The organism is Mesorhizobium sp. WSM4819 (genome assembly GCF_055811215.1).
On sequence record NZ_JBVVQO010000011.1, the window covers coordinates 1 to 56,661 of the forward strand.

Here is a 56,661-nt window from a genome sequence, read left to right on the forward strand (position 1 = left end):
ACGGGGGCTGCGCGGCGGACACGCCAACGTCACCGCTGAATGCCACGCCATTTTTGCAGAACTTGACGCACACAACTAAAGTTCGTGAGACGGGGTAGCGCCACCCCACCCCGCTCCGCTTCGCGGGTCGACCCTCCCCACAAGGGGGAGGGTAAGCTCACTCCGCCGTCGGGTTGTCTGCCGGATACGGCGTGCGGACCAGGATCGCCAGGCCGACACCGAGGAACAGCACGATTACAGCCATGCCGAGCCGTTGCGAACCGCTTACCCAGCCTATGGTCGACACCAGAAACGGCGCGAGGAAGCTGGTCGCCCGTCCGGCCAGCGCATAGATGCCGAAATAGCGGCCCGATTCGGCCGCGGTGACGCTACGCGCCATGTAGGAGCGTGACGAGGCTTGTACTGGCCCGAAGGCAAGGCCGATCAGCAAGCCGTAAAGAATGTAGGCCTTTTCCGCCACCGTGCCGAACAGGCCGCCCGAATCGGCGGTGGAGAGCTGTAGCATCCCGAGCAGCGTGAAACCCGGTCCGGTCGAGACGATGCCGATTGTCGCGACAGACAGCATAACCAGCGAAATCATCACCACGGCCTTGGAGCCGAGCGCCGTGTCGAGACGGGCGGCGATCCAGCAGCCGACGATGGCAACGACGTTGAGGATGATGCCGAACAGGCCGATCTCGGTGATCGACCAGGCGAACATCCCTGCCGCGAAAAGTCCTCCCAGCGCAAGCAGCGCATTGACGCCGTCTTGATAGATCATGCGGGCGACCAGGAAGCGGAAGATGCCGCTGCGCTGGCGCACTTCGGCCAGTGTCGACTTCAGCTCCGACAGCCCCTCGCGCACCGCCGGCCCGATCGGAATGCCTTTGGCGGCATCCGGGGTAAAGAAGAACATCGGCAGGATGAACAGCAAGTACCAGCCAGCCGACAGTGGTCCGGTCGCCCGAGCGTCTTCGCCGAAGATCGGGTCGAGACCGAGGAGCGGGTCGAGACCGACGATCGTCTTGCCGGTCTCCGGCAAACCCGCCATGAAGGCGACGACGAAGATCAGCGCGATCATGCCGCCGAGATAGCCAAGACCCCAGGCCATATTCGAGATGCGGCCGATTTCGCTCTTCGGAACCAGGCGCGGCATCATCGAATCGTTGAATACCGTCGAGAATTCCGCCGCCACCGACGCCAGCGAAAACAAAGCCGCGATAAGAAACAGATTTGAGCCCGGCGCGGCAAACCAGAGCAAACAAAGACTCGTGATCTTGATCGCGGCAAAGCACGCGATCCACGGCTTTCGCGGGCCGGTCTGGTCTGCGATCGAGCCGAGTATGGGCGACAAAACGGCAATGACCAGTCCCGCCGCGGCGATGCTCCAACCCCAGACCGTCAGGCCAAGTAGATGCTGGGATTCGACGTAAGCTTCAACTGCGGCTGGACCGGCTGCCTCGGCAGCTTGCATGGCAGCCGGATCCAGAACCATGCGCGAAGCGAAATAAGGACCGAAGATGAAGGTGGTGATGACGGTGAAGAACGGCTGTGCTGCCCAGTCGAACAGCATCCATCCCCAGATGCCGCGTTCCGGCGCTCGCTGCACTGCTATTTCGGCCATATGCCCTCCCACGAACGGCGCCCCACGTGGGGCACCGTTTCGCTCTATAGCGCAGTTCCTGCCGGCAATCGCGCGCGATGTGGAAGACTTCTCACAGCGCCGTCAGGTCGCTGATCAGCCCCGATGCCACCGACAGCCGCGACACGGTGATGTCGCCGCCCTCGGTCAGCGCCTGCAGCCGCTCGCGGATGCGCCCGACCCTCTCGCCGCCGGCCTCCAGCCATGCCGCCACCGGGTCCGCCGCCCCGGCATGGCCGGTGAGCGCCGCCACGGCGATGCCGCGCCTGGCTGCGCCGATCATGTCGGTGGCGCGGAAAAGCGCCAATTGATCGTAGTAGTCGGACGGCGCGATCGAGCGCGCCGCATCCTCGACGCGCGGAATGCGGAAGGCATCGCTGACCGCGAAAAACGCCTTGGCGGCGGCGATGATGTCGGCGTTGGCCGTTCGGGCCGTCAGCGCGATGTCTGGCACGACGCCGACCACATCGGTCAGCGCCAGATGTTCTGCCAGCTGTTCGGGCGCGCCGCCCTTAGCCAGACCATGCCGTCGCTCCTCTATCCGCTCGCGCGAGAACGCCGGAAGCAACGAAGTGAGCTTCGGCTCCAGTGCCTTGCGGGCGTTCTGCAATTCGGCGATCCGTTGGCCGAGCGGAGCGGTGCTGGTATCGTTCTTGAGATACCAGCCGCTGGCGACATAGGTAAGCCGACTGACGGCTTGATAAAGGTCGAGCTGCACCTGTCCGTCGATCTGGTTGTCGAGCGCGTCGATCTGGCGATAGAGCGCCGGCAAGCCAAAGCCGTCGCGCACCACAGCGAAGGTCCGGACCACGTCGGCCGTGCTGCGGCCGGTTGCTTCCTGCAGCCTGTTGACGAAGGGGGAGCCGCCGCGATTGACCAGATCATTGGCGACGACACGGGCGATGATTTCGCGGCGCAGGCGATGGCCATGGATTTCGGCCGCGAATTTCTTCGTCATACGGTCCGGAAAATAGCCCATCAGGTCACGGTCGAAATGCGGATCGTCCGGCACGTCGCTGGCGACGATGTCGGAAAACAGCACGATCTTGGCATAGGCCAACAGCACGCCGAGCTCGGCCCTGGTCAGCGGCTCGCCGCGCGTCTCGCGCTCGGCAAGGGCTGCCGGCGACGGCAGAGCTTCGACATTTCGGTCGAGCAGGCCGCGCGCCTCGAGCGCTGCCATGAAACGGCTCTGATGGGCGATATCGGCAAGGCCGCGCTTGCGGGCAAGGGACAGCGCCAGCGTCTGCTCGTAATTGTTGGACAGCACCAGCGCGCTCACCTCGTCGGTCATTTCGGCGAGAAGCTTGTTGCGCGCGGGGCGGGTCAGCGCCCCCTTGCGCATGGCGGAAGCCAGCGCGATCTTGATGTTGACCTCGACGTCGGAGCAGTTGACGCCGCCCGAATTGTCGATGGCGTCGGAATTGCAGCGCCCGCCATTCAGCCCGAACTCGATGCGGGCCCGCTGCGTCGCGCCAAGATTGGCGCCCTCGCCGATGACCTTGGCGCGCACTTCGAGCGCAGTCACCCGAATGGCATCGTTGGCGCGATCGCCAGCGTCCTGGTTGCTTTCCGTCGATGCCCTGAGATAGGTGCCGATGCCGCCGAACCACAAAAGGTCGACCGGCGCCTTGAGGATGGCGCTCATGATCTCGACCGGCGAGGCGGTCGTCTTGCCGAGGCCGATCGCCGCGGCCGCGGCCGGCGGCAGCGTGATCGATTTCTGGCTGCGCGAGACGATGATGCCGCCTTCGGACAGTTTTGTCTTGTCGTAGTCCTGCCAGCTCGAACGGGCGAGGGCGAACATGCGCCGGCGCTCGGCCATCGAAACCGCCATGTCGGGAGCGGGATCGATGAAGATGTCACGATGGTCGAAGGCGGCGATCAGCCGGGTCTGCTCGGACAGGAGCATGCCGTTGCCGAACACGTCGCCCGACATGTCGCCGACACCGACAACGGTGAAGGGTGTGGCCTGGATATCGCGGTTCATCTCGCGGAAATGCCGCTTGACCGCTTCCCAGGCGCCCTTGGCGGTGATGCCCATCTTCTTGTGGTCGTAGCCGGCCGAGCCGCCGCTGGCGAAAGCGTCGTCGAGCCAGAAGCCATGCTTCTCGCTGATGGCATTGGCGGTGTCGGAGAAGGTCGCCGTGCCCTTGTCTGCGGCGACGACGAAATAGGGGTCGTCCTGGTCGCGCCGCACGACCTCAGCCGGCGGAATGACGCCGTCCAGGCCGATATTGTCGGTGATCGACAACAGGCTGGAGACGTAATTCTTGTAGGCGGACGCGCCGGCTTCGAAGATAGCGTCGCGGCCGGCGCCCATCGGCAGCTTCTTCGGATAGAAACCGCCCTTGGCGCCAACCGGCACGATCACCGCGTTCTTGACCTGCTGGGCCTTGACCAGGCCGAGCACCTCGGTGCGGTAGTCCTGGGCGCGGTCCGACCAGCGCAGGCCGCCGCGCGCGACCGGGCCGAAGCGCAGATGCACGCCCTCGACTTCGGAGCCGTAGACGAAGATCTCCCGCCACGGCCGCGGCGCCGGCAGGCCGTCGACCGCTTGCGAATCGAGCTTGATCGCCAGCGACTGGCCCTTCTCCTTCAGATCCGGAACGAAATGATTGGTGCGCAGCGAGGCTTCGATCAGGTTGAGGTAGCGACGGACAATGGTGTCGTCGTCGATGTTGGGAACCTCTTCCAGCGCATCCCTGATCTTGGCCTTGAGGTGCCTGGCCGCGACCGCCCCTTCCGTCTGCGCCGTCGGTCCGAGGCGGGCGACGAACAGCTCATGCAGGCCGCGCGCGATCTCCGGATAGCGGTTGAGCGCGGCGGCAATGAAATCCTGGCTTTGCGGGATGCCGGCCTGCTGCAGATAGCGGCCGTAGGCGCGCAGGATGGAAATCTCGCCCGACCACAGGCCGGCGGTCTGGGCAAGGCCGTTATAGCCATCATTGTCGATGTCGCCGCGCCAGACGGAAAGGAACGCGTCTTCGAACAGCGCGCCGCGGTCGCCAAGGTCGATCGGCTTGCCGTAGCTGTTTTCGAGTTCCATGTCGTGGATGAAGACCATGCCCGGCTGATCACTATTGATCATGCCGGAAGCCTCGTCCCCAACCTCGAAGGTGCGCTCGCTGATAACGCGGAAACCGATGTTCTCCAGCACCGGCACCCGTCGCGACAGCGCCACCGGGCTGCCATGGTGATAGATCTTCAGCGCCGCCTGATGCGGTTCCTGGTTGGCATGACGATAATAGTCTATGGCGATCGGATTGGCCGCGCTGATCCTGGCGATGCGCCCGGCATCGGCCAGCGCCTCCGCCGGTGAGAAGCTGTCGCGATAGCTTCCCGAGAAGCGCGAGGCGATCGCCGTGAGCGCCGCATCGGCGCCGGTCTCGGCCGCGGTCTCGCGCAGAATGTCGTCCCAGGTCCGCACTATGGCGCGGATCGCTGCCTCGATCGTCGCCTGGTCGACCTTCGGCGTCTTGCCGCCGGAACGGCCGATGATGAAATGGACGCGCGCCAGCCCGCCTTCCGGAAAGGCCGGGTAGTAGGCCGACAGCCGGCCCTGGAACACGGTCTTGAGATAGGTGCCGATCTTCTCGCGTACGACGCTGTCGTAGCGGTCGCGCGGCACGAAGACGAGGATCGAGACGAAGCGGTCGAACTGATCGGCGCGCACCAGCGCTCTGACGCGCGGCCGCTCGATCAGCCCCAGAATGGCTTCGGCGTGCTTGCGCAGGATCGGCACCGGAACCTGGAACAGCTCGTCGCGCGGATAGCTCTCCAGCACGTTGATCAGTGCCTTGCCGGAGTGGTCTTCAGGGTTGAAACCGGATTTGGCGATGATGGTTTCGGCTTTCGACCTGAGGTAGGGGATCTTCATCACCGAGCGCGTGTAGGCAGTCGAGGTGAACAGGCCGACAATGCGCAGCTCGCCGGCAAGCACGCCCTTGGCGGTGTAGGTCTTGACGCCGATGTAATCGAGATAGATGCGGCGGTGCACCGACGATTTGGCATTGGCCTTGGTGACGATCAGCGGTTCCGGCCCGTGCAGGAAGGCGCGGATTTCCGGCGTCGTCGACACCGCTTCGGTGCCGCGCCGCAGCACCAGCACGTCGGGATCGGAGAGGATGCCGAGGCCGGGCTTTTCGGTGCGCTCCAGGGTGCCGCTCTTCTCGCCGCCGGTATATTTGAACTCGCGCATGCCGAGGAAGGTGAAATTGTCGTCGCGCAGCCATTCGAGGAGGGCGATCGCTTCGGTGACGTTGGCCTTGTCGAGCGGCACCGGAGCGTAGCGGAACTCGGAGATTGCCTGGTCGAGGCGGGCCAGCATCGGCTTCCAGTCAGTGACGGCGGCGCGCACCTGGCCCAATATTTTCTTCAGCCGGTCAGCCAATGCCTCGGCCTGCTCGGACGAAAGACGGCCGATATGGACGTGGATGACGCTCAGCCGTTCATGACTGTGATCGCCCTTGGCGAAGCCGCCATCGCCGAGGATTTCGTCGACGCCGCTCTTACCGTGCCTGACGACGATGACCGGATGGGTAACCAGCAGCGGTTCGCCGGCGCTCTCGGTGATCTCGCCGAGGATGGAATCGAACAGGAACGGCATGTTGTCGTTGACGACGGTGATCACCGTCATCGGCCTGCCCTGGCGCACGACACCGGAATCAACCTCTATGGCGACGACGCAATCGCCCTTCTTGTGCCTGGCGACGGCGCGTCCGGCGAGATCGGCTGCGCGTTCGAGGGCGGTGACCTCATAGGCGGCGACATCTTCGGCCGGCGCACGGGCCAGCAGGTAATCGGCAAGCCTGCCGGGTTTCTCGCTGCCCTTGGCCGTGCTTATCTTTTTCAACTGGCTTGCAGATTTCAGGCCGGCCATGTCGCTAAATCCCTCCCGTCATATGTTTTGCGACTATGGTAGCAGATGACCGATATTTGGCGACAAAGGTTTGGCCGCTTGCGACGAAATGTCGGGATTCGCCGGTGGGTCACCGAAAATGAGGAGAAAATCCGCCATAAAAGACAAAATCGTCGCACTTGACCTCGCGCCTGCGGAACTCAGCGAAGCGACGAAAGCCTATTTCGCCAAATGCGAGGAGAAGCTCGGCCTCGTTCCCAATGTGCTTTTGGCCTACGCTTTCGATGAGACGAAGCTGCGCGCCTTCACCGACATACCACGCGATGGCGCGGTGAGAGCATGGCGGTTGCGAGCCAACCGGACCTCACATTATTGATTCGCATTCTCGTTGCGTCTTTGCCGGTTTGGTCCGATGATTGCCCCTGCGGCGTGACCGCATGTCGGTTCGACGCCCGCCGATCAACGGAAGATCAACGGAGGAGAACATGGCGAAATTTCTCTATGTCTATCACGGCTCCGGCAAGATGCCGACCGACGAGGCCGAACGGCAAGCGGCGATGGATGCCTGGAACGGCTGGTACGGCAAGCTTGGCTCGGCCGTGGTCGACGGTGGCAATCCGGTCGGCATGTCGAAGACCGTGCTGCCCGGCGGCAAGGTCGAGAACAATGGCGGCAGCAATCCGACCGCCGGTTACACAATCATCGAAGCGAACGACATCGACGATGCCGTCGCCAAGGCCAAGGATTGTCCTATCCTGAAGGACCCGGGTTTCAGCGTCGAGATCGCGCCGATCATCGAAATGGGTTGATGCACCGGCTCAGGATCGCGCCGCGATCGCCGCCGCGGCACCGGCCATCGTGGTGGCGCTGACGCGGTTGGCGATCTTCATCGCCCGCCTGCTCTTCAAGAGTTTTCGCGCCTGCGCTGCCGCCAGCACCCAGGCCAGATCGATGGCGACCAGAACCACGGCCATGGTCAGCGTCAGCTCGATCCAGCCGACGACCGTCACCGAGGCGAGATCGATGATGGTCGGCAGCAGCGCCAGGTAGAACATCATGATCTTGGGATTGCCGAGCGTCACCGCCATGCCGGCAAAGAACAGTTTGACGGCCGACTCCTCGCGCGGCATCTCGCCTTCGCGCGCCTCGACCGGGGCCGTCCACATCTTCCAGGCGAGGCAGGCGAGATAGGCGACGCCGACCCATTTCAGCACGACGAAGGCGAGATGGAAGGTCTGCGCCACCACCGCCAGCCCGAACACCGCCAGCGACAGCCAGATGGCCTCGCCGATCCACATGGCGAGCAGGAATGGAAACACGTCGCGAAAGCCCTTTGCGATAACCCGCGCCACCAGGGCGGCAATCGACGGGCCGGGCGAGCCCGCGGCGACGAAAAGGGCGGCGGCGAAGATCAAAAGCGAGGTGACTTGCATGACCGGGATCTTTGCTTGAGACGTTGATCAGTTCAATTGTAGCGGAAGCGTTCCACCGGCGGTAGCATCGGTCAAGGAAGAGGCTTGCCGGCTTGACACCGCGCGGCTAGAAGTTTCGTCCCGACACAATTTCGAGCTTCACTTTGCCTACGTAACCGCCGGTCTCGTCAACTCCCCCGACACAATGCATGGCGCCGCATTCGCAGCGTCTGTTTCATATAATGTGTTCCTCAGGGCGGCGGTTCGAGACCGGTTTGGCACTGCTGAACCGCTGTCGCGTTTTGCCACCCGCGACATCTGATTCCCGACCACCGCAGCCTCTCGCCACGCCGTGCCCGCATGGGCATCTCGACATCGCCGATCTGACGAACTTCCCGACGGGAAGGGCTTTTCGGCATGTCTTCGACACTGCGTATCCGCTGGACGATCGCACCCAAAACCGCACCTCGACCGCACATCAACTGCAACCGTTGCAACAGCCTGAAGGCTTACCACAGCAGCGGGAAATTCCGCGTCAACGCCAATGGTAAACGCATCGATGCGTGGCTGATCTATCGCTGCGTCGATTGCGACAATTCCTGGAATTTCGGTATTCTGGAGCGGTGCAACCGCCGCGATATCGAGTCTGCGCTGCTGCAGGCACTCGAAAGCAACGACCCGGCCCTGGCGCGTCGCCATGCTTTCGATGCTGTCGCACTGCGAAGCAGGGTCGGGCGCGTCGAGGAGTTTCCTGAAGCCGCCGTTCACAAGCAGGTGCTCGGGGAGAGGCCGGAAAACACCACCGCTCTAGGGCTCCAGCTCAGGCTCGAAATGCCGACAGCGCTGCGGCTCGACCGGTTGCTCGCCGGTGAACTCGACATCTCGCGATCGCGGCTCCAGGCCTGGGACGCGAAGAGACTGCTGGTCGTTGATCCGGATGGGTCCAAAGCCTTGCGCAAGCCGGCTCGAGCGGGAACGGTGATGCGCATCGATCTGGCCCGCGAATCCGATCGCGAGGCCATCATCTCGGCTGCCGGCGGGTAAAGTAAAATGGGAGGAAGCACGCGCGTGCTCCCTTCCTCACAATCGCTGAGAAGAAATGGCCTTACGCCGCGCCGACCACTTTCGCCGACTTCTCAAAACGCTTGCGCTCGTTCGGGTCGAGATAGAGCTTGCGCAGGCGGATGGTCTTCGGCGTCACTTCGACCAGCTCGTCGTCCTGGATCCAGGCCAGCGCGCGTTCCAGCGTCATGCGGATCGGCGGCGTCAGCTTCACCGCCTCATCCTTGCCGGCGGCGCGGATGTTGGTCAGCTTCTTGCCCTTCAGCACGTTCACCTCGAGGTCGTTGTCGCGTGAATGGATGCCGATGATCATGCCCTGATAGACCTTGACGCCCGGATCGATGACCATCGGGCCGCGGTCTTCCAGGTTCCACATGGCATACGCCACTGATTCACCCTGTTCGTTGGAGATCAGCACGCCGTTGGTGCGGCCCGGCAGCTCACCCTTGTAAGGCTCGTAGGCATGGAACAGCCGGTTCATGACGGCGGTGCCGCGGGTGTCGGTCAGCAGTTCCGACTGGTAGCCGATCAGGCCGCGCGTCGGCGCGTGGAAGACGATGCGCTGGCGGTTGCCGCCTGACGGGCGCAATTCGACCATCTCGGCCTTGCGCTCCGACATTTTTTGCACGACGACGCCGGCATGCTCCTCGTCGACGTCGATGACGACTTCCTCGACCGGCTCGAGCAACTCGCCATTCTCGCCCTTCTGCATGACGACGCGCGGCCGCGACACGGCGATCTCGAACCCTTCGCGGCGCATCGTCTCGATCAGCACGGCAAGCTGCAATTCGCCGCGGCCGGAGACGAAAAACGAATCCTTGTCCGGCGATTCCTCGATTTTCAGCGCGACATTGCCTTCGGCCTCGCGCAGCAGGCGGTCGCGGATGACGCGGCTGGTCACCTTGTCGCCCTCGGTGCCGGCCAGCGGGCTATCGTTAACGAGGAACGACATCGTCACCGTCGGCGGATCGATCGGCTGCGCGTGCAGCGGCTCGGTCACCGACGGGTCGCAGAACGTGTCGGCGACGGTGCCCTTCGACAGGCCGGCGATGGCGACGATGTCGCCCGCCTGCGCTTCGTCGATCGGCTGGCGCTCGAGACCGCGGAAAGCCAGGATCTTGGAGATACGGCCGGTTTCGACCTGGGTGCCGTCATGATGCAGCACCTTGACCGCCTGGTTGGATTTCAGCGTGCCGGATTCGATGCGGCCGGTGATGATGCGGCCAAGGAACGGATTGGCTTCCAGGATGGTGCCGATCATGCGGAACGGGCCGGGGTGGACGGTCGGCGCCGGCACGTGCTCGATGACGAGGTCGAACAGCGGCGCCAAACCCTGGTCCTTGGGGCCTTCGGGGTTTTCCGACACCCAGCCGTCGCGGCCCGAGCCGTAAAGGATCGGGAAGTCGAGCTGCTCGTCGGTGGCGTCGAGCGCTGCAAACAGGTCGAACACTTCGTTGACCACCTCGACGTGGCGGGCGTCCGGCCGGTCGATCTTGTTGATGACGACGATCGGCTTCAATCCGACCTTGAGCGCCTTGCCGACGACGAATTTTGTCTGCGGCATCGGCCCTTCGGCGGCGTCGACCAGCACGATGGCTGAATCCACCATCGACAGGATGCGCTCGACTTCACCGCCGAAATCGGCGTGGCCGGGGGTGTCGACGATGTTGATGCGGGTGTCCTTCCAGTCGACCGAGGTCGCCTTGGCCAGGATGGTGATGCCGCGTTCCTTTTCGAGGTCGTTCGAATCCATGGCGCGTTCGGCAACGCGCTGGTTGTCGCGGAACGAACCGGACTGTTTCAGGAGCTGGTCGACGAGGGTGGTTTTCCCATGGTCGACGTGCGCGATGATCGCGATATTACGAATTTTCATGTTGTGGTCTCGGGAGCGTTGCAGGCAGCAGGCCAAAAGGCGCTGCCTCTTTCGGTTGGGCGGCTCATACAGGGTTTTTCGCAATTGCGAAAGAGGAGGCGTGCCACCAAATACATGGTCACCAAATCTTAAGCGTCTTGGTGTGAAATTGAATTATTAACCAAAGCGGAACCTTTCACGGTCGGGACAGTTCAAATTTCATGAGCAAAACGGGCATCAGATACCGGCCAATCCTTGCATGGGCTGCGCTCGCCGTTCTGCTTGCGGCAGGCGTGGCACAGTCGGCCGCGACGTCGAAGGAGACTGCCCCGCCGTCGGACGCCCGAACGGCGGAGCAGTTGTTTGCCGACGCTCCCGATGGCGTCGACCCGGTGGTGACCGGGCCGGTCAGCGCCGCCTTCAAGCAAAGGCAGGAGGCCGCCAACTGCGACAGCGCTGTTTGGCCCAATATTCCGACCGTTTGCTATCCGGATTAGGACTGCTTTCCGCACATTGTCGGAAAGGTCGGATCGACCCTTCCTGAAGTTTTGCTAACGCCGGCGCAGCCCCTCATCCGCCTGCCGGCACCTTCTCCCCGTAAACGGGGAGAAGCCCCGCTGCGCTAAATGTCGGCTCTACAATGTTCGCGATTAGCGAAATCTTCGATGCGGGCCACTTTCTCCCCATTTACGGGGAGAAATGCCCGGCAGGGCAATGAGGGGCAGCGCGACGTCACCCAGGATTGATACAAAGTGACCCAGCCCCTCACGCCGAATGCACCGGGTCGAGCGTGACCTTGTAGAGTTCATTGTCGTCGCGATCCATCAGCCGCACCGTCATCTGTTCAGTGGCGCCATCGATGTCGACGAGGCCGAAGAACTGCAGGCCGGCCAGGGTGGCAGGTTCTGCCCCTGCTCGGCGGTTGGCGCCTTGATGAATTTCAGCTCCGGGCCGAAGGTCATGTCGAAATCATTGGGTCCATAGGTGCCGGCATGGAGCGGACCCGAGACGAATTCCCAGAACGGATTGAAGTCCTGGAACTGCGCCTTGTCGGGATTGTAGTAATGCGCCGCCGTGTAGTGCACGTCGGCGGTCAGCCAGACGGTGTTGGTGATGCCGGCATTCTTTATGTAGCGAAGGAGGTCGGCCATTTCCAGTTCGCGGCCCTTGGCCGGGCCATTGTCGCCATTGCTGACGGCCTCGGCGCCGGCCTTGTTGGTGGCGTCGTTCCAGACGATGAGACCGAGCGGCATGTCGGCGGCGATAATTTTCCAGGTCGCGTTGGAGTTTGCCAGTTCGCGCTTCAGCCATTTCATCTGCTGTTCGCCGCGGATGCGCGATTGCGGCGTCACCGTATCCTGCATGCCAGGACCGTTGGCGCCGCGATAGGAGCGCATGTCGAGGAAGAACACATCGAGCAGCGGCCCGTAGGCGATCTTGCGATAGACGCGGCCCGGTTCCGACGGCTCGTAGCGGATCGTCGTCATCTCGTGGAAGGCGCGTGCCGCGCGTGCCGCCAGCACATGGATGTTTTTTTCCGAGTAGTGGTCGTCGGCGCTCAGGTTCTTCGAATCCGACCAGTTGTTGACCACCTCGTGGTCGTCCCACTGATAGAAGGTCGGGCAGATGGCGTTGATCCCCAGCACATGTCTGTCCATCATGTTGTACTTCCACTGGCCGCGGTACTCGTCCAGCGTCTCGGCAACCTTGCGCTTTTCGTCGATGAGGACCTTGTTCTTCCACTTGCTGCCGCCGGGCAGCTCGACCTCGTCCTTCATCGGGCCGTCGGCATAGATGATGGTGTCGCCGGAATGCAGGAAGAAGTCGGGCGTATGCTTGCCGATCGTGGCATAGGTCTTCATGCCGGTGTCGTCGATGCCCCAGCCCTGGCCGGCGGTATCGCCCGACCAGGCGAAGCGGATGTCGCGTTTCGAGGCCGGCGCCGTGCGGAAGCGGCCGACGATCGGCTCGGAGACGGCGTTGATGTCGGCAAGATCGGCCGCGACCATGCGGTAGAAGATGTCCTGGTCGGAGGTAAGGTCGGTGAGCAGCCGCTTTACCGTGTAATCGCTGGCCGGCGACGTATCGAGCGGCGCAAGGCGCAAGGGATTGGCGAAATTCTCCGTGGACGAGACTTCGAACATGACGCGCGAAGGGCGGTCGGTCCGCGTCCACACCACGCCGCTGGTTGCGTCGACATCGCCCGACTGGATGCCATGGGTGAAGGCGGGCCGCTGATTGGCGCGTGAATAATAGGGAAGCGCGAGGCCCGATACGCCGACGAGGCCGGCGGCGCTCGCCGACGTGACAAAAGCGCGGCGCGAAATCTTGTTCATGGCTGTCTCCTGGATGGCTTAAACGTCGCCGCCAAGGTCCAGCCTCAATGTTTCACGCACATCTCGAAACCATGAAGGTTTTCTGACGATCAACAGGCTGGCGAATCTCCCCCCTCGAGGGGGAGATGTCGCCGAAGGCGACAGAGGGGGTCGTGTCACGTGGAGCGCCAACCTCCTGCGTCTGCGATAAGGGGCCGAGCCCGGTCGGACCGACCCCCTCTGGCCGCTTCGCGGCCATCTCCCCTCGAGGGGGGAGATTAGCGCTCGGCCGTCACAGCTCAAGCCGCCTGCGGTTCCGGCTCGAAGGCCGGACGGCTGGTGTTGATCAACAGCGAGAGGCAGGCTGCGGCTATTGCCGTCATGCCGGCGATGAGGAAGGCAAGTTCGTAATTGCCCTGCAATTCACGCATGGTGCCGCCGAAGAAGGCGGCCGCCGCTGCACCCACCTGATGGCCGGCGACGATCCAGCCGAAGACGATCGGCCCGCTGCGGTCGCCGAACGCCTCGTTCGACAGCCTGAGCGTCGGCGGCACGGTGGCGATCCAGTCCAATCCGTAAAGCACTGCGAAGATGATCAGGCTGGTCGACGAAAAGCCGGAATAAGGCAGATAGATCAGCGACAGGCCGCGGATGCCATAATAGACGCCGAGCAGCTTGCGCGGGTCGAAACGGTCGGTGAGCCAGCCCGACAGCGTCGTGCCGATCAGGTCGAAGATGCCCATCAGCGACAGCAGGCCGGCGGCTTGCACCTGGCCGATGCCCATGTCGCCGCAAAACGCGATCAGGTGCGTTCCGACCAGTCCGTTGGTGGTGAAGCCGCAGATGAAGAAAGTCGCGAACAGATACCAGAACACCCGCGTGCCGGCGGCACGACGCAGCGTGCTGAGCGTGTGCATGAGGAAATTGCCCTGCGAGGCCGGCGGAACTGGCGGCACGTCGTCGACGTCCGCGCCGTAGCGCACCATGCCGATCGCGGACGGACGTTCCGGCACCAGCAGCCAGACCAGCGGCACGAGGCAGGCGGTGGCGACCGCAATGGCGATGGCGACCGGCTTCCAGCCGCCCGACTGGGCGAGCGCGGCGAGCAGCGGCAGGAACACCAGAAGGCCGGTGGCGGCGGAGGCCGACATCAGCCCCATCACCAGGCCGCGATTGGTCTTGAACCAGCGATTGACGATGGTGGCGCCGAGCACCGTGGCGACCGCGCCGGAACCGACGCCGGAGAATACGCCCCAGGTGAGAAGCAGGTGCCACGGCTGGGTCATTAACAGGCTGAGCGCCGTCGAGCCCGACATCAGCGCCAGCGCCGCCAGCAGCGTGCGGCGCAGCCCGATCCGTTCCATCAGTGCCGCGGCAAACGGCCCGGTCAGGCCGTAGAGGAAGATGCCGATGGCCGCGGCGAGCGAGACGACATCGCGCCGCCAGCCGAAACTCTCCTCCAGCGGCAGCATCATGACGGCCGGCGCCGACCGCAGGCCCGCCGCGATCAGCAGGCACAGGAAAATGACGGCCACCACGACGAAAGCATAGCGCTGGCCAAACGGGCGGGATCGAGCTATCATGTTACTGACCGGTACGTTGCAATGCATGGGAGCATACGTACCGGTCGGTAACATTGTCAAGCAGGCAACGGCATGTCCTAGATGAAAAGCATTGATCCAGCGATCAAAGCGGATGAACGGCCCCGCGCGGGCGAAAAAATCCTTCGCGTTGCCCGCGACCTGTTCTACCGGCAAGGCATCAGGGCGATCGGCGTCGACGAGATCGTGCGGCGCGCCGGTGTCACCAAGCCCAGCCTCTATCGCAGCTTTCCGTCCAAGGACGAATTGGCCGCGTCCTATCTGCGGCAATACGACCTCGAGTTCTGGGCCCGCTTCGACGCGGCGGTGGCTGCCCATCCCGGCGATCCGCGCGCGCAGATCGCCGCCTTCCTGACCCGCATCGGCAAGCGCACGCAAAAGCCCGACTATCGCGGCTGCGGCATGACCAATGCGGCCGTCGAATATCCCGAACGTGGCCACCCGGCCCGGGTGGTGAGCGAGGCCAACAAGCAGGAATTGCGCCGACGCCTGCGCGCCATGGCGGCGGCGATGGGTGCCGGCGACGCCGATACGCTGGGCGACGGGCTGCTGCTCCTGATCGAAGGCGCCTATATCAGTGGTCAGCTGTTCGGGGCCGGCGGACCGGCGAAGTCTGTGGCCCGCAATGCCGACCTGCTGATAGAAGCGAGCTTGAAGAAATAGCGTTTGACGATACCGTGCGGCAGCCCCGAAACGGAGTTGCCCGCGATGCGTGCTCTTTTGCTGATCCCGCTTGCCCTCGCCGGCCTCTGCCAGCCTGCCCGGGCCGGCGACATTTCCAGTGCCTATACCGATCTCGACTGGAAGAAGGACTGCGTGACTTACGCGCAGGCGGAGGAAGGCGACGGCGACTGGGCCAGTCTCGCCTGTTCGGGCTATCGCGGCTACCCGGTGCTGATCGCCTACGACGATGCGCGTGAATCGCTGTTTTATGGTTTTCCGCCCAGCGACATGACCCCAGTCTGGGAAAGTTTTGTCGCCTTCAACTCAGCGGCATCCAAACTCGAATGGCGCATCGAGACGAACGGCGATCGCGCCGTCCCGTTTGCGGTCATTCATCGGCGCTCGATCAGCAATCCCGAGGTGGAGAACAAACCGACCGACGTGCTGATCGTCGCCAAGGTCGCCCAGCCGGAGACCTATGAAGGCTGCACCGTCGGCCTGGTGCTGGCCACCGGCAACCCCGGCGCCAACGACCAGGCCCGCAAGCTCGCCGACGAGAAGGCGCGGACCTTTGCCTGCGGCAAGGACAAGCGCGTGGTTATCGGCAACGCGCCCGCTTTCGGCCGCGTCGACAATTAGGAGCGCGTCGCATTGAAAAGTAACGTCGGTCAGCGCTGCCCGTCATTGCCCTGCCGGGCATTTCTCCCCGTATAGTGACGGGGAGAAAGACGCAGCCATCAATGGTTTCGCCGATTACCACCGTTGCTGAATGGGCGCCAAGGTCGAGGTCAGCGGCTTCTCCCCGTTCACGGGGAGAAGGTGCCGGCAGGCGGATGAGGGGCGGCGTTATGCCAGCAGTTTGCTCGCAACTTCAGGCGTTCGGCTACTTGCTTGCCTTGGCCCGTTCGATCGCCTCGACGATCATCTTCTTGGCGTAGGCGGCGTCATGCCAGCCTTCGATCTTGACCCATTTGCCGGGTTCGAGATCCTTGTAGTGCTCGAAGAAATGCTGCACCTGCTGGCGGGTGATGTCTGGCAGGTGCGTGTATTCGGTGACGTTCTCGTAGCGCAGCGTCAGCTTGGGCGACGGCACCGCGATGATCTTTTCGTCGAGGCCGGAATTGTCCTCCATCACCAGCACGCCGATCGGCCGCACATTGATGACGCAACCCGGCACCAGCGCCCGCGTGTTGCAGACCAGCACGTCGATCGGGTCGCCGTCACCCGACAGCGTGTGCGGCACGAAGCCGTAATTGCCGGGATAGCGCATCGAGGTGTGCAGGAAGCGGTCGACGAACAGCGTGCCGGCCTCCTTGTCCATCTCGTACTTGATCGGCTCGCCGCCGATCGGCACCTCGATGATGACGTTGATGTCCTCCGGCGGGTTCTTTCCGATGGCGATGGCTTCGATACGCATGGCTTTTGTCCCTCTTTCGATTGGAAACCGATAGCGGGCAGCGGCGCATGGTGCAATGCGGCGAATGGTACTGAAATCGGCTGAGGGTGCTGGCGAGAGGCGTGTCGAGCCGTCATTCCCAGACGAAGGCGACCTTCTTCAGAGCCTTCTGCTCGAAAACCTCGACTCCCTCGGCAACGTCGCGGCCGCCGGCGCCGGCATAGAAGGTGAGCGCGTTCTGGTTGTCCTCCAGCGCCCACACCACCATGCCTTTCAGCCCGTGGTCTGCCAGTCGCGCCCGTGCGGCCGAGAATAGCCGGCTGCCGAGCCCGATGCCCTGATATTCCGGGCGCACGTAAAGTTCGTAGATCTCGCCCTGCTGCTTGAGCTCGCGGGCGCGGTTCTTGCCGATCGTGGCGTAGCCGGCAACCTTGCCGCCGATCTCGACGACCAGGACGGTGGCGGCGCGGCGGATGGCGTTCGCCCACCAGTCGGCGCCGCGGCGGTTGATCATCGATGTCAGCGTGCGATGCGGGATGATGCCGGAGTAGGCGCCGCGCCAGGCCAGCAGGTGCACGTCGGCGATGGCGCCTGCGTCGCGCGGCTCGGCTTTCCTGATGTCGATGCTCAGCGTCTTCATGATTGGTTAACCATAAACCCGCATCGCCCGATTGCAAGAGTCCGGTCAGCGGCTCCCAAGCTTTCGCACAGACCATAGACGTGCCGTTGAGTGCTGAAAAAAACGTTCGTAGCGACTCAGATTTCGACCAGATGGTCGTCGAGTTCGTTGCTGTCGCCGGAAGAAACCGGGAAATGCTCGGCCAGCACCGCAGCCGTCGCTTCGATCGCCTTAATGAAGCCGTCGGCGAGACGATCGTCGCGGGCATGCGCGGTAAGGTCGCGGACGACGCCGTCCCAGACATGCTGGCCGACGCGGCTGTCGATGCCGCTGTCGGCGATCACTTCGGCGTAGTGCTCGGCAAGTGAAACGAAGACCAGCACGCCGGTGCGCGCCGTGGTGCGGTGGACGTTGCGGGCGAGGAACTGCTTTATCGCATTGGCGTGCGCGGCCTGGTAACGCAGCCGTCTCGGCACCAGGTGGATGCGCAAGCCGGGCAGCGCCCACAACAGCACAAGCACCGAGGCCATCGCCAGAAGCTGGGCGATGACGAAATGCGGCACGCGGATCGATAGCCACCACGATTCCAGCCCGTAGCTGACGGCGAGGCTGACGACGAGCATCGCCAGCGTCGCCATGAAGGCCGCCGGAAAGAAATAGCCGTCGCTGGCATAGGCGACCACGCAGTAGATTTCGCCGTCGGTCTTCGATTCGGCGACGCGGATCGCTTTGGCGATGCGGTCATGATCCTCGGGGCTGATCGGTCGAGTTGCCATGTCGTGTCTCACCAGCTTCCTGAAGATCCGCCGCCACCGGACGAGCCGCCGCCGCCCGAAAACCCGCCACCGCCTGAGCCGCCTGCGCCCGACGACCAGCCGCCCCCGCCGGACGACCAGCCGCCAGAAGATTGCCGGCCCGGCTCGAAAATCATGCCCAGCCAGCGATAGCGGCCGGGGCCGATCTTCCGGCCGAAGATCGGCGGCAGGATGGCGGCGGCGATGCTGCCGAAGAAGATGATCGCCCAGATGCTTATGAAGATCGCAAAGAACAGATCGTCGGTGTTGAACGGCGGCTGCTGGTTGCGGGTCCCGCGCGCTTCCAGCTCTTCCGGATTGCCTTCCAGCACCATGACCATGTCGTCGACGGCCTTCATTATGCCGCCGGAGAAATCGCCGGCGCGGAAGGCCGGCACCATGTCGTTTTCGATGATCAGCCTGGTGTGCAGGTCGGTCAGCGTGCCTTCCAGCCCGTAGCCGACCTCGATGCGCATCTTGCGGTCGTCTTTGGCGACCAGCAAAAGCACGCCATCGTCCTCGCCGGCCTGGCCGAGCTTCCAGGCGCGGAACAGCCGGTTGGCGTAGGGCTCGATTTCCTCGCCGTCGAGGCCAGGAAGCGTCGCGACGACGATCTGGTCAGAGCTCTCGGCCTCGAAATCCGCAAGCTTGCGGGTCAGCGCCGCTTCGGTTGCGGCATCGATGATGCCGGCATTGTCGACGACCCGCCCGGTCAGGGCAGGCAATTCGGCGGCAAGGGTGGCGAGGGGGAGGAAGAGGGCTAAGTAGAGAAGGGCTAGAGCAACCGGCAGGAATGCAAGGCTTGCGTTCCGTCCCACCCCCCTTGTGGGGGAGATGTCCGGCAGGACAGAGGGGGGCGCGACGGAGTGCAAGGCCAACAGGGACAACGCCAACCAGCTGTTCTCACCCGCCCTGCTGCGTGCCGAAATCGACCTTCGGCGTCTGCATCTTGTCTTCCTCGATGGTGAAATTGGCGAATGGCTGATTGTCGCGGAACCACAGGGTCGCCCAAATCACTGACGGGAAGGTCCTCAGCGTCAGATTATACTCCCGCACCGCCTCGATATAGTCGCGGCGGGCGACCGAGATGCGGTTCTCGGTGCCTTCGAGCTGCGCCTGCAGCGCCAGAAAATTCTGGTTGGCCTTGAGGTCGGGATAATTCTCCACCACTGCCAGCAACCGCGACAGCGCGCTGGTCAGGCCGGCTTGACTGTCCTGGAATCTTTTGACCGCTTCCGGATCGCTCAGCGTGTCGGGCGTCACCGTCACCTGCGTCGCCTTGGCGCGCGCCTCGACCACGGCATCGAGCGTATCCTTCTCATGCGCCGCATAGCCCTTGACCGTCTCGACCAGGTTGGGAATGAGATCGGCGCGGCGCTGGTACTGGTTCAGCACCTGGCTCCATGCGGCCTTGGCGTTTTCCTCCGCCGTCGGAATGGTGTTGTAGCCGCAGCCGGCCAGCAGCGGCAGCACGATCGCCATCATCAGCAAGGCTGGCAGGTTGCGGAAGACGAAAGGGGAGGAAAGGGCAGGCATGGAAAATCCCTCAACAAGACTGACGGGCGAAGCATTACCACAATCCGCGCGCAAGAACATGACCTCAACCTGGGGCGTTGCTGGTGCTTTACCATTCACTGTCAGGCCCTGTAACTGGCCGGGCGAACAGGTTAAAGTCGCTGCGAAAACAGGGCATAGCCATGGCGGGACGCCAGGACAGCGACGACGAATCGCGCCGCATCATCGAGCGCGTGGCAAGTGAAACCGACCCGGCCTCGTCCGTTGCGCGGACCGCGAAGGGCGCGCGCGATGACGTCACTGCTGCAGACGCCGACCGGGCGGACCCGATCGAATATTGGGGCACGCGCATCGGCCGGGCGCTGGGGCTCATTGTCGGCATTGGCCTGTTGATCTGGCTCGTGCTTTTCATCATCCAGGGTTAGGAACCTCGTGAGCACCGAAGAACACGACGCGCCGCGCGCGGTCATCGTCATTTCCAGCCATGTCGCGCGCGGCTCGGTCGGCAACCGCGCCGCGGTCTTTGCGCTGGAGACGCTGGGCTTTCCGGTGTGGGCGGTGCCGACCGTCATCCTGCCCTGGCATCCGGGCCATGGACGGGCGACGCGCATCGTGCCGCCGCTCGATCAATTCAGGGCGCTGATGGCCGATCTCGAGCGCGCGCCGTGGCTGGGCGAGGTCGGCGCGGTGCTGTCCGGCTATCTCGGCGAAGGCGGCCAGGCCGACGCCGTCGCCTCGCTGGTCGGCGCGGTCAAGGCGAAGACGCCGGACGCCGTCTATATCTGCGACCCGGTGATGGGCGATTCGGGCGGGCTCTATGTGCCGGAGACGACCGCCATCGCCATGCGCGACCGGCTGATGCCGATTGCCGACATCGCCACGCCCAACCGCTACGAGCTGGAATGGATGGCGGGAGCGCCGCTGCCCGACCTCAAAGCGGTGATGGCGGCCGCCCTTCAGGCCGGGCCGTCGACCATGCTGGTCACTTCGGCGCCGGCGATGATGGCCGGCGGCACCGGCAATCTGCTGCTCAACGGCAACCAGGCACTGCTCGCCGAGCATCGCCTCATCGACAAGCCGCCCAACGGGCTCGGCGACCTGACGGCGGCCGTCTATCTGGCGCGCATCCTGTCCGGCCAGCCGGCCATCAAGGCACTGCAGTCGACCACGGCGGCGGTCTACGAGATCCTGGCGCGCACCGCCAAGCGCGGCGGCGACGAATTGCAGCTCGAAACCGATGCACAGAGCCTGTCGCACCCGATGGCCATGGTGCAGCTTCGCCATCTCCTGCATCCGGGGCGGGACAAAAGGGCGTGACCGTTGTCGGCGTCGACGGCTGCAAGGCCGGCTGGATCGCCGTTCGCCGCGATCCGGGCGCAGCACCTTCGGCAGCCGTTTTTCCAAGCTTCGCAGCACTGCTCGACGCATTGCCGGCCGATGCGACTGTCGCCGTCGACATGCCGATCGGCCTGCCCGATGTTTCGCAAAAGCGCGGCCGCGGGCCCGAAGCGCTGGTGCGGCCGCTGCTCGGCAACAGGCAATCGAGTGTCTTCGCCATCCCCTCGCGTGCGGCGCTTTATGCGCAAACGGACGGCTTCACCACGATCGAGGCCTGGCATGCCGCGCATCGCCAGGCAAGCGAAGTCGCCAAGGCGACCTCCGATCCGCCGCGCGGCGTCTCGATCCAGGCTTTTGGCATCTTTGCCAAGATCCGCGAGATCGATGCGGTGCTGATCGCGCGTCCCGAACTGCGCCGCCGAGTCTTCGAATCGCATCCGGAAGTCGCCTTCTGCCGGCTGAACGACGACCAGGCGATGCGCCTGCCGAAGAAGATCAAGGGCGCCGTCAACCCGGCCGGCATGGCGGAACGCAAGGCGCTGCTTTGCCGGCACGGTTATGTCAGGGGCTTTCTCGACCGGACGCCGCCGCGAGGCGCCGCTGCCGACGACTTTCTCGACGCCGCAGCGATGATGCTGATCGCCGGTCGCATCGCCAGCGGCGAGGCAAGGCCATTTCCGGATCCGCCGTTCGCCGACCGATTTGGCATCCCTGTGGCGATCTGGGCATGAATTTCTTGGTCCCGTCTATCGGCGAGACGATCGCATTGGCGAATGGCAACCACGTCCTTCGCGATTCGGCATTGCTCGCGACCGGCTTTTGCCGCTAGAGCCTTCCTGACCTAAAGAGCTGCCGCCTAACCCCGAAAGGCTCCAGACGCCGCCAATGCCTCATCTCCCGGACCATCTGCTCACCGGCTACCGCAATTTCATGAGTGGCCGCTATCTCGCCGAAAGCGGACGCTATCGCTCGCTTGCTCGCGAGGGCCAGGCCCCCGAAACGATGATCATTGCTTGCTGCGACTCCCGCGCGGCTCCCGAGGCGATTTTTGACGCTGGCCCCGGCGAACTCTTCGTGCTGCGCAATGTCGGCAATCTGGTGCCGCCCTATGCGCCCGACGACCAGTTCCACTCGACCTCGGCCGCGCTCGAGTTCGCCGTGCAGAGCCTCAAGGTCAAGAACATCGTGGTGATGGGCCATGGCCGCTGCGGCGGCATCCGCGCAGCACTCGACAGTACCGCAGCGCCCTTGTCGCCCGGCGACTTCATCGGCAAGTGGATGAGCCTGATTGCGCCGGCCGCCGAGACCGTGTCGTCCAGCACCTTCATGACGGCGACCGAGCGGCAGACCGCGCTCGAGCGCATTTCGATCCGCTATTCGATCGCCAATCTCCGGACCTTTCCCTGCGTCTCGATCCTGGAAGGCAAGGGACGGCTGTCGCTGCACGGCGCCTGGTTCGACATCTCGACCGGCGAACTCTGGGTGATGAACAAGGACACCGGCGACTTCGAGCGGCCGGAGATGACGTAGGAGGGTTGCATGGCATGCCGTTCGATCGCTTTGGCCGCAGCGGCGCTGCTGTTTTCAGTCATATCCGCCGGCGCCGACGACGGCGCGCTCATCAGCCGCTGGTATGCGGCGCTGCTGGTCGCCGATCGCACGGAACTGTCGGATCTGCTTGCCGACGACGTCAGAATAAAACTCGACGATCTCGGCGTCGTCCAGACCAAGCAGGAGTTCATCGCATCCATCGACGACTGGGAGGGCGCAGTCGCCGGGGCTGAAATCCGGCATCGGATCGAGAAGGCCGAGGGCGGCGTCACCACTGTGATCGCCTGTTATGATTTCCCCAACAACGACGTGCTGATGCAGGAAACCTTCGCGATCGCCGACAACCGCATCACTGCCAGTTCGCAGGCGGCGATCGCCGAAAACTGCGACAGCTACTGACCAGCCGCGGTATTGCGTGCGGCAAGCCGGCGCCTTACATCGGTGACGATCCACCTCATCCCGCCACTCAGCGAAAGCCCCTCACTTAACGAAAGAATGCCCATGCCGTCCGCCGTCGACCTCGCCGCCCATCCGCTGACCACCTGGCAAGGGCCGCTCGGCCTGCCCGATTTCACCCGCATCGGCGATGGCGATTTTTCCGGGGTTTTCGATGCGGCATTGACGGCGCATGAGGCCGAGATCGAGGCGATAGCGGGCAGTGCCGAGACCCCGACCATCGAGAATACGCTTGCAGCGCTCGAGCTTGGCGGCGAGGCGCTCGACCATGTCTCGTCGATCTTCTGGTGCCGGGCCGGCGCCCACACCAACGAGGCGATCCAGGCGCTTGAGCGCGACATCTCGCCAAAGATGTCGCGGCATTTCTCGGCGATCTCGATGAACGAGAGGCTGTTTGCCCGCATCGACGAGCTCTACCAGCGCCGCGACGCCCTGAAACTCGATGCTGAAACGCAGCGGGTGCTGGAAAAGACCTGGAAAAATTTCGTCCGCTCCGGCGCCGGGCTCGACGCCGAAGGCAAGAAACGGCTGGCGGCGATCAATGAGGAGCTGTCGTCGCTCGGCACGAATTTCGGCCAGAACCTGCTTGCCGACGAGCGCGACTGGGCGCTGTTCCTCGACGCGGCCGACCTTGCCGGCCTGCCTGAATTCCTGAAAAGCGCGATGGCCGAGGCCGCCGAGACGCGCGGCCAGAAGGGCCGCTATGCCGTCATCCTGTCGCGCTCGATCTACGAGCCGTTCTCGACCTTCTCCGAACGCCGCGACCTGCGCGAGATTGCCTTCCGCGCCTTCATCATGCGCGGCCAGAACGGCGGCGCCACCGACAACACCGCCGTGGTGCGCGATATGCTGCGTCTGCGTGCCGAAAAGGCGAAGCTGCTCGGCTACGCTTCCTACGCCGCGCTGAAGCTCGACGATACCATGGCAAAGACGCCGGAGGCGGTGCATGCGCTGCTCGACCCTGTCTGGAAAAAGGCGGTGGAAAAGGCGGCAAGCGATCAGATCGAATTGCAGCGGCTGGCGGCCGGGGCCGGCAGCAACGAAGAATTCGCCGCCTGGGACTGGCGCTTCTATCAGGAGAAGCTGCGCGCCGAGAAGTTTGCCTTCGACGAGGCCGAACTGAAGCCCTATCTGCAGCTCGACCGCATCATCGACGCCTGTTTCGACGTGGCGACAAAATTGTTCGGCATCAGCTTCGAGGAGAAGCAAGGCATTGCCACCTGGCATCCGGACGCGCGCGTTTTCATCGTCAGGAATGCCGACGGCAGCGAGCGCGGGCTGTTCCTGGCCGACTATTTCGCGCGGCCCTCAAAGCGCTCCGGCGCCTGGATGAGCGCACTGAAGTCCGGCTACAAGCTTGGCGATGGCTCCAGGCCGGTCATCTACAACATCATGAATTTCGCCAAGCCGCCGGAGGGCGAGGCAGCACTTTTGTCGGTCGATGAGGCCAAAACCCTGTTCCACGAATTCGGTCATGCGCTGCATGGCATGCTGACCGAGGTCACCTGGCCGTCGGTCGCGGGCACCTCGGTCAGCCGCGATTTCGTCGAACTGCCCTCGCAACTCTACGAGCACTGGCTGACGGTGCCGGCGGTGCTGGAAAAGCATGCGCTGCACGTGAAGACCGGCAAACCGATGCCGAAGGCGCTGGTCGACAAGATGCTGGCGGCGCGCACCTTCGGCGCCGGCTTCGCCACGGTCGAGTTCACCGCCTCGGCCTTGGTCGACATGGCCTACCACGCGCGGCCGGACGCGCCGGACGAGCCGCTTCGTTTCGAAGCCGAAACGCTCGAGAGGCTCAACATGCCCGACACCATCGCCATGCGCCACCGCACCCCGCATTTCGGCCACATCTTTGCCGGCGACGGCTATTCGGCCGGCTACTATTCCTACATGTGGTCGGAGGTCCTCGACGCCGACGCCTTCGCCGCCTTCGAGGAAACGGGCGACCTGTTCGATCCGGCGCTGGCCGAGCGGCTCAGGAAAAACATCTATGCCGCCGGCGGTTCCAAGGACCCGGAAGAGCTCTACACCGCCTTCCGCGGCAAGATGCCGTCGCCCGAAGCGATGATGGCCAAGCGCGGGCTGGTGTAGAGCGAGGGCCAACTGAGGACCAATCGCCAACCTCGGTGGACCGACGATGTCTGATCACAAGCACCTCGCAGCAGGCCACCTCAACGCGGCGCGCTTAGCCGCCACCCAACGCCTCGACGGCTTTCGCCAGCGCCGCCGGATCGCCTGATATGCGCAGCGTCTTCAGCCGGGCCGTGCCGCCGGCGATGACCGAGACGGCCGATCGCGGCACGCCCAGCGCCTTGGCGACCAGCCGTTCGAGCGCCTGGTTGGCGGCGCCGTTTTCCGGCACGGCACGGACGCGCGCCTTCAGATGGCTTCGCCCGCCTGCCGAGATCTCAATGCCTTCGAGCCTGTCCATCGCCGCTTTCGACGTCAGCCGGACGAACAGGTCGACGCCGTCGTTACGCGGGCGAAACGGCCCGGTCATGGAACCGCCGTCAGACGACCAGCGGCGCCACCGTGGTGAGCAGGAACTGCCGCAGGAAGAACAGGATCAGAAGCAGGATGATCGGCGAAATATCGATGCCGCCGAGATCGGGCAGGAAGCGGCGGATCGGCCGCAGCGCCGGCTCGGTCAGCCGGAACAGCATGTTGCTGACGCTATCGACGAACTGGTTGCGCGAGTTGACGACGTTGAAGGCGTAGAGCCAGGAGAAAATCGCCGAAGCGATGATGATCCACCAATAAATGTCAAGCGCCAGGACAATGGTCTGAATGAGGGCTATCATGCCGGTCTCCGATTGTTGCCGACATGTAGCCATTGCAGGCGGAGGCGGCAAGAGCCAGCTTCGCGGCACGGCAGGCCGGTGGCTGGCCGCCCGGCTTTTGGGCAAAACGCCGTCTTGACAGGAAACCGCCGCGCCCGATAAATGCGCCCATTCCGCTGGACGGGGCTGTAGCTCAGCTGGGAGAGCGCGTCGTTCGCAATGACGAGGTCAGGAGTTCGATCCTCCTCAGCTCCACCAGCGGATTTTTACATCAGTAAAATCAAGAAGATAGCTGTACCGGCACCCCGAACGCGCTCTGGCGGGCTTTGAGCTTGGGGCTTAAACCTGGCCATCAAGCCATTCCCTCAGATCGGGGTCCTCGTGACCTTCAGGGATAGGCGGTCTCGTTCTGACGTACCAGATCACGCCAAATCCAACTGCCGCCCACGCGCCAGCAACCACGAATGTGATGATGTCAGTCACTTCCAACCCCTAAGCCCGACACATCATTAGCTCGACCGAAATCGCCCCACAAGAGCAAAATCAGGTCGCTGCGGGAGTGGGCTGGTGCCCAGCCAAGGTGGGCTGGTGCCCAGCCAAGGGAAGTCCTGCTGTTGTCAAGACGCCTAAATAAATCCAGCCGTTCCGCAGGGCTGTCACGGCCACTCACGATGGCCTGCTCTGCGACGATCCGGTGGCATTCGTCAGACAGGTTTGCGCATTGCCGGCGGCGACACGGTTGAAGCGGCCTGCACAATCGGCATAGTAGGCCGGTCGTGAACCACGGGAGGGCTACATGAAGCTCGGATTGCTCACCGCACCGTTTGCCGACACCCCGCTTGGCGAGGTCGCCGACTGGGCAAGTTCTGCCGGCTTCGAGGCGCTGGAGATCGCCTGCTGGCCGAAATCCTCAGGCGCAGCCCGGCGCTATGCCGGCACCAGCCATATCGACGCCGCCTCGACCTCGGCCTCGCAGGCCAAGGAAATCGCCGCCGCACTGGCGGAAGAGAACCTGTCGATCTCCGGCCTCGGCTTTTATCCCAATCCGCTGGATCCCGATGCCGCCCACCGCAAGGCCGTCGTCGATCATTTGAAGAAGGTGATCGTGCTGGCGAGCCATATGGGCGTGCCTGTCGTCAACACCTTCTGCGGCGGCGACGCCGCAAAAACCATCGACGCCAACTGGCAGGAGGCACTCGAACTGTGGCCCGATATCATCGCCCATGCGCGCGACAACGGCGTCAAGCTGGCTTTTGAGAACTGCCCGATGATCTTCAGCTATGACGAATGGCCGGGCGGCCACAACATCGCCTATTCGTCCTATATCTGGCGCCGCATCCTCGATGCCTGGGGCGGCGATGTCGGCATGAATTTCGATCCGTCGCATCTGGTCTGGCAGATGATCGACCAGGCCCGCTTCATCAGGGAATTCGGCCCGTACATGCTGCATGTCCATGCTAAGGACCTGATGATCGATCATGATGGACTTTACGAGCGCGGCATCCTCTCGGCCGGCATGGGCTGGCAGGTGCCTCGCATGCCGGGGCTTGGCGATGTCGACTGGAATGTGATCTTCTCCGGCCTCTACCGCGCCGGCTACGACGGACCTATCATCATCGAACACGAGGACCGGCGCTTTGAAGGAAGCGACGACGAGGTCAAGCGCGGCTTTCTGCTCGCCCGCGACGTGCTGCGCCCCTTCGTGAAATGAGGCCCCTTTTCGAACTGAACTGAAAACCCCCTTTTCGAACTGAACTGAAAACAATGTGGAGGAAGACTGAAATGAAAAAATTTTTTGCAATGGTCCCGCTGCTTGCCGGCGCGGCGTTTCTGGCTTCGGTGGGCGTCTCGTCCGCTGAAGCCAAATACACGATCGGCGTCTCCAACACGGTGCAGGGCAATGGCTGGCGCGAGGAGATGATCTGCGCCATCAAGGCGCAGGCGCTTGCCTCCGGCGAGGTCACCAAGCTCAACATCGCCCATCGCAATACCGACGCCGCCGGCCAGCTCGAGGACATCCGCAACCTGATCAGCGCCAAGGTCAACGCCATCGTCGTCAACCCGGCCGATCCCGCCGGCATCAAGTCAGCGCTCGAGGAAGCCACCAAGGCCGGCATCGTCGTCGTCGCCGTCGACCAGGCGGTCACCGAGCCTTCGGCCTACATCATCTCCAACAACCAGGAACAGTACGCCTATCTCGGCGCCAAATGGCTGTTCCAGCAGATCGGCGGCAAGGGCGACGTCGTCTATATGCGTGGTGCCGCCGGCGCCTCGGCCGACAGCGACCGCGACAAGGGTTTCAAGAAGGCGCTCGCCGAATTCCCCGACGTCAAGGTCGTGCATGAGGTCTTCACCGGCTGGCAGCAGGACCAGGGCAAGCAGCAGATCCTCGACTTCATCGCCACCGGATCGCCGTTCAACGGCATCTGGACCTCGGGCATCGACAATGTGATCGTCGATGCGCTGGTCGAGTCGCAGACGCCGCTGGTGCCGGTGGTCGGCGCCGACAATGCCGGCTTCGTCGGCCAGCTGAACTCGGTCGAAGGCCTTGTCGGCGCGGCGGTGACCAATCCTGGTTCGATCGGCGGCGCTGGCGTGACCCTGGCCCTGCAGATCCTGAACGGCAAGAAGCCGGCGGAGCAGACCGTTCTCGTCGAGCCGCAGCTGTGGGAGAACGCCACCGAAGAGGGCAAGGCCAAGCTGAAGGGCGTCGCCGATCCGTCGCTGAGCCCGGAATGGCCGGTCTCGATCTCCATTCCGGAATGGACCACCTATACCAAGGAGCAGATCATCGCCTGCAAGGGCCCTGGCGAGTAATCGCTGCCGCGCTTCTGGCTTCTCCCCTTGTGGGAGAAGGTGGATCGGCGCGCAGCGCCGAGACGGATGAGGGGTGCTGGAAGGAATGAGACATTGGTGTTCCCTGGAACACCTCTCATCCGACCTCGCTTCGCGAGGCCACCTTCTCCCACAAGGGGAGAAGGCAGGATCGCCATGTTAGACAACTTGCAACGAGAGCAACGCGATTTTGACCACCAACCCTCTCCTGGACGCCACCGGCGTCGTCAAGACTTACGGCGCAGTGGTGGCGCTGCGCAACGCGTCGCTGTCAGTTCTGCCGGGTGAGGTTCACGCGCTGATGGGCGCCAACGGCGCCGGCAAATCAACGCTGGTCAAAATCCTGACCGGCGCCATCCGCGCCGATACCGGGCATATCCTGATCCGCGGCGAGACGCGCGACGTGCGCTCGCCTGCCGATGCGCGCCGCGCCGGCCTGCTTCCGGTCTACCAGGAACCATCGCTGATCCCCGATCTCGACGTCGCCTCCAACCTTCGCCTGACCGACACGCCGGTCGAGCCGTTCCGCGCCTGGGTGCGCGAACTCGGTATTCCCGACCTCGACATCCGCGACATCGCGCGCGACATCCCGCTTGCCGTGTTGCGCGTGCTCGATCTGGCGCGGGCGCTGGCGGTCGAGCCCGACGTTCTGCTGCTCGACGAGATGACCGCAGCATTGCCGGCTAACCTTGCCGAAAAGGTGCTTGAGGTCGTTCGCCGGCAGGGCGACAGCGGCCGTTCTGTGATCTTCATTTCCCACCGGTTTGTCGAGATATCGGCGCTTTGCGACCGTGCCACCGTGCTTCGCGACGGCGAGACTGTCGGCGTCGTCGACATCGAGCCGGGCGTCGAGGAGCGCATCGTCGAGATGATGCTCGGCGCCAAGGTCGAGAAGACGCGCGTGGCGGCGCGCCAGGCGGGCCGGGCCGCTTCGCCTGGGGATAGCCGTCCACGCCTCGGTGTGGCGAACCTTCGTGTCGGCACCAAGCTCAACGACGTCTCGTTCGACCTGGCGAATGGCGAGGTCGCTGGCGTCGTCGCGCTCGAGGGCCAAGGCCAGGACGAGCTGTTCGCCGCGCTCGCCGGCTCGATCCGCCCGTCCGGCGGCACGATCGAGGTGGACGGGCAGCCGGTGAAATTCGCGCATCCGGCCGATGCGATCCGCGCCGGCATCGCCTATGTGCCCGGCGACCGCACCGAAGCGCTGACCATGCAGCGCTCGGTGCGCGAAAACATCGCGCTCCCGTTCAGCGCCGCCTTGCGCAACTGGGGGCCGATCAACATGGCGCAGGAACGCTCAAGGGTCGTCAGCGCGATCGAGCGTCTGCAGATCGACACCCGCGCCCAGCGCGAGGTGCAGCGGCTGTCCGGCGGCAACCAGCAGAAGGTGACGATCGCCCGCTGGATCGCCGCTGAGGCACAGACCATCCTCTGCTTCGACCCGACGCGCGGCATTGATGTCGGCACCAAGCAGGAGATTTACAAGCTGCTGCGCGAACTCGCCGACCAGGGCAAGTCGGTGCTGTTCTATACATCCGAACTCGAGGAGGTGCAGCGTGTCTGCGATCGCGTCATCGTCATCTTTGGGGGACGCGTCGTCGATGTCTTCCCCGTCGAACTCGCCGACGAGCCGGCACTGATGCGCGCCGCTTACGGCTTGCCGCGCGGCGCCAAGGTGGACGTCGGCATTCTTGCCGATATCCACTCGAGCCCGGTGGCGAAACCTTGACCCGCCTCGTCCGTCGTCAGGGCTGGGTCGCCGGCCTGCTCGTCCTGTTCGTGGTCCTGTTGGTGATCACCAGGCTCATCCAGCCGGGCTATGGCAGTGGCGATTTCGGCTCGCTGGTGCGCGCGGTGCTGCCTTACGCCTTTGCCGTGGCCGCCCAGACGATTGTCGTCATCGCCGGCGGCATCGATCTTTCCGTCGGCGCCATGATGGCGCTGACCAGCGTCACCGCCGCCACGATGATGGACGGCGCCAGCGAGGAATACGCGCTTTATGTCGTGCCGTTCGTGCTGGCCATGGGGTTGGCGCTGGGCGCCGTCAACGGCATGCTGATCGTCGTCACCCGCGTGCCCGATATCGTCGTCACGCTGGCCACTCTGTTCGTCCTGCAGGGCGCGGCGCTGCTGGTGCTCGGCGCGCCCGGCGGCGCGGTCGCCGAATGGCTGCGGGCAACCATCGTCGGCACGGTCGCGATCCCGGGCTTGCCAGAAATCTCTGCCTGGATACCGAAGGCGCTGGTGCTTCTGGTCGTCTGCCTCTGCATCATCTGGATACCGCTCAAGCGCTCAAAACTCGGCCTGTCGATCTACGCCATCGGCAGCAGCGAGCTCGCGGCGTTTCGCAGCGGCGTGCCGGTCGCGCGCACCAAAATTATCGCCTATGCCCTGTCGGGGCTTTTCGCTGCCATGGGCGGGCTGGCGCTGACCATGAGCACAGGCATCGGCGCCCCTATTCCCGGCCCCTATCTTCTCGCCAGCGTGGCGGCAGTCGTGCTCGGCGGCGTCGCGCTTGGCGGCGGCAAGGGCGGCCTGCTCGGCCCGATCGTCGCCGTCTTCGTGCTGCGGCTGGTGCGCACCGACCTGACGCTCTTGGCCATCGATCCCAACGTCACCGCAATCATCGAGGGCGCGATCATGGTCGCCGTCGTCATGTTCGGCGCGTTTATTACCATGAGGGGGCGGCAATGATGAGCAATGGCGTAAGGCTGGTTTACGGAGTCGGCGATCCACGGCGCCCCCCTCTGTCCTGCCCTCTTTGCAATCACTTGGCATCTCCCCCACTTGGGGGGAGATCGGACGGCGCGACGGCTTTCGCCAATTGTCGACGTTGCAAGAATGAGCGAGGCGCCGAAGCTGCCAATCTCCCCACCCGTGGGGGAGATGTCCGGCAGGACATAGGGGGGCGCCGTAGAACGCCATCCTCTCCCGGCATCGCGCCACCCCAATCGCGAGCAACCCCATGAGCACAACTGCGATCCAACCCGTCCCCTTCGGCCGCCGCCTCAAGCGCTTCATGGCCGACCGGCCGCTGATCCCGCTGATCACCCTGCTGGTCATCCTGGTGGTGGTCCTGCAGATCCTGCGCCCCGGCATCGTCAACGAGCGGTGGCTCGCCAACACCGTCAAATTCGCCATCCCGCTGGCAATTCTGGCCGGATGCCAGACCATGACCATGTTGACCGGCGGCATCGATCTGTCGGTCGGAACCGTGGCGACGATGAGCGCCTTCATCATGGCGACGCAGGTCGTCAACCATGACCCGGCGGTGGCGATCCTGATCGCATTGGTGCCGGCGGTGCTGATCGGCCTGGTCAACGGCATCGGCGTCGGCGTGTTTCGCGTGCACCCGCTGATCATGACGCTCGGCACCAGCCTGATCGGCACCGGCTGCCTGCAGGTCTATCAGCGCACAGTCATCGCTTCGGGCGCCAAGATACCGCCCTTCCTGGCCTGGCTCGGCACCGGCCTCACCTATGGCGTGCCCAATGCGCTGCTGCTGTTCGTGCCCATCGCCGTCCTCATCGTCTTCACCTTGAACCGCACCGGCTTTGGCCGCCTGCTTTACGCGGTCGGCGACAATGAAGGGGCGGCACGCCTGTCCGGCGTCCGCTACTGGCAGGTCATATCAGCGCTCTACGTCATCTCGAGCGTGCTCGCCGGCATCACCGGGCTACTCTACATCGGCCTGATCAAGGCGCCGTCGCTGTCGCTGGCCGAACCGCTGGTGCTGCCTTCGGTGGCAGCCGCGGTGATCGGCGGAACCTCGATCTTCGGCGGCCGCGGCGGCTACACCGGCACCATCATCGGCGCGCTGATCCTCACCGTGCTGACGACGCTGCTGACCATCCTGCAAATGCCGGAAGGCGCGCGGCGGATACTGTTCGGGCTGATCGTGCTGTTCGTCACGGCGGCGTATTTGCGGATTATTGAGGATCGGTAGGGGTGGAGGCTGGAGCCGGGGGGCTGCTTTTGACCGAAGCAGACTCTCGCAATCGCAGCCGTGCATGACAGCTTTGCGCGCTGTCGCATTAGATTAGATGCAGTGTCGAATCTTACGAATGTCGGCACGGTTTTGGCGATGGCCTAAGCGCGGAAAGCAGGGCGGCAGGCGGCACAAACCGCCGAAACCTACGGCGGAAGTCCGTCACCCGAAATCATAGCCACCACGGGCCTGGCCGCATGGATACCCTACGCCGCCTGAACGATCTCGACCAGTTCAACGTCGAACACCAGATCCTTTCCGGCCAACGGATGATTGCCGTCGAGCTTGACGCTGGCGTCATCGACGCCGACGACCGTCACCTGCATGGGGCGCCCTTCGGGGGTTCTGGCCTGCAATCGAGTACCGATATCGATGTTGATGTTGTCCGGCACCCTGGCGCGGTCGACGGTCATGACCGCTTCGGGACGGTGGGGGCCATAGGCGGCGTCTGCGGGAACGGTGACGGTGCTTTTCGCGCCGACCTCCATGCCCTCGACATGGGTCTCAAGGCCGGGGATCACTTGCCCTTCACCGAGCTTGAATTGCAGCGGTTCGCTGCCGGAAGAATCGAATTGAGTGCCGTCGGCTAGACGTCCAGTATAATTGATGCGCACGGTGTCGCCATTCTTGGCCTGTGTCATGGCAGTCATCCTTTGGGAGTTTTTGAGGGACCGGCCAGAGTTCACGGTCCGTTTTCGATCATCCACACACTAAGGTGCGAGGCGCGAAACTCTAAAACTAGGGGCTTGTCTGCCGATGTAAACCCACAATGCCGATTGAGCCCCCTCCGTAAGGACAGGTCGCGGAGGAGGACGGGATCTGTTCGCCAAGAGCGCGCATTTTTCGAGCATGTCGTGGCGACAGAGATTGCGAAGACTCTGATCGGCCACCCGGCGGCTCTTGGCGTTTTGCTGATGTTGAGCGACGTCAGCTTTCGCCCAAGCGCATCAACCTTCAACAGCCAACCTCCCCTGCTCCGCCTCCTCGGCATTAGGATCGCCCGGTGCCGTCGCCGGTCACCTGGCTCGTGTTCCAGCCGCGCAAGCCATGGCGAGTCGCTATGGCATCGTGCACGGAAGACGCCACCGCCTTTACGGCAAGTTCGTGATCAATTGAATGACGCTCTGCCATTGCGGCCCTCATCCTGAAACGCAACTTGCCTTTAGGCAAAACCACGGCCGCAATTCTTTTGCAACTACAGCTTGAGATATGCTTGGTCGATTGATGATCGAGGAGGGGAGCCACTACACTACTTGATCCTGCAGGAAACTGATCGACTATGGAGTAAGGTCACTTCCGCCAGAGGCAGCTCTTCTGGGTGCTTTTGAGTTTGCTTCTATGCAACTTTGAACCGCGAAGGCCCGCCCTCAGCCGGCTCCCAGATATGTTTCAGCAATGCCGATGCTAGTCGACGTCGCGTCGGCACGCTCCTAGCTGGCCCAGGCGTAGAAGACGGCGAACAGCAGAAGCCACACCGCATCGACAAAATGCCAGTACCAGGATGCCGCCGTCGGGATAAAGCCGGCGCCGCCGGCTGAGCGCGCGCGGATCACCCGATATGCGGCGATCGACAGCAACAAGATGCCGATAACGACGTGCAGGCCGTGGAAGCCAGTCGTAAGGAAGAAGATCGAGGGATAGACACCGTCGCGGAATCCCACCGAGGCGAGGCTGAATTCCCGAAGCTGAAGGCCGACGAACACGCCGCCGAGCGCGATCGCCACAGTAAGCCCGATAGCCGAAAGCTGCCATCGCTCTTTCAGAAGCCAGTCGTGCGCCGCTGCGACGCAGACCCCCGACGCGACGAGGATCACTGTGTTGAGAAGCGGGCCGCCCCAAGGGTCGTCGGGGCGCATCGGCGTAGGTGGCCATGAGTTGAACCCCGCGACCTCCGGATAGATCGCGTATCGTAGGTAGGCGGCGAACAAGGCGGCGAAGAACGCTACCTCGGACGCGATTAAGGCGATGATCGCGATCCTCGGGCCAAAGGTGTTTTGCGGACCATTCGCACGCTCACCACTCGTCGCCCGCGACCACGCTGTCAGAGCGATGAACAATGGCAGAAGTCCCACCGCGATCACGAGCGGACCGAGTACCGCGATGCCGCCTGCCAGCGTGCCGAACAGCGACGGGTGGAAGAGCGCGAGACCGGCGCACGCTAGCAGGAACAGCGAGACGGCAATCGCGACAGGCCATCGGCCATCCGTGCCGCCGACCTCGGTGACAGTCTTGCTCACGAGCCTGCCTCCGCGCCCGCCGTGCCACGCCCACGCGCCATCTCGGGATCGTCATCCCATTCATGCGTGAAAGCCGGACCCCACACATCGCGCGGGGCCAGCGCGCCACGCCGCAGCGAGACCGCAAGCATCACCAGGAACAGCAGCGTGGAGGCGAGCGCGAGCACAGCGCCGAGCGACGCAATCATATTCCAGCCCAAGAAACCGTCCGGATAATCCGCGATGCGCCTTGGCATTCCTGCCAGTCCGAGGAAATGCATCGGGAAAAACAGAACGTTGGTGCCGATGAAGAAGCACCAGAAATGCAGCCATCCAACCCACTCCGGGAACATGCGTCCGGTCATGCGCGGAAACCAGTAATAGAAGCCGGCGAAGATCGCATAGGTCGCACCGAGGCTCAGCACATAGTGGAAATGCGCGACGACGTAGTAGGTGTTGTGCAGCACTTGATCCGCGCCGGCATTGGCAAGCACGATCCCCGTCGTGCCGCCGACCGTGAACATGATGATGAAGCCCAGCGCCCACAGCATCGGCACGGTGAGGCGGATCGACCCGCCCCACATAGTGGCAATCCAGGCGAACACCTTGATGCCGGTCGGCACCGCGATCACCATCGAGGCCAGCGTGAAGAAGGCACGCGGCGCGAAGCCGATACCGACGGTGAACATATGGTGCGCCCAGACGATGAAACCCAGCGCCGCAATTGATGCCATCGCCAGCACCATGCCGGGGTAACCGAAAATCGGGCGACCTGAGAACCGCGAGACGATCTGGCTGATGATGCCGAAGGCCGGCAGGATCATGATGTAGACCTCCGGATGGCCGAAGAACCAGAAGAGGTTCATGAACAGCATCGGGTCTCCGCCGCCGGCTGGATCGAAAAAGGCGCCGCCGAAATTGCGGTCGGCAAGCAGCATCGCCAGCGCGGCAGCCAGCACCGGCATGGCGAGAAGCAGCATGAGCGACGAAATCAGGATCGACCAAACGAACAGCGGCATGCCGAACAGCGGCAAGCGATCCTCGCGCATGTTGAGGATGGTAGTGACGAAATTGATCGCGCTGATCACGGAAGAAATGCCGGCCAAGTGCAGCGCGAGGATCGTCATGTCGACCGATGGTCCGGGCTGGCCGTCTATGCCCGACAGCGGCGGATAGAGGCTCCAGCCGGTACCCGTTCCGTCGCCGACCAGCAGCGACCCGATCAGCATGATCAAAGACAGCGGCAGCAACCAGAAGCCGAGACTGTTCAGTCCCGGAAAGGCCATGTCGCGCGCACCAATCATCAGCGGGACGAACCAGTTGCCGAAGCCGCCGATCAACGCCGGCATCACCATGTAGAAGATCATGATCAGGCCATGCGCGGTGATCAGCGCGTTCCAGGACTGGCCGTTAACGACATAGTCCATGCCCGGCTGCGCCAGTTCGAGCCGCATGTAGCCCGAAATCGCGCCGCCCAGTGTCCCCGCCATGATCGCGAATCCGAGATAAAGCGTGCCGATCGCCTTATGGTCGGTGGTGAACAGCCAAGCCGCAATCGACCGGCACTCGCGCCTATGTTCGGTGGCGCTCATTTCGCCACCTGCGCTGATATAGTCGCGGCGCTGACCACCGGATATCGCGTTGCAGCGTCCCGCACCCAGGCGTCGAAATCAGGCTGCGCCATGGCCTCGATCGCGATCGGCATGAAGGAGTGATTCAGACCGCAGATCTGGTTGCACTGCCCGTAATAGACGCCCGGCTTCTCGACGCGTGTCCAGGTTTCGTTGAGGCGCCCGGGCATGGCGTAAATCTGTAGGCCCAGTGCCGGCATGAAGAAGGAGTGCACGACGTCCGACGATGTCACCTGTATGCGCACGACAGCGCCGACCGGGACAACCATGCGATTGTCGACCGCTAGCAGACGCGGTTCACCGGCCGGAACGGAGGCCGGCGGCAACATGATGGAATCGTATGCGAAGCCGCCATTGTCGGGATAGGAATAACGCCAGAACCACTGATGGCCGCTGGCCTTTATCGTCAACTGTGCGTCGGGAAGATCGCTCTCATAGGCGAGCAGCTGGAGCGACGGCGCGGCGATCGCGCCCAGCACCAGCACCGGCGCGATAGTCCAGCCGAATTCCAGCCAGGGCATGCGCGTGACTTTTGACGCCGTGGGGTGCCGGCTCGCCCGGAAGCGCAAGAGCGCGAAACCGATCAGCATGGCGACGAGCGCGACGATGCAGACGCCGATCAGCAATATGTGGTCGTGCAGCGCAACGATCCGCTCCTTCGTCTCCGAGGCTGAGACGCCGAAACTTGTCTGCCAGTTCGCCGGCGCCTGCGCCAAGCCGTGCCGTGCGTCGAGCATCATTGCGGAGACAAAACCGAGGAAAACAGTGCCCCGCCCGCGCATGACATCTACGCCTTCAGCAGGGAGATGAGATGCGCGCCGAGGCGCGCACTGAGCGCCGCAATGGTGAGCGTGGGCGCATTCGCCGTGATGGACGGGAAGACGGACGAGCCAACGATGTAGAGGTTTGGATGGTCGTGGCTCTTCAGGTCCCTGTCGACGACCGAGGTGAGCGGGTCATCTCCCATGCGTGTCGTGCCGCCCATGATCGCGCTGTCAGCGATCGGGCCGAGCTGCTTGATCTGCGTGGCGCCTAGTGCAGCCATGAGCTTGTTCTGCACATCGCGCGCGACCGCCAGCCCGCGCGCCGTGTAGTCGTCAGACGTGAAGGCGATGTTCGGCCGCGGAATGCCGATCCCGTCCATCTGATTGCTCAGCGTCACGCGATTGTCCGGATTGGGAAGCATTTCGGCAGAGCTGCCAATGATCAGCTCCCGCGCGACGTGCGAACGGACTGCCGCCTTCAGCGCATCGCCGCGCAGGCCCTGTTTGATGAAGGTCGTCGCAGCCTGGAACGGACCGACCGCCCGCGCCCAGCCCTCGTTGGAAGGCGAGATGCCGATGGCCGCACGCTCGTTGCGGAAATCGCCGTCCCGAAGCTCGGCAATGCCACCGGTCGAGACCGGTCCGCGATAGGTGAACACGGGATCCCTGGTCAGTCCCTGAATGCCGACATCGATCTGCGACAGCAGATTGCGGCCGACCTGGTCGGAACTGTTCGCCACGCCCGTCGGCGCATTATCTCCCGTCGAAAGCAGTAGCAGCTTTGGCGTCTCAATGGTATGCGCCGCGATGACCACAATTTTTCCGGTCGCGCTGCCCTCGCTGCGATCTGGGCGACGGTAACGCACTTCGGCAATGCGTTTGTCCGGACCGACGACTAGCTCGTGCACCACGGCCTGCGGCTCGACATGCGCGCTGGCGCGCTCCGCGATGGCGAGATGATGCGTCGCGTCGTACTTCGCCTGGATGGGGCAGATCGGCACGCAACTCGCATTGCCGCAGCATTGCGGGCGGCCATCCCGCCACACCGAATTGCGCGCCTGTGGAAATGGCAACACCGAGTAGCCGAGCGCCTTGGCAGCGATGCCGACCTGCTTGTCGGCATAGGTCATGGGGATCGGTGGCATCGGAAACGACTTTGAGCGCGGCGCGCCGAAATCGGCGGTGTCGTCGCCCGCGACGCCGATCTCTTCCTCGGCGGCCTGATACCACGGCTCCATGTCGCCATAGGCGATAGGCCAATCGACGCCGACGCCGAACTTCGAGTGCATCTTAAAATCGTTTGGCCGGAAACGCGCGGCGAGCCCGCCCCAGTGCCACGTGGTGCCGCCGACGATCCGCGCCTGCTGTCCCCTAAAGGTGTCCGGCCCAGCCTCGACATAATAGGCGGAGAAGTCGGATTCTTCCGGCTGCGGCGCATAGGGCTGGTCGGGGTAAGGCGAGTTCTGGCCCTTCGCGGACGAGTACTGGAATCGTGTCACAGCGGTGCCGCGATCGACGCGCGGTCCCGCCTCGAGGAACAGCACGCTGAACCCTGCTTTCGCGATAGCCGCGCCGGCAAGCGCCGCGGCTACGCCTGAACCGACAAACACGACATCGGCGGACGCCGGCGCGGTCATTCGGAAAACCGTCCGGGCGGCGGTGCGTTCGCCCACGCGCCAAAATTCGTGTCGCATCGCGTCGGCGGCTTGGTGTAACCGCAGGCATGCCAGACGAACGCATCGAGATAGGTAAGGACGCGTTCTTCCGAGCCGTGCATGATGCTACCCGTATACCAGGCTTGGATGAGCGATTCCGACAGCGGTTTCAGCCCCGCCGACGCAATCGCGCTGTCCCATTCTGTCTCGGGCTGTTCCGTCACGATCGCATGCAGTTTTCCGAGATCGGCGGCGTCAGCGGAGAATGCCTGCAGAAACAATTCCGGCAGCGTGGCGTCGCTCGGCGACATGCCCGTCAGTATGCCTGTCAATTCGCGAAACGCGCCGGGCTCGATCGCGCTGCTCAACGCGACCTGGCTACGGGCCGCGGCGGGCAATCCGAAGAATGCTGCGAGCGTCGAGACGGCAATGAGAAGCTCGCGTCGCCGCACTGTTGCCGACGCAGAATGATGCGCCGCCGGCTGACCTACCTGCTTGGGCAGACGCGCATCGTCATTGCCAGCCATCGGTACCCTCAAGGCGAGCCTCTGCTGAACAACCAGGCCGCACGCTATCTGAAGCTACGGCTCAATCTGAGCTTGGTCAATCGACCCTTTCAAGCTCAGAACAGTCGAGCCAGAGAGCTCCACATTTGAGATCAAAAGCGCCGCTTGGGCCTGACCTTGCACGCGGCGACCTATCCATGCGGTGGTCGTCCTCAGGAGGGAATAACTAAGCCGTCGGCCGGAATAGCCGATGTCGAGCTTGCCTTGCCACCAAACATGCGGTCCGTCAGGCCCCCTCCACAGCGTTAATCATCGCGCACGTTCCCCCTGATCAGCGCGAAAATCAGCGTGGAGCGATCTCTGCGACGAGATCGTTCGTCGTCTTGACCCCCGCCATGAAGCCAGCGGCATTGAATTGGTTCATGACGAAGAAAGCGCCGACGCCGCGTGTCGGTGCAATCGCAACATAGAGAAACATCCCTTGCAGGCCGCCGCTCTTCTGGAGGATGAGCGGGCTATGCTCGGTGGGGAGCATGATGACCCACCCGAGACCCATGGCGTCCATCGGGCCGCCGTCATCCAGCCCCACCACCGACGCGAGACCGTCCCGGTACAAAAAAGCCGCGTGATTCAAAAGCCGCAACTCGGCATCGGCCGCAGAAGGCTTGTTCTCGACATGCCAGTTCATCCAGCGCAGCAGGTCGTCCGCGGTCGAGTACAATCCACCGGCGCACTCCATGGCTGTGCTCGTCGGCACGATGGGCATGGCGCTGCCGTCGAAGTTATGGCCCTGCATCAGGCGCGGCTCGTCCTCCGGTCTTGCGTTGAAAACCGTGTCTTTCATGCCGAGAGGATCGAGGACACGCTCCCGAAGGAGCTCGGCATAAGGCTTTCCAGAGACATTCGCGAGCGCCACTCCAAGGAGGTCGTATCCGAAGTTCGAATAGAGAACGGCGGTGCCCGGCGCGAACAGCAGCGGATTGTCCTTGAGGGCGGCAATCTGCGCCTCTTTGGTGTTCGTAGAGAAGGGGTCGGAGGGGGGCGCATCGGCCACTGGCACCTCCCGCGGAAGGCCGGAAGCTTGCGCGACGAGATCGATCAGCCGGAGGGCGCGGCCATCCTTCTCAGGGGAGCGTGACGTCCCAGCCAAGGCGATCCTGCAGCCGGTCGGTGAGCTGTACCTTGCCGTCGATCGCCAGCGAGGAAAGCACACTGCCGCAGAACACCTTGCTCACGGATGCGATGCGGAACATTGTGTCGCCGTCGGGCACTTTTTCACTCCCATCGGCAATCTTGCCGAAACCGGCGAAGGCCGTCTCGCCGTTGCGCACGGCGCCGAAGATCAGGCCAGGCATTTCGGTGGAGAGATACAGGATCGTACCGTTGAACTGCACCGCTTCCGTCAGCAGCTTGTCCTCGGCATGTCCAGAAGAGGGAACGGCTGCGATTGCCGTCAAAGCGATGGCCACAAGTCGGCGCGATCGAGACAAACGCATTGCCGAAATCCTTTGATGAAGCTGCAGAATAAAATCTTCGGAAAAAGGGCCGCCGCGTAGTATCTTACCATCTCTCCAGAAGCAGGGGATGTCGACAGAATGAACCGAAGGGGGTAATCGGCGGCGGTAGCGTAGTTTCGGCGGCTATTTGCGCTACAGTGCTGCCGTATTTCTTGTCAATCGTCAGTTGATCGGGGCTGATCTCTTCATTAGCAAACCGACCCGCCGGTAATTTAGAAGATATGTGAAGCGCCGTCGGCAGGAGGGAGTGCTGTAGCGTCGAACAATTTACAATAGGCGGATCTACGTCGCGCCAATCGTCGGCGTATGATGAAGACCGGGCAGAAGAGCTGTGGCGGGCCAAGGCCCTAGCTGCGCAAAAAAGACTCGCCGCTGTACCTGCCGCTTGGCCATACATCGCCTTGATGCGTGGCATTTCCCTTGCGCGCTCGGCCGCCGCCTCACACAGCCAAACGCCCCTGCTCCACCTCCGCAGCACCGGGATCCCCCGGCGCCGTCGCCCAGGCCAGTTCCACCAGCGTCACCGTCCGCCGTCCAACCCCGTCAAGCTGGCAGACGATCAGCCCCTGCTCCTCGATATAGGTCAGCAGGCGCCGGGCGCGGCGCAGCGAGTGCGAGCCGTAGGCGCGGGCGATCGCTGCGTCGCTTGGGCAGGGCCAGCCCTCTTTCGCTGCGCGGGCGATCATCATGAACACGCCTTGCATATCCTCGGGCAGCAGCGAGGCGCGCGCCGAGACGTCCTGCCAGGCGTCATCCCCTGCCATGTCGGAGCCGAGGCCGGCGCGGGCGCGCGTCAGCATGCGGCGAAAGGCGGGCAGGTCCGGCACCACCGAGGCGAGGCCTTCTATCCGGCAGCGGACCACGAACTCCTGATAAAGCACGCCGATGACCCGGAAGCCCGCGTCGGGCTGCACCAGAACGGCGCGCAGGACACGGTCGACGCGCTCACGCCGCTCCGCCAAATCCTCGGCGCTGATCGGCGGCTCCGCCGGTTCGGGGCGGATTTCCAGCGCCGCCGACTTCGCCGCCATCAGCTGATCGAGAAGGTCCGGCGACGACCGGCGCTGCGGCCGGACAGTTTCCGGCGGCGGTGCTGCCAGGATGATGGCGCGTGCGTCCTCAAGGGCTGCTTCCGGCAGCGGCATCAGCCGCGGCGTGCCATTGCGCGGACTTGTGTCGGTCGGGCCGATGCGCAAGCCGAGCGGACGGCGCGACAGCGCCGGGCCGAGCGCCATGAATTGCCCGCGCTCCAGGTCGCGAAAAGCCTCCGCCTGGCGCCGCTCCATGCCCAAAAGGTCGGCGGCGCGCACCATGTCGATATCGAGAAAGGTCCGGCCCATGAGGAAATTGGAAGCCTCGGCGGCGACGTTCTTGGCGAGCTTGGCCAGCCGCTGAGTGGCGATGATGCCGGCAAGCCCGCGTTTGCGGCCTCGGCACATCAGGTTCGTCATGGCGCCAAGCGAGAGCTTGCGCGCCTCGTCGGAAACCTCGCCGGCCACAGCCGGCGCGAACAGCTGCGCCTCGTCCACCACCACCAGCATCGGGTACCAGTGGTCGCGGGCGACCTCAAAAAGCCCGCCAAGGAAGGCGGCGGCGCGGCGCATCTGGTTCTCGGCGTCGAGCCCCTCGAGATTGAGCACCGTGGAGACGCGGTGGATGCGCGCCCGCTCACCGGCGCTCTGCAGGCCGCGCTCGGTATGCTCCTCGGCATCGATCACCAAATGGCCGAACCGGTCGCCCAGCGAGACGAAGTCGCCTTCGGGGTCGATGATGGTCTGCTGCACCCAAGGGGCACTCTGCTCCAGCAGCCGGCGCAGCAGATGGGATTTGCCGGAGCCCGAATTGCCCTGCACCAAAAGGCGCGTCGCCAGCAGCTCCTCAAGATCCAGCGCCGCCGGGACGCCTGCGGTCGTGTGGCCCATCTCGATCGCAACGGTCATGTCTCGACTCTCCTTACGGAGAGGGCTTATCAACCGCATCACAGCCCGTCGAGCGCCGATGGCCGGCGGTTTCGGGTTGCGCACAGCTCGACGCTGCGCGCGGTGTCAGTTCGCTGATGGAAGCATCACTGGCGCAAGAGGCTGGCGTCTGATCAGGATGATGGCCGAAAAGGCCAGAATGCCGAGCATGCCGACCGCAGCGGTCAGCCAGAGCGAGGATTGGACGCCGATGCCTGCCATCGCCATGGCCAGGGCAAACGGCGCAAGCGCTGACGAGAATTGCCGCGCGGCCGTCACCCAGCCGAGCCGGGCGCCGTAGCGCTCCCGTCCGAACAGTTCCAGCGGCAGCGTGCCACCGACGATGCTGGCAAGGCCCGAGCCCAATCCAAACAGGATGACGAAGGCGATGGCGCCGGCCACCGACTGTGTCGTCACCAGCAGGACGACAAGGCCGAGCGGCAACAATGTCGCGCCGATGACCGCGAGCCAGGTCTGCGCCAGCCGGCCGCCGAACAGCATGTTGATCAGCCGGCTTGCCACCTGGGACGGGCCGAAAAGCGTGGTGACGACAAGCCCGGCGGAGCCAAGCCCGAGCGCCGCCGTCAGCGGCACCATGTGAACGAGGATCGAGGACAGCACAAAACCCTCGATCGCGAAGCCGCCAAGCATGAGCAGAAACACTCTGCTGCGGTCGCGCGCGGTGAAGGCAACCGGCCCGCCCGCCGGCCCAATGGCCGCAGGTGTCGCCGAAGCGTTTTTGTCCACCCGACGCGACAGTCGTGCCAGCCAGGCATGGATGGGCAAGCAGATGGCGACGTTGATGCCGGCAAAGACCAGATAGACCTCGCGCCAGCTCAGGTATTCGTGAAGTGCGGCCGTCAGCGGCCAGAACAGGGTGGAGGCGAAGCCGGCGATCAGCGTCAGATGGGTGATGCTGCGCTGCGCCCTGGCGCCGCCGATCTGGACGATGGCGACGAAAGCGGCGCTGTAGAGCACGAAAGCGGACGCCAGTTCCATGACCATCAAGGCCAGCACGAAGCTCACCCGGCCGGGTGCTATCGCGCAAGCGATAAGCGCTGCTGCGGCCGCAAGCGAACCAAAGGTCATCACCCGGCCGGCGCCGAAACGATCGGCCCAGCGCCCGGCTGTCGGCGCAAACAGGCCACCCGCCAGCAGCGACGCCGACAGGGCGCCGAAAACCCATTGTTCCGGCCAGGCGAACTCGAGCGCGATCGACGGCACCAGGATACTAAAACTGTAATAGAGCGTGCCGTAGCCGATGATCTGCGTCAGCCCCAACGCCCAGAGTGCGGCAGCCGGGATTTTCCGGTCGCTCATGGAGCGGCGATCTCAAGATCGCCGCTGCGCACTGCTGCGATCGCTTGCGTGCTGCCACAGCCGCACCCAGACTTGCCGCTCGCCTTTGCCTTGGCATCGTCGACGCAACAGGCATCGACAGCAGCCGGCACGGGTCCGCCGCAGCAACCTTGGGACGACGCGCCTGAAAGTGACACCGGCACCGTGCAGACGCCGGTTTTGGGCAACACCAGCTGCACGGCATCGGCGGCAGCCATGTCGCCGGCGAGCGCCGCGGCGACCGAGCGGACCTGCTCATAGCCGGTCAGCAGCAGGAACGTCGGCGCCCGGCCATAGCTTTTGACGCCGACCGTGTAGAAATTGGGCTCGGGGTGGCTGAGCTCGCGATGGCCATGCGGCGGGACGTCGCCGCAGGAATGCTCATTGGGATCGATGAGCGGTCCCAGCGCCTTGACGCCTTCGAGCCACGGATCGAGGTCCAGCCGGAGCTCGCGGGTCAAGACGAGATCGGGGCGCTGCCCCGTCGCGGCGATGATCCGGTCGACGGGTCCGAGCGTGCGCAACCCATCCTTTGTCCGGCCTTCGACAGCGAGACGGCAGTCGACCTCACGGATGGCAACAATGGCAAAGCCGGTCACCAGCCGCACGCGGCCGCTCTCAGCGAGTTGCCGTACATCGGAGCCAAGTTCGCCGCGCGCCGGCAGGGCGTCGGCATCGCCGCCGCCGTAGATGCGGACAAGGTCGGTGCTGCGCGTCACCCATAGTGCCGAGGTGCCCGGCCCGGTTTGCGCAAGCCTGTCCAGTTCCAGCAAGGCATTGGCAGCGGAATGGCCGGCGCCGACCACCAATGTCGTGCGACCTGCATAGAGATGACGGTCGCGGCCGAGAACATTTGGGATGCCGTAGGCGATGCGGTCGCCAAATTCCCTCTCACCTTCGGCCGGCAAGCCACCCGCACCGAGCGGGTTCGGCGTCTGCCAGGTGCCGGATGCATCGATCACGGCACGGGCGCTGTCCCGGCGCGTGCCTTCCGCCGTTTCGACCACAAGCATGAACGGCCGCGTCTCCCGCGACTTGCTCAGAACCTTGTCGGCTCCCCAGCGGGAAATGGCGACAACACGGGCACTGGTCTCGATCGACGGCGCCAGTTCGGAAAGCTTTGCCAGCGGCGCGAGGTACTGGTCGACAATTTCATCGGCGGTGGGGAACGCCTCCGGCTCCGGCATTTGCCAGCCGTGGCTCTCGAGAAGTTTTCGGGCGACCGCATCGACGCAATAGCGCCATGGCGTGAAAACCCGCACATGGCCCCAATCCCGAAGGTTCGAGCCGACAGAAGAACCAGCCTCGTAAACCCTAACCGGAAGGCCACGGCTGACCAGTTGGGCGGCCGCCGCCAGGCCAACAGGTCCGCCGCCAATGATAGCGATCGGGAGATCGTTTTCAGAAACCATGACACACCTTCTATGTTTCTAGGATTATAGAAATACCAGTCAAAAAGAGTTATGCAGCCGCCTCACCGACAGCCGGCCCGCATGCGGCATCGGCACAACATTCATCGGCAAGAAAGCCAAGGAGATCGTTCATCACAGGGTAATTGGCACGGCAAATCAGCGTCGTTGCCTGGCGTTCCTGGGTGACCAGGCCGGTCAGGATGAGCCGGTGGAGATGATGCGACAGCGTCGACGCAGCGATGCCGAGGGCTTCTTGGAGATAACCGACCGGTCTCCCGGTTTCGCCTGCCCGCACCAGCGTGCGATAAAGATTGAGCCGCGTCGGGTTGCCGAGCGCCTCGAGCTGTTTGGCTGCTTGTTCGAGTTTCATAGAAATATGCTAGCGCCGAAACAGCGCCGCGTCAATACTATTTCGAAAATTATCGAATTAGCAGACGCCTCAAATCGACCGCTGGTTGACCCGCTTGGCGACCGCTTCGGCGCTTTAAACGCGCTCGGAATAACGGTCCGTGAGATAGGCGGATCGATCACGCAAAAGCAGCGTGAACTTCATCAGCTCCTCCATCACGTCGACGATCCTGTTATAGTACGACGACGGCTTCATGCGGCCGGCCTCGTCGAACTCGTTGAAAGCCTTGGCTACCGACGACTGGTTGGGGATGGTGACCATCCGCATCCAGCGGCCGAGGATACGAAGCTGGTTGACGGCGTTGAAACTCTGCGAGCCGCCAGACACCTGCATCACCGCCAGCGTGCGGCCCTGCGTCGTCCTGACGCCGCCGGCCGAGAGCGGCAGCCAGTCGATCTGAGCCTACATCACTCCCGTCATTGAGCCATGCCGCTCCGGCGAGCACCAGACCTGCGCTTCCGACCAGATCGACAGGTCTCGCAGCTCCTGGACTTTGGCGTGGTCGGCCGAGGTCGAATCCGGCAGCGGCAGGCCGGCGGGATTGTAGATGCGCACCTCGGCGCCCAGGCGGCGCAAAATGCGAGCCGCCTCCTCCGTCGCAAACCGCGAATAGGACCGCTCGCGCAGCGAGCCGTAGAGCATCAGCACGCGAGGTTTTTGGATCGACCGCGGCACGTCGAGCAGCGCCTGCAGGTCGATCGGCCGGAACAGGTCTTCGTCGACGTTCGGCAACGAGTCTTCAGGCATTTGGTCAGGCAACGCGCTTGCCCTGCGCGTCGATGACAACGTCGCCGTCTTCCTTGGCGAACGGCCCGATCTCAGGATTGGGCAGGTGTCGAGAACCGCTTCGGACGGCCGAGCAAGCATGGTGCCAAGCGGCGTCACCACGATCGGCCGGTTGATCAGGATCGGATGCGCCAGCATGAAATCGATGATCTCGTCGTCGGTCCATTTGGGGTCGCCGAGATTGAGCTCGGCGTACGGCGTGCCCTTCTCGCGCAGCAATTGGCGCGGCGTCATCCCCATCGCCGCGATCAGCTCGACCAGCCGTTCACGCGACGGCGGGTTTTTCAGATACTCGATCACCTCAGGCTCTTCGCCGGACTGCCGGATGATGGCGAGCGTGTTGCGCGAGGTGCCGCAGTCGGGGTTGTGGTAGATGGTGATGGTCATTTCGCGGCTCTCATCTGTCTGGTTGGTTTGGGCTCAGCGAGCAGCCATCCTGCCAACGCCATGGCAAGCAGCGCGCCCAGCAGCTCGGCGACGAGGAACGCCGGCAGGTCAACTGGACGGATGCCCGCGAAGGTGTTTGACACCGCCCGGGCAATGGCGACTGCCGGATTGGCGAACGAGGTCGAGGCCGTGAACCAATAGGCCGCGGTGATGTAGAGCCCGACCAGCCATGGAATGGCATCCGAACGGAAGCGAAGACCGGCGAGAATGGTGAAGACCAGGCCGAAGGCGGCCACCAGTTCCGCAATCCATTGTCCGTTTCCGGTCCGCACGGTTTGCGAGATCTGGAGAATCGGCAGTTCGAACATCGCGTGCGCCAGCAGCGTTCCGGCGATGCCGCCGGCAATCTGGGCGATCACATAGGCCAGTGCAGCGTTCGCTTCGATTTCCCGCCGCAGCGCAAAAACCAGCGTCACCGCCGGATTGAAATGCGCCCCGGAAATCGGTCCGAGTATGGTGATCAGCACCACCAAAATCGCTCCAGTCGGCAGCGTGTTGCCGAGCAGGGAGAGACCCACATCGTCCGTCAGACGATCCGCCATGATGCCGGAGCCGACGACCGTCGCGACCAGCATTGCCGTGCCGAGCGCTTCCGCGACGATGCGGCGGGACAGGTCAGCCGCCATGATGTCAGCCGGCCTTCGGCAGATCGCGGCCGATTTCATCGAGCCGTTTCTGCAGGGCGAGCTTGTCGATCGAGTTCATCGGCAGGCTGACGAAGATCGAGATCCGGTTGTTGAGCATGCGATAGGCTTCGGCAAAGGCCAGATGCTTTTCGGCGTCGGTGCCGTCCACGGCGGCCGGGTCGGGCACGCCCCAATGCGCGGTCATCGGCTGTCCCGGCCAGACCGGGCAGGCTTCATTGGCCGCGTTGTCGCAGACGGTGAAAACGAAATTCATCTCGGGGGCGCCAGGAGCCGCAAATTCCTGCCAGTCTTTCGAGCGGGCGAAGGACGTGTCGTGGTTGAGGGTTTTCAAAAGCTGGAGCGCGTAGGGATGGACCTCTCCCTTCGGGCGCGATCCGGCCGAATAGGCCCTGAACTTGCCGGCGCCGACACGGTTGAGGATCGCTTCGGCAAGATCGACCGTGCCGAATTGCCGGTGCACAGGAAAAGCACGTTGTATGGGTCATTCATGGGTGGTCCTCCTTCTAGCAGTTGCAAGTCACGGCCTGAATGACCGGCTGGCAGAGCTCCGGCGCGCCGTTGCAGCAATCCTCCATGAGATAGGCAAGCAGATCGCGAAAGCCGGTCATGTCCGCGACGTAGCGGATCGTCCGGCCGTCGCGCTCGGCGCGGACCAGGCCGGCATGGTCGAGGACCTTCAGATGCGCCGACATGGTGTTCTGCACCGCACCGAGGCGCGCGGCGATCTCGCCGGCTGGCACACCGTCCGCGCCCGCCCGCACCAGCAGGCGAAACACTTCGAGCCTGGTGTCCTGGCCAAGCGCTGCCAATGCGAGAAGAGCGGTGTTCTTATCCATGTATCCTAGAATCCGGAATTATCGATGTATATGGCGGGTATGTGACAGTCAGATGACAATTGGCACTCGAAAATCGTCGCCGAATGCACAGTACAATAGCGCGCAATCTGCAAACACGACGTAGAAATTGGAAAGCGGCAAATGGCTCTCGGCCGGCGGGCGAATTACCGCAGGTCGAACCTCAACGGCACATTGACACGCGAGCTAACGCCTTCTGGCGGCGCCGGCACTGTAGCGCCCTGCAGCAGGTCGAGTACACCGCGGTCGAGATCAGGGTCGCCGGACGAACCGGTGATGCGAACGGACGTCACTCGACCGGAGCCGGCCACCATGAAGGAGACCCTCACAGTTCCTTCCGAACGGCGGGCTTTCGCGGCCTTCGGATAGCGCTTGTGCCGATTGAGCCACCTTGTCAGTTGCGAGTTCCACTTCTTGGCGTCCCCGCGTCTCGCAGCCGTTGCTTTGGCCGATTTCGGGGCGGCCGCCCTGGCTGCGGATGTCGCAGCGACACTGGCCGTCGTCCGCGGCGGTGTGGCCTTTTCCTTTTTCGGACGCTTTTTGGCTTCTTTGACCGGCTTCTTCGCCTTGACCTCAGCCGGCTCCTTTACCTCAGTCTTTGCCTGTTTCTTTGGCTTGGTCTCGACGGGTTTGTCGACCGGTTTCGGCTGCGGCAGCGGAACGACCACTTCCGGCGTGACGGCTTCGGCAATTTCGGGCACGACCTCCTCGAGCGGCGGCTGGTCGACCCGTTCGGCCACCGTCGGCGGGGTCGGCTCGACCGTGTCGGCCGGAGCGGCCTCCGATGGCTCGGTGACCGGCTCGGCCTGCTCGACGGGCGGTTCGGTCGGAGGCTCTGTTTCGGCCGTCTCGGGCTCCTCGGCCGGGTCCGGCTGATCGGGCGCTATCTCATCCGATCCCGGAGCCGGCTCGGCCGGCGTGAGCGCCATCGGCGACAGCTCGATCACCTGCGCCTGCGGCGGCCCGCCATCGGGCTCGGCCGGGCGCCAGCTCTGCATTGCATAGCCGACCGCGGCATGCGCCATCAGGACCAGCGCAGCCGCGCCCGCCCACCAGGCGATCTCGCGCGCGCCGAAGCGCCGCTGATCGGCCATCGGCAGGGCGGCCGCCGGCGACATTATTGGCCGGTTCCGACTTGCGGCGCCGCGGCATCGCCTGGCGCCGCCTCAAGGCCGACCAGCGCGATCTTCAGATAACCGGCGCCGCGCAAAAGGTTCATCACCTCCATCAGCTCGCCATAGCCAACCGCCTTGTCGGCGCGCAGGAAGATGCGCGTCTGCCTGTCGCCTTTTGTCCTGCCGACCAGCGCGGCGGCGAAGGCTGCGCGCGGCACGCTGTCGTTGCCGATCGCCAGGCTGAGATCGTTCTTCAGCGTCAGGAACAGCGGCGTCTCCGGTCGAGGCGCAGGCGTTGCGGTCGAGCCCGGCAGGTCGACATTGACATCCACGGTCGCCAGCGGCGCCGCGACCATGAAGATGATCAGCAGAACCAGGATCACGTCGATGAACGGCGTGACGTTGATCTCGTGATTTTCCTCGAGATCGCCGTCAATGTTCTCTCGAATTCTAGCCGCCATGGCGTCGCTCCGTGTTCATTCCGCGGCCATCTGCTTTGCCGGCGCGACCGTGCGGAAATCCAAATCCCGGCTGACCAGCCGCTCGACCCCTGCCGACGCATCGGCAAGGATCTGCCTGTAGCCGGCTATCGATCGCGCGAAGACGTTGTAGATGACCACCGCCGGGATCGCCGCGACAAGGCCCATCGCCGTGGCCAGCAAGGCTTCCGCAATGCCCGGGGCAACGACGGCGAGGTTGGTGGTCTGCGCCTGCGAGATGCCGATGAAGGCGTTCATGATGCCCCAGACGGTGCCGAACAGGCCGACGAAGGGCGCGGTCGAGCCGATTGTCGCCAGCACGCCGGTGCCGCGCGACATGCGCCGCGCCGCCGCCGCCTCGATGCGCGACAGGCGCGAGGTGACCCGTTCCTTCAGCCCTTCGCCGGACACATGGTCGAGCGAGCCGGCCGAAAGCGCGGTTTCTTCCTCGGCTGCCCGCACCAGCAGGGCGCCAGGACCGTTATTATGGCCAAGCGCGCGCCCGGCCTGGTTCAACGTCGCGGCATTGCCGATCGCTTGAGCCGCGCGGCGGGCGCGCAGCTTGCCGCCAAGGATCTCCAGCGATTTGGCCAGCCATATCGTCCAGGTGACGAAGGACGCAAAAGCCAACCCGATCATCACCGCTTTCACGACGATGTCGGCCGCCATGAACATGCCCCATGGCGAGAGGTCACGCGGCAGGGTCAGGGACGTTGCCGTCGAAGGGCCAGTCTCGGTAGGCGTTGTCTCGATAGGTGTTGTTACGCCGGGCTGCGTCGCCGGTGACGCGGCGGCGTCTGGCGCAGCCTGCCCAGGCACTGGAGCCGGCACCTCGATCGCCGGGGCCGCGCCCGGTTGCTCCTGGGCGGCTGCCTCCGGTTGCTCCTGGGCGGCTGCGCCGCCGGCCGACAGGATGGCGGATGCGAGCAACGCCGCGAACAAACCATGTCTGGACAAGGGCTTCTTCCTTATTCTCAAGAGTGGCCTCATTGCACATAGCCGATGGGCTGGCCGGTGACGGGGTGCGCAAACACGCCCATCTCGACACCGAAAATTCCTTTGAGCACGTCGCCCTGCATGATCTGGTCCGGCGTGCCGCGCGTCAGCAGCCTGCCGTCCTTCAGCGCGATCAATTCGTCGCAGTAGCGCGCCGCCATGTTGGGATCGTGCAGCACGACGACGACGCACAGGTCGCGCCTGCGGCTGAGGTCCCTGACCAGCCCCAGCACCTCGACCTGATGGGCGATGTCGAGCGCCGAGATCGGCTCGTCGAGCAGCATGACGCCGGCATTCTGCGCCACCAGCATCGCCAGCCATGCGCGCTGGCGCTCGCCGCCTGACAATTCGTCGACCAGCCGGTCGGTGAAGTCAGCCATGTTGGTCAGGACTAGCGCCTCCTCGACATGGCGCCTGTCCTCATGCCCGAAACGGCCGAGCGCGCCATGCCAGGGATAGCGGCCGAGCGTCGCCAGTTCGCGCACGGTCAGGCCGGTCGCCGCCGGCGTCGTCTGCGGCAGATAGGCGAGCGCGCGCGCCAGTTCACGCGCGCCCCACTGCACCAGCGGCCGCTGCGCGAAGGTTATGCCGCCCGAGCTTGCCGGCTGCTGGCGCGCCAGCAGCTTGATCAGCGTCGACTTGCCCGAGCCGTTGTGCCCGATCAGCCCATAGACGCGCGAGCGTTGCAACTCGAGTGTGACCGGACCAAGCAGCGTCCGCTCGCCGACAGCGAACCGCACCGCTTCGACATGAAAGGCAGTCTGGGCATGAATTCCCGCCACGGTCTCGGCCTTCCTCCAGCTTTGCGCGCGCATTTCGAAATCCGGTTTTCGGCAATCCGGTTTGCGGGCGCCGATGTCCGGTTGACTATGAAACATGAGTTTACTAGTCAACAATGAAGATGCCTTTTTGAGTCAACAAAATGTCGTGACGCGCCGGATTTGCGTCGAAACACGAAATGTGGGGCGCGCCGAGATGGTCGTTGGTTCAGGTCGCGGAAGAACTCAAAGCGAAGTGACTGCGCGCCGAAACCTGCTGATCGCGGCGATGTCGCTGCCGGTGCTGCTTGGCGGCGGTCACGCCGTCGCGCAGGAGGCGACCACCACTCTCGATCCGATCAACATTCAGGAACGCGTCGAAAGCGCCTTTGGAACCGTCGACGGTTATGTCGCCATCCAGGGCTCCACCGCTACCAAGACCGACACACCGCTGATCGAGACGCCGCAGTCGATATCGGTCATCACCAAAGACCAGATGGAAGCGCAGGCGGTGGACAGCCTGAACAGCGCGCTGCGGTATACGCCAGGCGCAACCGGCAATCTCTACGGCACCGACAATCGTGGCCACGGCTTGCAGATGCGCGGCATTTCGAACTCCAGCGGCGTCTTCTACAAGGACGGGCTGCAGCTCAAGGAAAGCAATTTCACGCTGTTCACAGCGCTCGATTCCTACGGCGCCGAACGCTACGAAATCCTGCACGGGCCGGCATCGGTTCTCTACGGCCAGGCAAGTCCTGGCGGCATCATCAACTATGTCAGCAAGCGCCCGACCGAGGAGACCCTCCGCGAGGTCGAGCTCGGCGCCGGAAGCTTCGACCGCTATGAAGGAAAGTTCGACTTCAGCGGGGCTGTCAACGCCGACAAGTCGCTGCTGTTCCGCCTCACCGGTGCCGCCCACACCGGCGATGCGCAGACTGATTTCGTCGAGGACGAACGCATCTTCATCGCGCCGGCGCTGACCTGGCAGCCCGATGCCGATACCAGCCTGACCATCCTCGCCAACTATCAGCGCGACCGGTCCGGCTGGGCGATGCAGTATCTGCCGGCATACGGCACGATCAGGCCGGGCAGGGACGGAAAATACCTGCCGAACAGCATGTTCGTCGGCGAACCGGGCTTCGACACCTACGACAACGACCAGGCGTCGATCGGTTACGAGTTGGATCACCGCTTCAACGAGACGTGGCAGGTTCGCCAGCATGCCCGCTACGTCTATCTGAAGCACTATGAGGAAGGCGTCTTCGGCGGCGGGCTTCTGAATGATGAGGGCGACTATTCCCGCTATGCCGATGCCGGCGGCAGCAAGCTCAGCGGCGTGACCATCGACAACCAGGCGCAGGCCGATTTCGACACCGGGCCGCTCGCCCACACGCTGCTTCTCGGCTTCGACTATAAGCGCTACACCTACCGCGACTATGCCGCCAGCAACGATATGACCGACGATGATTTCAACATATTCGACCCGGCCTATGGCTACCCGGTCGGCGAAATGACGCCCTATACCGACACCGACACCACTCAGTCGCAGGTCGGCCTCTACGCGCAGGACCAGATCAAGCTGGGCAACTGGCGACTGACGCTGGGCGGCCGCCAAGACTGGGCCGACGCGAAAGTCCACGACAATCTGGCCGGCGCTTTCGGTCCCCGCCAGAAGGACGACGCCTTCACCAGCCGCGCTGGTCTGCTTTATCTCGCCGACAATGGCCTTGCCCCTTATGTCAGCTATTCCGAATCGTTCCAGCCGGTGTCCGGCCCCGACAGCAACGGCAATCCGCTCGTGCCCGAAACCGGCAAGCAGTACGAGGTCGGGCTGAAATACCAGCCGGTCGGCTGGAACGCCTTCGTCACCGTTTCGGCGTTCGACCTGGCCCGGCAGAATGTCGTACGTTATGGCGGTGTTGGCGCGCCCAACGACATCTTCCAGACCGGCGAGATCAGGTCGCGCGGCATCGAGCTGGAAGCTGTTGCCAGCCTCGATTCAGGCTTCGATTTCCGGGCGGCCTATACCTATCTCGACACCGAGATCACCAGGGCCACCTCGATCACCGTCGATGACGATAGTGGCGAGACAATCAGCGATGAGGACAACACCTCATTCGGCGTGCCGGAGCATGCGGCCTCGCTGTGGGCGAATTACACCGTCGGCAGCGGCAAATTGGAAGGCTTCGGGCTCGGCGCCGGCATCCGCTATGTCGGCTCGACTTGCGGCGACGACGCCAACACTTTCAAAGTGCCGGCAGTCACGCTTGTCGATGCCGCACTCCACTACGAATGGAGGAACGCCGAGCTGAACCTCAATGTCAGCAATCTGTTCGACAAGCGCTATGTCGCCTCCTGCTACGCGGAAAGCTTCGGCTGCTTTTATGGCGAGGGTCGCCGGATCAACGGCTCGGTGAAGTACACATGGTGACCCGCGCATGCAGGCCCGGACCCAATTGGCGCCACTGACGCGGCGCCGGTGCCTGGCCGGCCTGGCCGCGACGAGCCTCGGCCTGCGCGGCGACCCGGCGCATGCCGCTCCGCCGCCGCGCGTCGCCTGCCTCGAATGGACTTCGGCCGAGATGGTCATCTCGCTCGGGATCGGCCCGGTGGCGGTCGCCGACTCAAAAGGTTACCGCGACTGGGTCGCGGGACCGGCTCTTCCTGCCGGCTGCCTCGATCTCGGCTCGCGCGGCGAGCCCAATCTCGAACTGCTCCTCGAACTCAAGCCCGATCTTATCACCGGCGCCTATGGCTATGGGCTGGACGAAGCTCCGTTCAGGCGGATCGCGCCGCTGCATACGGTGCCCTTCTACGATGGCACCGAAGCGCCTTATCGCCAGGCCGAGAATGAGACGCTGAAACTTGGCTCACAGCTCGGCCGCGAGGCTGAGGCTCTGCGCCTTGTCCAGGAAACGGCGGCGGCAATCGCCCAGATCAGGGCACAGTTTTCAGGGCGGGCAGACCAGCCGCTCGCGGTGGTCAGCATGTTCGACGATCGTCACGTCCGTGTCTACGGCAAGGGCAGTCTGTTCCAGGACGTGCTCGACAGGTTGAGCCTCACCAACGCCTGGACGGCGCCGACCGATAGCTGGGGCTTTTCCATGCTGGGCATCGAAGAGCTGGTTGCGATCGGCGAGGCCCGCGTGATTTCGCTCGATCCGATCCCGCCGCATGTGAAGATCAGGATCGACCAGAGCAGCCTCTGGGCGAACCTTCCCTGCGTCAAAGCCGGCAACGTCAGGACAATCCCGCCGGTATGGCCGTTTGGCGGGCTAGCCGCCGCTACCCGTTTTGCGACGTTTTTGGCCCGGGCATGACCATCATGCAGTCTACGGCCGGCCATCGTGCTCGTTTCAAGGCAGGGATGCTCGTCGCCCTCGTCGGCGTGCCGGCGATGCTCGCCGCCTATCTCACCGCTGCCGGGCTTTTGCGCCTGTTACCCGCCGACATGTGGTGGCAGTCGCTCGGGGCGACCGACTTTGCCGATCCGCGGCAGCTGCTTTACCGGCATGCCTTCCTGCCGCGTCTGGCGATCAGTCTGCTGGCCGGCGCGGCGCTCGGCCTGACCGGCACGCTGCTCCAGCAGGTGCTGCGCAATCCGCTCGCCGAGCCGACGACCATCGGCACCAATGCAGGCGCCACCGTCGCCCTGACGATCGCCACGCTCTACGCGCCGTGGCTGTTGGAGCAAGGTCGCGAATGGATGGCGCTCGCCGGCGGCGCCCTGTCGACGCTGGCGGTTTTGGCTCTGGCCCGGGGCCGGAGTTTCTCGCCGGTCGCGATCATCATTTCCGGCCTGGTGGTCAGCCTCACATGCAGTTCTGCGAGCGCCCTGCTGATGGCGGCCAACCGCGAATATTCCGAGGAACTCTTCATCTGGCAGAGCGGTTCGCTGATCCAGAACGGCGATGCCGTAGTGCTCGGGTTCGCGCCATGGCTGGCGATGGCCGGCATTGCCGCCTTCCTTCTGCTCCGGCCGCTGCGGCTTCTCGACCTCAGCGACGAGGGAGCCGAAAGCTTCGGAACGAATCCCGCGGTGACACGGCTGGCCGGGATGACCGTCGCCGTCGGGCTGAGCAGCATGGTGGTCGCAGCCGTCGACGTCATCAGCTTCGTGGCGCTTGCGGCGCCGGCGCTGGTCAGGCTCGCCGGCGCACGGACCCTGCGCCAGCGCATGATCTGGGCGCCGCTTGCGGGCGCCATGCTGTTGTGGCTGACCGACCGGCTGGTGCAGGTCCTGCCGTTTGCCTCCGAAATCCCGGCAGGCGTGGCGACTGCTTTCCTCGGTGCGCCGCTGCTGTTTCTTCTCCTGCCGAAATTGCGCACCAGCCCGGACCGGGACGGCGCCATGCTGTCTTCCGTGCGCAGGCGCAGCGGGTGGCCCTGTCTGCTGCTCGGGCTCATCGCGATGGCGCTTCTTCTCTGCGCCGCGCTTGTTGTCGGGCGAGGCGCGGCCGGCTGGCACGTCGCCTCGGCCGCCGAACTTGCCGACCTGCTGCCGCTCAGGG

50 protein-coding genes, 1 tRNA gene and 5 pseudogenes (1 of these 56 only partly in view) are annotated in these 56,661 nt (G+C 64.0%); 21 read left to right on the forward strand and 35 right to left on the reverse strand.

Annotation, left to right across the window (positions count from 1 at the left end; all coding sequences use genetic code 11):
• Positions 1-157: 157 nt before the first annotated feature.
• Positions 158-1,603, reverse strand: coding sequence for an MFS transporter (locus tag AC0L18_RS12385; protein ID WP_473492463.1), 1,446 nt, complete (start codon positions 1,601-1,603; stop codon positions 158-160).
• A 91-nt stretch (positions 1,604-1,694) separates the two neighbouring features.
• On the reverse strand, positions 1,695-6,503 hold the full coding sequence (locus AC0L18_RS12390) for an NAD-glutamate dehydrogenase (protein WP_473492465.1): 4,809 nt from the start codon (positions 6,501-6,503) through the stop codon (positions 1,695-1,697).
• 136 nt (positions 6,504-6,639) lie between these two features.
• Between AC0L18_RS12390 and AC0L18_RS12395 the strand changes: the two are divergent.
• Both AC0L18_RS12395 and AC0L18_RS12400 read left to right on the forward strand, forming a co-directional pair.
• Positions 6,640-6,807, forward strand: a pseudogene (locus tag AC0L18_RS12395) (peroxidase-related enzyme); the annotation flags it as partial.
• Between the two features lie 160 nt (positions 6,808-6,967).
• The gene (locus tag AC0L18_RS12400; RefSeq protein WP_091592503.1) at positions 6,968-7,291 is read left to right on the forward strand and encodes a YciI family protein; all 324 of its coding nucleotides are present in this window, start codon (positions 6,968-6,970) and stop codon (positions 7,289-7,291) included.
• Between the two features lie 9 nt (positions 7,292-7,300).
• Here the strand turns inward: AC0L18_RS12400 and AC0L18_RS12405 are convergent, their stop codons facing one another.
• A complete protein-coding gene (locus AC0L18_RS12405) occupies positions 7,301-7,915 on the reverse strand; it encodes a LysE family translocator (RefSeq protein WP_473492467.1) in 615 nt (204 codons plus the stop codon).
• A 396-nt stretch (positions 7,916-8,311) separates the two neighbouring features.
• Between AC0L18_RS12405 and AC0L18_RS12410 the strand changes: the two genes are divergently transcribed.
• On the forward strand, positions 8,312-8,938 hold the full coding sequence (locus AC0L18_RS12410) for a DUF1062 domain-containing protein (RefSeq protein WP_473492469.1): 627 nt from the start codon (positions 8,312-8,314) through the stop codon (positions 8,936-8,938).
• A gap of 61 nt (positions 8,939-8,999) precedes the next feature.
• On the opposite strand, the gene typA is transcribed toward AC0L18_RS12410, so the two are convergent.
• Positions 9,000-10,829 carry a translational GTPase TypA gene (typA, locus tag AC0L18_RS12415; protein WP_473492470.1) on the reverse strand — a complete coding sequence of 610 codons (1,830 nt, stop codon included), beginning with the start codon at positions 10,827-10,829 and terminating at the stop codon, positions 9,000-9,002.
• 200 nt (positions 10,830-11,029) lie between these two features.
• Between typA and AC0L18_RS12420 the strand changes: the two genes are divergently transcribed.
• On the forward strand, positions 11,030-11,305 hold the full coding sequence (locus AC0L18_RS12420) for a hypothetical protein (RefSeq protein WP_473492471.1): 276 nt from the start codon (positions 11,030-11,032) through the stop codon (positions 11,303-11,305).
• 268 nt (positions 11,306-11,573) lie between these two features.
• On the opposite strand, the pseudogene AC0L18_RS12425 reads toward AC0L18_RS12420, so the two are convergent.
• Positions 11,574-13,144, reverse strand: a pseudogene (locus AC0L18_RS12425) (alkaline phosphatase D family protein).
• A 278-nt stretch (positions 13,145-13,422) separates the two neighbouring features.
• Complete coding sequence (locus AC0L18_RS12430) at positions 13,423-14,706, reverse strand: MFS transporter (protein ID WP_473492473.1); 1,284 nt, start codon at positions 14,704-14,706, stop codon at positions 13,423-13,425.
• A gap of 81 nt (positions 14,707-14,787) precedes the next feature.
• Between AC0L18_RS12430 and AC0L18_RS12435 the strand changes: the two genes are divergently transcribed.
• Both AC0L18_RS12435 and AC0L18_RS12440 read left to right on the forward strand, forming a co-directional pair.
• On the forward strand, positions 14,788-15,387 hold the full coding sequence (locus tag AC0L18_RS12435) for a TetR/AcrR family transcriptional regulator (protein WP_473492474.1): 600 nt from the start codon (positions 14,788-14,790) through the stop codon (positions 15,385-15,387).
• A 45-nt stretch (positions 15,388-15,432) separates the two neighbouring features.
• Positions 15,433-16,026 carry a hypothetical protein gene (locus tag AC0L18_RS12440; RefSeq protein WP_473492475.1) on the forward strand — a complete coding sequence of 198 codons (594 nt, stop codon included), beginning with the start codon at positions 15,433-15,435 and terminating at the stop codon, positions 16,024-16,026.
• A gap of 244 nt (positions 16,027-16,270) precedes the next feature.
• Here the strand turns inward: AC0L18_RS12440 and ppa are convergent, their stop codons facing one another.
• The 5 genes from ppa to AC0L18_RS12465 form a co-directional block, all read right to left on the reverse strand.
• Positions 16,271-16,804: an inorganic diphosphatase gene (gene ppa / locus AC0L18_RS12445; protein WP_023800478.1), complete on the reverse strand. Its 534-nt coding sequence runs from the start codon at positions 16,802-16,804 to the stop codon at positions 16,271-16,273.
• Positions 16,805-16,916: 112 nt separating this feature from the next.
• Entirely contained in the window at positions 16,917-17,423 is a 507-nt protein-coding gene (locus AC0L18_RS12450; RefSeq protein WP_128168610.1) for a GNAT family N-acetyltransferase, read from the reverse strand.
• A 116-nt stretch (positions 17,424-17,539) separates the two neighbouring features.
• The gene (locus AC0L18_RS12455; RefSeq protein ID WP_473492477.1) at positions 17,540-18,178 is read right to left on the reverse strand and encodes a TPM domain-containing protein; all 639 of its coding nucleotides are present in this window, start codon (positions 18,176-18,178) and stop codon (positions 17,540-17,542) included.
• Between the two features lie 8 nt (positions 18,179-18,186).
• Positions 18,187-19,014: a TPM domain-containing protein gene (locus tag AC0L18_RS12460; protein WP_473492479.1), complete on the reverse strand. Its 828-nt coding sequence runs from the start codon at positions 19,012-19,014 to the stop codon at positions 18,187-18,189.
• An 85-nt stretch (positions 19,015-19,099) separates the two neighbouring features.
• Positions 19,100-19,732, reverse strand: coding sequence for a LemA family protein (locus tag AC0L18_RS12465; RefSeq protein ID WP_023800481.1), 633 nt, complete (start codon positions 19,730-19,732; stop codon positions 19,100-19,102).
• A gap of 161 nt (positions 19,733-19,893) precedes the next feature.
• Here AC0L18_RS12465 and AC0L18_RS12470 point away from each other — a divergent pair, with 161 nt between their 5' ends.
• The 6 genes from AC0L18_RS12470 to AC0L18_RS12495 all read left to right on the forward strand — a co-directional run bounded on the left by AC0L18_RS12470 (position 19,894) and on the right by AC0L18_RS12495 (position 25,150).
• The gene (locus tag AC0L18_RS12470) at positions 19,894-20,136 is read left to right on the forward strand and encodes a hypothetical protein (protein ID WP_128248090.1); all 243 of its coding nucleotides are present in this window, start codon (positions 19,894-19,896) and stop codon (positions 20,134-20,136) included.
• A gap of 7 nt (positions 20,137-20,143) precedes the next feature.
• Positions 20,144-21,028, forward strand: coding sequence for a pyridoxal kinase PdxY (pdxY, locus tag AC0L18_RS12475; RefSeq protein WP_473492480.1), 885 nt, complete (start codon positions 20,144-20,146; stop codon positions 21,026-21,028).
• Positions 21,025-21,780, forward strand: a complete 756-nt coding sequence (locus AC0L18_RS12480) for a DUF429 domain-containing protein (RefSeq protein WP_473492482.1) — start codon at positions 21,025-21,027, stop codon at positions 21,778-21,780. Before pdxY ends, AC0L18_RS12480 begins: the two co-directional genes overlap by 4 nt.
• Positions 21,781-21,934: 154 nt before the next feature.
• The gene (locus AC0L18_RS12485) at positions 21,935-22,579 is read left to right on the forward strand and encodes a carbonic anhydrase (protein WP_023800486.1); all 645 of its coding nucleotides are present in this window, start codon (positions 21,935-21,937) and stop codon (positions 22,577-22,579) included.
• 9 nt (positions 22,580-22,588) lie between these two features.
• Positions 22,589-22,999, forward strand: coding sequence for a nuclear transport factor 2 family protein (locus AC0L18_RS12490; protein WP_473492483.1), 411 nt, complete (start codon positions 22,589-22,591; stop codon positions 22,997-22,999).
• Between the two features lie 96 nt (positions 23,000-23,095).
• Positions 23,096-25,150 (forward strand): M3 family metallopeptidase, encoded by a 2,055-nt coding sequence (locus AC0L18_RS12495; RefSeq protein WP_473492484.1) that lies wholly within the window; start codon positions 23,096-23,098, stop codon positions 25,148-25,150.
• Between the two features lie 94 nt (positions 25,151-25,244).
• On the opposite strand, the gene AC0L18_RS12500 is transcribed toward AC0L18_RS12495, so the two are convergent.
• Complete coding sequence (locus AC0L18_RS12500) at positions 25,245-25,559, reverse strand: DUF167 family protein (RefSeq protein ID WP_473492485.1); 315 nt, start codon at positions 25,557-25,559, stop codon at positions 25,245-25,247.
• A 10-nt stretch (positions 25,560-25,569) separates the two neighbouring features.
• Positions 25,570-25,860, reverse strand: a complete 291-nt coding sequence (locus tag AC0L18_RS12505) for a YggT family protein (RefSeq protein WP_023800489.1) — start codon at positions 25,858-25,860, stop codon at positions 25,570-25,572.
• A 161-nt stretch (positions 25,861-26,021) separates the two neighbouring features.
• Between AC0L18_RS12505 and AC0L18_RS12510 the strand changes: the two genes are divergently transcribed.
• From AC0L18_RS12510 to AC0L18_RS12535, 6 genes are all read left to right on the forward strand, one after another.
• A tRNA-Ala gene (locus tag AC0L18_RS12510) sits at positions 26,022-26,097 on the forward strand.
• Positions 26,098-26,635: 538 nt separating this feature from the next.
• Positions 26,636-27,550, forward strand: coding sequence for a sugar phosphate isomerase/epimerase family protein (locus AC0L18_RS12515; protein WP_473492486.1), 915 nt, complete (start codon positions 26,636-26,638; stop codon positions 27,548-27,550).
• A 71-nt stretch (positions 27,551-27,621) separates the two neighbouring features.
• A complete protein-coding gene (locus tag AC0L18_RS12520; protein WP_473492487.1) occupies positions 27,622-28,656 on the forward strand; it encodes an ABC transporter substrate-binding protein in 1,035 nt (344 codons plus the stop codon).
• 208 nt (positions 28,657-28,864) lie between these two features.
• Positions 28,865-30,403 (forward strand): sugar ABC transporter ATP-binding protein, encoded by a 1,539-nt coding sequence (locus AC0L18_RS12525; RefSeq protein WP_473492489.1) that lies wholly within the window; start codon positions 28,865-28,867, stop codon positions 30,401-30,403.
• Complete coding sequence (locus tag AC0L18_RS12530) at positions 30,400-31,368, forward strand: ABC transporter permease (RefSeq protein WP_473492491.1); 969 nt, start codon at positions 30,400-30,402, stop codon at positions 31,366-31,368. Before AC0L18_RS12525 ends, AC0L18_RS12530 begins: the two co-directional genes overlap by 4 nt.
• A 271-nt stretch (positions 31,369-31,639) precedes the next feature.
• Positions 31,640-32,620 carry an ABC transporter permease gene (locus AC0L18_RS12535; protein WP_473492492.1) on the forward strand — a complete coding sequence of 327 codons (981 nt, stop codon included), beginning with the start codon at positions 31,640-31,642 and terminating at the stop codon, positions 32,618-32,620.
• Between the two features lie 248 nt (positions 32,621-32,868).
• Here the strand turns inward: AC0L18_RS12535 and AC0L18_RS12540 are convergent, their stop codons facing one another.
• The 22 genes and pseudogenes from AC0L18_RS12540 to AC0L18_RS12645 form a co-directional block, all read right to left on the reverse strand.
• Positions 32,869-33,303 (reverse strand): FKBP-type peptidyl-prolyl cis-trans isomerase, encoded by a 435-nt coding sequence (locus tag AC0L18_RS12540; RefSeq protein WP_128168627.1) that lies wholly within the window; start codon positions 33,301-33,303, stop codon positions 32,869-32,871.
• 349 nt (positions 33,304-33,652) lie between these two features.
• Entirely contained in the window at positions 33,653-33,793 is a 141-nt protein-coding gene (locus AC0L18_RS12545; protein WP_473492493.1) for a hypothetical protein, read from the reverse strand.
• Positions 33,794-34,092: 299 nt separating this feature from the next.
• Positions 34,093-34,899 carry a cytochrome c oxidase subunit 3 gene (locus AC0L18_RS12550; RefSeq protein ID WP_473492495.1) on the reverse strand — a complete coding sequence of 269 codons (807 nt, stop codon included), beginning with the start codon at positions 34,897-34,899 and terminating at the stop codon, positions 34,093-34,095.
• Positions 34,896-36,470, reverse strand: coding sequence for a cytochrome c oxidase subunit I (locus tag AC0L18_RS12555; RefSeq protein ID WP_473492496.1), 1,575 nt, complete (start codon positions 36,468-36,470; stop codon positions 34,896-34,898). Before AC0L18_RS12555 ends, AC0L18_RS12550 begins: the two co-directional genes overlap by 4 nt.
• A complete protein-coding gene (gene coxB / locus AC0L18_RS12560) occupies positions 36,467-37,291 on the reverse strand; it encodes a cytochrome c oxidase subunit II (protein ID WP_473492498.1) in 825 nt (274 codons plus the stop codon). Before coxB ends, AC0L18_RS12555 begins: the two co-directional genes overlap by 4 nt.
• Before the next feature lie 5 nt (positions 37,292-37,296).
• Complete coding sequence (locus tag AC0L18_RS12565; RefSeq protein ID WP_473492500.1) at positions 37,297-38,910, reverse strand: GMC family oxidoreductase; 1,614 nt, start codon at positions 38,908-38,910, stop codon at positions 37,297-37,299.
• Positions 38,907-39,455: a sugar dehydrogenase complex small subunit gene (locus AC0L18_RS12570; RefSeq protein WP_473492502.1), complete on the reverse strand. Its 549-nt coding sequence runs from the start codon at positions 39,453-39,455 to the stop codon at positions 38,907-38,909. Before AC0L18_RS12570 ends, AC0L18_RS12565 begins: the two co-directional genes overlap by 4 nt.
• A 322-nt stretch (positions 39,456-39,777) precedes the next feature.
• Positions 39,778-40,488, reverse strand: coding sequence for a serine hydrolase (locus tag AC0L18_RS12575; protein ID WP_473492504.1), 711 nt, complete (start codon positions 40,486-40,488; stop codon positions 39,778-39,780).
• A gap of 70 nt (positions 40,489-40,558) precedes the next feature.
• The gene (locus AC0L18_RS12580; protein WP_473492505.1) at positions 40,559-40,930 is read right to left on the reverse strand and encodes a serine hydrolase; all 372 of its coding nucleotides are present in this window, start codon (positions 40,928-40,930) and stop codon (positions 40,559-40,561) included.
• Between the two features lie 461 nt (positions 40,931-41,391).
• Positions 41,392-42,891 carry a helicase HerA domain-containing protein gene (locus AC0L18_RS12585; RefSeq protein WP_473492507.1) on the reverse strand — a complete coding sequence of 500 codons (1,500 nt, stop codon included), beginning with the start codon at positions 42,889-42,891 and terminating at the stop codon, positions 41,392-41,394.
• 105 nt (positions 42,892-42,996) lie between these two features.
• On the reverse strand, positions 42,997-44,229 hold the full coding sequence (arsK, locus tag AC0L18_RS12590) for an arsenite efflux MFS transporter ArsK (protein ID WP_473492509.1): 1,233 nt from the start codon (positions 44,227-44,229) through the stop codon (positions 42,997-42,999).
• Positions 44,226-45,659, reverse strand: coding sequence for an NAD(P)-binding domain-containing protein (locus AC0L18_RS12595; RefSeq protein ID WP_473492510.1), 1,434 nt, complete (start codon positions 45,657-45,659; stop codon positions 44,226-44,228). Before AC0L18_RS12595 ends, arsK begins: the two co-directional genes overlap by 4 nt.
• A 49-nt stretch (positions 45,660-45,708) precedes the next feature.
• Complete coding sequence (locus AC0L18_RS12600) at positions 45,709-46,029, reverse strand: ArsR/SmtB family transcription factor (RefSeq protein ID WP_023800502.1); 321 nt, start codon at positions 46,027-46,029, stop codon at positions 45,709-45,711.
• 114 nt (positions 46,030-46,143) lie between these two features.
• Positions 46,144-46,815 (reverse strand): annotated as a pseudogene (arsH, locus tag AC0L18_RS12605) (arsenical resistance protein ArsH).
• Positions 46,816-46,819: 4 nt separating this feature from the next.
• Positions 46,820-47,241: pseudogene (arsC, locus tag AC0L18_RS12610) on the reverse strand (arsenate reductase (glutaredoxin)).
• Complete coding sequence (locus AC0L18_RS12615; protein WP_473492635.1) at positions 47,238-47,927, reverse strand: aquaporin; 690 nt, start codon at positions 47,925-47,927, stop codon at positions 47,238-47,240. The pseudogene arsC and the gene AC0L18_RS12615 overlap by 4 nt, the downstream one beginning before the upstream one ends.
• 4 nt (positions 47,928-47,931) lie before the next feature.
• Positions 47,932-48,437 (reverse strand): annotated as a pseudogene (locus AC0L18_RS12620) (arsenate reductase ArsC).
• Positions 48,438-48,451: 14 nt separating this feature from the next.
• Positions 48,452-48,784, reverse strand: coding sequence for an ArsR/SmtB family transcription factor (locus AC0L18_RS12625; protein ID WP_077380823.1), 333 nt, complete (start codon positions 48,782-48,784; stop codon positions 48,452-48,454).
• Positions 48,785-48,948: 164 nt separating this feature from the next.
• On the reverse strand, positions 48,949-49,920 hold the full coding sequence (locus tag AC0L18_RS12630) for an energy transducer TonB (RefSeq protein WP_473492512.1): 972 nt from the start codon (positions 49,918-49,920) through the stop codon (positions 48,949-48,951).
• Positions 49,920-50,378: a TonB system transport protein ExbD gene (gene exbD, locus AC0L18_RS12635; RefSeq protein WP_292190422.1), complete on the reverse strand. Its 459-nt coding sequence runs from the start codon at positions 50,376-50,378 to the stop codon at positions 49,920-49,922. The genes AC0L18_RS12630 and exbD overlap by 1 nt, the downstream gene beginning before the upstream one ends.
• A gap of 15 nt (positions 50,379-50,393) precedes the next feature.
• Entirely contained in the window at positions 50,394-51,353 is a 960-nt protein-coding gene (exbB, locus tag AC0L18_RS12640; RefSeq protein WP_473492514.1) for a tonB-system energizer ExbB, read from the reverse strand.
• A gap of 29 nt (positions 51,354-51,382) precedes the next feature.
• Positions 51,383-52,207 carry an ATP-binding cassette domain-containing protein gene (locus AC0L18_RS12645; protein WP_473492516.1) on the reverse strand — a complete coding sequence of 275 codons (825 nt, stop codon included), beginning with the start codon at positions 52,205-52,207 and terminating at the stop codon, positions 51,383-51,385.
• A 199-nt stretch (positions 52,208-52,406) separates the two neighbouring features.
• On the opposite strand from AC0L18_RS12645, the gene AC0L18_RS12650 reads away from it, so the two are divergent.
• The 3 genes in view from AC0L18_RS12650 to fhuB are tightly spaced (at most 7 nt apart) and all read left to right on the forward strand, a layout consistent with a single transcriptional unit that may run on beyond the window.
• The gene (locus AC0L18_RS12650) at positions 52,407-54,581 is read left to right on the forward strand and encodes a TonB-dependent siderophore receptor (protein WP_473492518.1); all 2,175 of its coding nucleotides are present in this window, start codon (positions 52,407-52,409) and stop codon (positions 54,579-54,581) included.
• 7 nt (positions 54,582-54,588) lie between these two features.
• Positions 54,589-55,470 carry an ABC transporter substrate-binding protein gene (locus AC0L18_RS12655; RefSeq protein WP_473492520.1) on the forward strand — a complete coding sequence of 294 codons (882 nt, stop codon included), beginning with the start codon at positions 54,589-54,591 and terminating at the stop codon, positions 55,468-55,470.
• A gap of 5 nt (positions 55,471-55,475) precedes the next feature.
• A protein-coding gene (gene fhuB / locus AC0L18_RS12660) for a Fe(3+)-hydroxamate ABC transporter permease FhuB (RefSeq protein WP_473492522.1) crosses the window boundary here: on the forward strand, positions 55,476-56,661 show its 5' portion. 812 nt of this gene lie beyond the right edge of the window; only the first 1,186 of its 1,998 coding nucleotides appear in the window; its start codon is at positions 55,476-55,478; its stop codon lies off the right edge, out of view.

What these genes read in the sequence shown, in the direction of transcription:
- AC0L18_RS12455 (WP_473492477.1), bottom strand. Translation starts at nt 18,178, where the DNA reads ATGGCAACTCGACCGATCAGCCCCGAGGATCATGACCGCATCGCCAAA.
- coxB (WP_473492498.1), bottom strand. Translation starts at nt 37,291, where the DNA reads ATGCGCGGGCGGGGCACTGTTTTCCTCGGTTTTGTCTCCGCAATGATG.
- AC0L18_RS12440 (WP_473492475.1), top strand. Translation starts at nt 15,433, where the DNA reads ATGCGTGCTCTTTTGCTGATCCCGCTTGCCCTCGCCGGCCTCTGCCAG.
- AC0L18_RS12630 (WP_473492512.1), bottom strand. Translation starts at nt 49,920, where the DNA reads ATGTCGCCGGCGGCCGCCCTGCCGATGGCCGATCAGCGGCGCTTCGGC.
- AC0L18_RS12405 (WP_473492467.1), bottom strand. Translation starts at nt 7,915, where the DNA reads ATGCAAGTCACCTCGCTTTTGATCTTCGCCGCCGCCCTTTTCGTCGCC.
- AC0L18_RS12520 (WP_473492487.1), top strand. Translation starts at nt 27,622, where the DNA reads ATGAAAAAATTTTTTGCAATGGTCCCGCTGCTTGCCGGCGCGGCGTTT.
- AC0L18_RS12540 (WP_128168627.1), bottom strand. Translation starts at nt 33,303, where the DNA reads ATGACACAGGCCAAGAATGGCGACACCGTGCGCATCAATTATACTGGA.
- AC0L18_RS12600 (WP_023800502.1), bottom strand. Translation starts at nt 46,029, where the DNA reads ATGAAACTCGAACAAGCAGCCAAACAGCTCGAGGCGCTCGGCAACCCG.
- AC0L18_RS12545 (WP_473492493.1), bottom strand. Translation starts at nt 33,793, where the DNA reads ATGGCAGAGCGTCATTCAATTGATCACGAACTTGCCGTAAAGGCGGTG.
- AC0L18_RS12410 (WP_473492469.1), top strand. Translation starts at nt 8,312, where the DNA reads ATGTCTTCGACACTGCGTATCCGCTGGACGATCGCACCCAAAACCGCA.
- AC0L18_RS12565 (WP_473492500.1), bottom strand. Translation starts at nt 38,910, where the DNA reads ATGACCGCGCCGGCGTCCGCCGATGTCGTGTTTGTCGGTTCAGGCGTA.
- AC0L18_RS12450 (WP_128168610.1), bottom strand. Translation starts at nt 17,423, where the DNA reads ATGAAGACGCTGAGCATCGACATCAGGAAAGCCGAGCCGCGCGACGCA.
- ppa (WP_023800478.1), bottom strand. Translation starts at nt 16,804, where the DNA reads ATGCGTATCGAAGCCATCGCCATCGGAAAGAACCCGCCGGAGGACATC.
- AC0L18_RS12435 (WP_473492474.1), top strand. Translation starts at nt 14,788, where the DNA reads ATGAAAAGCATTGATCCAGCGATCAAAGCGGATGAACGGCCCCGCGCG.
- typA (WP_473492470.1), bottom strand. Translation starts at nt 10,829, where the DNA reads ATGAAAATTCGTAATATCGCGATCATCGCGCACGTCGACCATGGGAAA.
- AC0L18_RS12465 (WP_023800481.1), bottom strand. Translation starts at nt 19,732, where the DNA reads ATGCCTGCCCTTTCCTCCCCTTTCGTCTTCCGCAACCTGCCAGCCTTG.
- AC0L18_RS12420 (WP_473492471.1), top strand. Translation starts at nt 11,030, where the DNA reads ATGAGCAAAACGGGCATCAGATACCGGCCAATCCTTGCATGGGCTGCG.
- AC0L18_RS12645 (WP_473492516.1), bottom strand. Translation starts at nt 52,207, where the DNA reads ATGCGCGCGCAAAGCTGGAGGAAGGCCGAGACCGTGGCGGGAATTCAT.
- AC0L18_RS12655 (WP_473492520.1), top strand. Translation starts at nt 54,589, where the DNA reads ATGCAGGCCCGGACCCAATTGGCGCCACTGACGCGGCGCCGGTGCCTG.
- AC0L18_RS12535 (WP_473492492.1), top strand. Translation starts at nt 31,640, where the DNA reads ATGAGCACAACTGCGATCCAACCCGTCCCCTTCGGCCGCCGCCTCAAG.
- AC0L18_RS12625 (WP_077380823.1), bottom strand. Translation starts at nt 48,784, where the DNA reads ATGGATAAGAACACCGCTCTTCTCGCATTGGCAGCGCTTGGCCAGGAC.
- arsK (WP_473492509.1), bottom strand. Translation starts at nt 44,229, where the DNA reads ATGAGCGACCGGAAAATCCCGGCTGCCGCACTCTGGGCGTTGGGGCTG.
- AC0L18_RS12555 (WP_473492496.1), bottom strand. Translation starts at nt 36,470, where the DNA reads ATGAGCGCCACCGAACATAGGCGCGAGTGCCGGTCGATTGCGGCTTGG.
- AC0L18_RS12495 (WP_473492484.1), top strand. Translation starts at nt 23,096, where the DNA reads ATGCCCATGCCGTCCGCCGTCGACCTCGCCGCCCATCCGCTGACCACC.
- AC0L18_RS12570 (WP_473492502.1), bottom strand. Translation starts at nt 39,455, where the DNA reads ATGGCTGGCAATGACGATGCGCGTCTGCCCAAGCAGGTAGGTCAGCCG.
- AC0L18_RS12585 (WP_473492507.1), bottom strand. Translation starts at nt 42,891, where the DNA reads ATGACCGTTGCGATCGAGATGGGCCACACGACCGCAGGCGTCCCGGCG.
- AC0L18_RS12390 (WP_473492465.1), bottom strand. Translation starts at nt 6,503, where the DNA reads ATGGCCGGCCTGAAATCTGCAAGCCAGTTGAAAAAGATAAGCACGGCC.
- AC0L18_RS12485 (WP_023800486.1), top strand. Translation starts at nt 21,935, where the DNA reads ATGCCTCATCTCCCGGACCATCTGCTCACCGGCTACCGCAATTTCATG.
- AC0L18_RS12500 (WP_473492485.1), bottom strand. Translation starts at nt 25,559, where the DNA reads ATGACCGGGCCGTTTCGCCCGCGTAACGACGGCGTCGACCTGTTCGTC.
- AC0L18_RS12595 (WP_473492510.1), bottom strand. Translation starts at nt 45,659, where the DNA reads ATGGTTTCTGAAAACGATCTCCCGATCGCTATCATTGGCGGCGGACCT.
- AC0L18_RS12430 (WP_473492473.1), bottom strand. Translation starts at nt 14,706, where the DNA reads ATGATAGCTCGATCCCGCCCGTTTGGCCAGCGCTATGCTTTCGTCGTG.
- exbD (WP_292190422.1), bottom strand. Translation starts at nt 50,378, where the DNA reads ATGGCGGCTAGAATTCGAGAGAACATTGACGGCGATCTCGAGGAAAAT.
- AC0L18_RS12385 (WP_473492463.1), bottom strand. Translation starts at nt 1,603, where the DNA reads ATGGCCGAAATAGCAGTGCAGCGAGCGCCGGAACGCGGCATCTGGGGA.
- AC0L18_RS12490 (WP_473492483.1), top strand. Translation starts at nt 22,589, where the DNA reads ATGGCATGCCGTTCGATCGCTTTGGCCGCAGCGGCGCTGCTGTTTTCA.
- AC0L18_RS12615 (WP_473492635.1), bottom strand. Translation starts at nt 47,927, where the DNA reads ATGGCGGCTGACCTGTCCCGCCGCATCGTCGCGGAAGCGCTCGGCACG.
- AC0L18_RS12400 (WP_091592503.1), top strand. Translation starts at nt 6,968, where the DNA reads ATGGCGAAATTTCTCTATGTCTATCACGGCTCCGGCAAGATGCCGACC.
- AC0L18_RS12580 (WP_473492505.1), bottom strand. Translation starts at nt 40,930, where the DNA reads ATGCGTTTGTCTCGATCGCGCCGACTTGTGGCCATCGCTTTGACGGCA.
- AC0L18_RS12505 (WP_023800489.1), bottom strand. Translation starts at nt 25,860, where the DNA reads ATGATAGCCCTCATTCAGACCATTGTCCTGGCGCTTGACATTTATTGG.
- AC0L18_RS12515 (WP_473492486.1), top strand. Translation starts at nt 26,636, where the DNA reads ATGAAGCTCGGATTGCTCACCGCACCGTTTGCCGACACCCCGCTTGGC.
- AC0L18_RS12470 (WP_128248090.1), top strand. Translation starts at nt 19,894, where the DNA reads ATGGCGGGACGCCAGGACAGCGACGACGAATCGCGCCGCATCATCGAG.